The organism is Acidimicrobiales bacterium (assembly GCA_035533095.1).
In the GTDB taxonomy this organism is placed as follows: domain Bacteria; phylum Actinomycetota; class Acidimicrobiia; order Acidimicrobiales; family Palsa-688; genus DATLUM01.
Genome location: DATLUM010000050.1, coordinates 171,379 through 228,738, shown reverse-complemented (window position 1 = coordinate 228,738; position 57,360 = coordinate 171,379). Strand labels below are relative to the sequence as shown.

The following is a 57,360-nucleotide window of genomic DNA, read 5'->3' as shown; positions in this document are numbered from 1 at the left end:
GTGATGGTCAGCAGGCGGGGCCTCCTCGACCCCGCTGCCAAATGCTTCGCGCAGGGCGAGCCCCCCATCGTGATGACGACGGGAAGAGCCTTGGCCGAACACCCCGAGCTCCGCGAAGCTGCCGACGCCGTGGAATGCGGTGCGGAAGAGGTGGATCTCCGCTTCGCCGTCGACCATCTTGGCGGTCGGGGCCTCCAGCGGGTTTTGTGCGAAGGCGGTCCGTCGTTGCTCAACTCGCTCATCGCAGCGAATCTCGTGGACGAGATGTGTGTCACCATCTCGCCCCTGATGGCGGGCCCCCAGCGGCTCCATCTCTCCGGCGGCCATCCCTTCGAGCATCCTGTGCGATTCCGGCTCGAGGCTCTGCTCGAGGGGGACGGGATGCTGCTCGGCCGCTACCGGCGCTCGAGCGAACAATGAGACCGGGTCAGGCGAGATGAACCGCCCCCCGAGCCTGAAGATCGAGCGGGAACACTGGGATGCCGGCGATCAAATAGTGGTAGGAGTCGACGAGGTCGGCAGGGGAGCGTGGGCCGGTCCGATCACCGTCGGCGCAGCTGTACTTCCCCGGGACAGGCGGGTCTACCGGGTGCGTGATTCCAAGATGCTGCGCGAGTCGGAGCGTGAGCGGCTGTTCGAGAGGATCGCGAGCTGGTGCGTCGCGTGGGGAGTCGGGTCCGCATCGCAGGAGGAGTGTGACGCCGTCGGGATGGCAGACGCGCAGCGGCTCGCAGCGCGGCGTGCGCTGGAGGCGCTCGGCGTGCAGCCGGATCGCGTGCTCGTCGACGGCAACTGGGACTTCGTCGGCACCGGGTCGACCCGGAAGCTCATCAGAGGCGACGCGACATGCCTGTCGATTGCGGCGGCGTCGATCCTCGCCAAGGTCACCCGTGACAGGGTTATGCGATCCGAAGCCGATAACTACCCCGGCTACGAGTTCGACGCCAACAAGGGCTACCCGTGCCCCCGTCACAAGATGGCCTTGCACGCATACGGCCCAACCGCCATACATCGCCGGACCTGGATCTTCATGGAAGGCCTCGTCTGGGGCGTAGAAGGATCTCGAGCGACCCCGCGCCGATGGGCGGTCGAGCCAGGGGCGCCCGAGATCGGAATGGTCGAGTGATGGCGGAGCCATCTGCCACCTGAGCCGGCAAGTGGTGCCGGTGGCATCTGACGCTCGAGTTTGCCTTCGAGCTCAGCAGCGACCGGAACCGGGCGTCAGTGAAGCGAGGTTGGCGAGGGCGCCGCTCGCCGCCGCCCCAGTCAGTGGTTGCGGGCTGCCCGTGGCGTCGATCACAGCAGGTGTGAACTCGTAGGTGTCCGCCCCGGCCGAACCCAGCTCCACCGACAGCAACCCCGTGACATCAATCTGGGGGCTTCCGGCATACCAGACAAAGTCCCCAAGGCTGTAGTCCACGAGCGCTGATCCGATCCGCTCGAGACCCTGGAGAACGTGAGGATGCGAACCGACGACAACGTTGGCTCCGGCGCCCACCAACGCCTTGGTGAGAGCATATTGGTCGGCCGTCGGGCACTGGTTCAGCTCGACACCCGCGTGAACCATGACGACGACTTGATCGGCAAGCGAGCGGGCTTCGCGGACAGCGGCGATGGCCGCCGGCAGGTCGAAGGCGGAGGCCACCCCAGGCTGGGTCGCGGTGGCGGCCCAACCTGCGGGGACGACCTGGCTCAAGCCGAGGAAGGCGACTCTGCCAGCCGGGGTGTCGACAACTGCCGGCGAGTAGGCCTCGGCTCTCGTCGCGCCGGCCCCCACGACGAGCAGCCCTGCGGCGCGGGCATCCGAGATCGTTTGAAGAAGGCCGGCGACACCGAAGTCGAGGCTGTGGTTGTTCGCCAGGTTGACGACCGAGACCCCGGCCGCCCGCAAGCGGTACAGCAGCTCCGGCGGGGACTGGAAGGTGTACTGCTTGTTCTGAGCCTGCCCGGCCGAGCCTACGGAGGTCTCCAGATTCACGAGATTGACGTCGTTTGATCCCAGGATGGGCCGCATCGCTGCCAGGGGATCGCCACCTTCACTCATGAGGGTCGCGACGCGGCCGACCCCGTTGACGTCACCGGCGAACCCGATGCGCACGGTTCCGCTAGTGGCCAGAATGTCATAGCCCCGACCGGTTGGACTGCCGATGACGGCCGCGGCGACGCGGCCGGATCCCAACGAGCCGACGCCGCATCCGTAGAAGGGTGCGTCGCCGAAGGTGAAGATGCCGCCGTCGGAGGCGACGAGCCAGTAGCCGCCTCCGTCGGGGGTGGCGGCCATGCCGACCACGGGCCGGTTGAGGCGGATGCTTGCGGTGGTTCCGTAGAAGGGTGCGTCGCCGAAGGTGAGGACCGCAGGTCCTGATGGCGCGGTGGCCGCAACGACCGAGCCGGCAGTGCCCGGAACCAACACCGCGACCAGGGCGATAGCTATGGCGATGGCTATGAAGACTCGCGCCCGCAAAGCTGCGAAGACCATGTGCCGAGTGTGCGGTGCCGGGCGGCCGGCGCGTCAGGGTCTAACGACACATCCGCCGCCGCCGGTTTCGACCGGTACTCGGAGCCGGTCTACGGGATGTCATGAATCCCGCATCCGGGTAGTCCTGAAACGCACCGCGCTTCGGCGAACGCGGCTCGTTTCCTCCTTTGCCGCGTGGGCCCCCGCTGGTTCAAGTCAGGCCGTCTCCCGCCGACGACACTCGGGTGAGCAGGACGTTTCACCGCGCCGGCGGCGAGCTGGATTGGGCCCCACGCAGGCCGGTTTCGGATTCTCTCGACCGGCCCGGCCGTCTGCAGGCTCGTGGCCGCTACTGGTTCGCCCTGGTGTCCGTCCTCGCGGCGCTGGCTCTGCAGCAGGTGACAGCAGGCGCCGCGGCTGTCCCCTACCAGGCCACGTTGGCCGCCCACTCTTCGGCGACAGCCCCGGCGGTGGCGCGGCCAGCCCAGACTGCACGCGGAACTCGATCTGTCCCGCCAGCCGTGACCGTCGCGCCGGCACCCGCCACGACCGCCCCGCCGGCGACAACGGTCCCGCCCCAACAGCTGGCTGCCACCACCCCGGCACGCACCCCTGTTACCTCTCCCCCCACCACGGTGCACGCCGCATCTCAGCCTTCGGACTTCGGCTGCGGACCGGCGCTTGCATACCTGGCCGCCCACGCTGCGCCGGGGTTCCACTTCGAATGCCCCGGCTACTCGCTCGGCCACCAGGCCATGACCTGCATCAACGTGGCCGGGGTCTGCTCGGGCCAGAAGCTGATCGTCATCACCGTTCCGTGCCGGGCCGCGTACATGAACGAGTCCTCCAACAGCTGGTCCATGCAAGGACTGTCCAGCGCCCCGATCGACCCGTACGGCTACTGCCACTGAGCCCCGTTCCCATGCCCAGCCCGGCACACCCGGGGCGCCGAGCATCGTAGAGTCGGGGGGTGAGCGACCCGTACCAGATCGAAGAACAAACCCGTGTTGCCGGGTGCGAACTCTGCGAAGCCGCCCGGCGCACGACATGGTTCTACGAAGACGAGGTGTGCTGGATCGCCGAGTGCGAGATCTGTTGCGTGCCGATGGTCGTGTGGCGCAACCACGGGACGGCACCGCCTCCCGATGCCATGTCACACATGCAAGATCGGCTCGCTCGTGTTGCAGCGGAGCAGCTCACCGCCGGGCACTACGTGGACGACAACATGCGCAACATCCCCGACCACTACCACGCGCACGCCCGCCCGCATGGAGGGTTCTTCGGGCAAGCCTGGAGGCGCTAGAGCCGCCCAGCCGGCCGCCCGAACGTCCCAGGGGTCATTTAGCATTGCTCACGATATGGATGGACGGGAGGGGACCGCGCAGAGGAAGGGCTGGATACGCCGGCTGATCCCCTGGCTGGCGCCGCACAGGCGCAACGTCGCGCTCGCGTTCGGCGCAGCGCTTCTCGGCAGTGGCATCTCGGCCGCCGTTCCCGCAATCGAACGTGAGGTCATCGACCGGGTCATCATCCGCCACGAGTCCGCGCTTGCACCTTGGATCATCGTGCTGGTCGTCCTCGGTGTAGTCAGGTTCGGGTCCGCTTACATCCGGCGGTTCGTCGGCGGACGGGTGAGCCTGGATCTTCAAAACGACCTACGGAACGCCATCTACGACCAGCTCCAGCGCCTGGACTTCGCGCGCCACGACGAACTGCAGACCGGCCAGCTGGTGTCCCGCGCCAACTCCGACGTCGGCCTGCTGCAGGGTCTGATGGCATTCCTGCCGATCATGAGCGGCAACGTCATCCTCCTCATCGCCGCCCTTGCGGTCATGTTCTTCTACTCGCCGCTTCTCGCGTCGGTCTCGCTGTGTGTCGTGCCCGCCCTCATCTGGACGGCGTACAGGATGCGAGATCGCACCTTTCCCGCGAGCTGGGATTCTCAGCAGCGCGAGGGGGAAGTGGCGGTGGTCGTCGAGGAAGCTGTCACCGGCGTCCGCGTCGTCAAGGGATTCGGCCAAGAGCGCCGCGAGATCGAGCATCTCATGGACCGGGCACAGGTTCTGTACGGGTCCAGGTTGCGAGCAGTGCGGCTCCAAGCCAGGTACCAGCCGGTCTTGCAGGCCATCCCGGTGTTCGGTCAGGTCGCTGTGCTCGCGCTCGGCGGATGGATGGCCATACACCACCGGATATCGATCGGGACCTTCTTGGCGTTCGCCACCTACCTGGTCCAGCTCGCGAGCCCGGCCCGCATGCTCGCCGGCGTCCTCATCGTCGGGCAGCAGGCACGCGCTGGGGCCGAGCGGGTGCTCGACCTTCTGGCTTCCACCCCGCTCGTCGAGGATCGTCCGGGGGCGATCGAATTGCCGGCCGTCAACGGTGAACTCCAGTTCGACGGGGTCACCTTCGGGTACCTGCAAAGCGAGCCGGTTCTCGACCACTTCGACCTCAACGTCTCGGCAGGGGAGACGGTCGCTTTGGTCGGCGCTTCGGGATCGGGCAAGTCGACCGTGGCTCTGCTGCTGCCGAGGTTCTACGACGTGCAGCAGGGACGGGTGCTGGTGGACGGCATCGACGTCCGCGAAGCGAAGCTTGGTTCGCTGCGTGGGCAGATAGGCGTGGTCTTCGAGGAGAGCTTCCTCTTCTCGGAGTCGGTTCGCGACAACATCGCGTACGGGAGGCCCGACGCCACCGACGAGGAGGTCGAGGCAGCAGCCCGCGCGGCCGAGGCCCACGAGTTCATATCCCGACTCCCCCTCGGTTACGAGACGCTCGTCGGCGAGCGCGGCCTGACCCTCTCCGGGGGGCAGCGTCAACGTATCGCCCTCGCACGGGCGCTCATCACCGACCCATGCATACTGATTCTTGACGACGCGACGAGCTCTGTCGACGCGCGCGTGGAGGAGGAGATTCACGCGACGCTCCGTCGGGTGATGCGAGGGCGCACCACTCTGCTCGTCGCACACCGGCGCTCGACACTGCGCCTCGCCGATCGCATAGCGGTTGTCGACGGCGGGAGAGTTGTCGACCAAGGCACCCACGAGGAGCTCATGGCTAGGTGCCCCACCTACCGGACCCTGCTCGCTGGTCCCGGCGACGACGCGGAGGGCCGCGGAGCGACCTCCATCGAGGAGGAGCGCGAGCCCGAGGCCGCCGGCGGCGTCACCTCGTCTTTGTGGCAGTACGAAGGGATGGAGGACGACGAAAGCTACGACGCCGCGGTCGGGACCGGCCCAGGCCGGGCCGGGAGAGCTGCCCTCGGGGCGGGTCTACGGATGGGCGGCGGGGGTGGAGGGTGGATGGCCGGACTCGGCCCTACGCCGGACCTGCTCGCGAAGGTGGCTGCTTTGCCCCCAGCGCGCGACGAGCCGGACGTCGACTTGTGGGCTGAGGCACGCTACGACCCGTCTTTCAGCCTGAGGCGGTTCGTACGGCCGTTTCGCCAGTACCTTCTCGCGGGCCTTGCCCTCGTGATCGTCGACGCGCTGGCGACGCTGGCGGGGCCAGTCCTGATCCGTTGGGGGCTCGACCATGGTGTCGCCAAGGGTTCGCAGAGGATCGTGTTCCTCGCTGCAGCGGTCTTTCTCGCAGTCGCCGCCCTCGACCTGCTCGACTCGGTGTGGCAGGTGCTCGTGACGGGGCGGACCGCCGAACGCCTGCTCCTGGCGCTGCGGGTCAGGATCTGGGCCCACCTCCAACGCCTGTCGATCGACTACTACGAGCGAGAGATGGCCGGAAGGATCATGACCCGGATGACGACCGACGTCGACGCCTTCTCGAATCTGCTCCAGACCGGTCTCATCAATGCTGTCGTCGCGATGTTCACCTTCGCCGGCGTGGCGGTCGCGGTCATGGTGTGGAACTGGCGTCTGGGATTGGTGACCCTCTCAGTCCTTGTTCCACTCGTCGCTGCCACGCTGCTCTACAGGCGGCTGTCCTCGGTCGCATACGGACGAGCGCGCGAGAGGATCGCGGTGGTGAACGCGAGTATGCAGGAGAGTCTCTCCGGCGTCCGGGAGTCTCAGGCTTTCGTGCGCGAGCACCACAACCGCAGCCAGTTCCGGACCCTGTCAGGCGGCTACCTCGATGCGCGCCTCGCCGCCCAACGACTGGTTGCCACCTACTTCCCCTTCGTCGACTTCCTTTCGGACGTCGCTGTGGTGCTGGTTCTCGGTGTCGGGTCGGTGATGGTCGCCGACCACTCGCTGACCTCCGGCGAGCTGGTCGGTTTCCTCTTGTACCTCGGCTTGCTGTTCAACCCGATCCAGCAACTGTCGCAGACGTTCGACTCCTACCAGCAGGCAGGCGCGTCGATGGCGCAGATCAACTCGTTGATGGCCGAGCGCCCGCTCGTTGTCGAAGACCCCGACCCGGTGATGCTGGCTGCGGTCACGGGGCACGTGGAGTTCCGCGCTCTTCGCTTCGCGTACCCGTCCGCCGCTCCAGGTGAAGAAGCTCTTCGCGGCGTCGACCTCGAGATACGGCCCGGTGAAACGGTAGCGCTCGTCGGCGAAACCGGTGCGGGCAAGTCCACGATCGTCAAGCTCCTGACCCGCTTCTACGACCCGACCTCGGGGACGGTGGAGGTCGACGGGGTGGATCTGAGACAGCTCGACCTCGAGTCGTACCGTCACCACCTCGGGTACGTTCCGCAGGAGGCCTTCCTCTTCTCGGGCACGATCCGCGACAACATCGCATACGGACGCCCGGACGCCGCGGACGAAGCGGTGGAGGCTGCTGCGAGAGCCGTGGGCGCGCATGAACTCGTCGCGGGGCTTGCCGGTGGCTACCTGCACCGAGTCACCGAGCGCGGTCGGTCGCTGTCGACCGGGCAACGACAGCTCGTCGCGCTTGCCAGAGCCCAGCTGGTCGAACCCGCGATCCTCCTGCTCGACGAGGCGACCTCCAACCTGGATCTCGCCACCGAGGCCAGGGTCACCCGCGCCATGGGGGTCGTGTCGAGCGGCCGGACCACGGTTCTCATCGCGCACCGACTGCAAACCGCGCGCCGAGCGGACCGGATCGTGGTGATGGACATGGGGCGCGTCGTCGAGGAAGGTTCCCACGAAGAGCTCTTGGCCGGGGGCGGACGTTATGCCGAGATGTGGCGCGCTTTCGAACTGGGAGCGGGTGATGCGGCCGGCGGCCAGCCTGGCGAAGTTGCCCAGTCCTCGACGCTCTAGCTCCTCCCGCCGGTCCACACGACCAGGCGCCCGCCGACCTCGCCGGCGACCACCGCTCTCGAACCAGCGAACCCCGCTTCCTCCAGAACCGCTCCTTGCGCGTCCTGCCACACCCCCCCGTTGCCGTCGAGGCGCTGCCATGTGGAACCGCTGTCGGTGGAGACCCAGACTCCGAGCTGATTTGCCTCGGATGCGGTAGAAGCGGACGGCGACGGGCCGGGGAAGTCGTCAGGTTCGGAATCGGCCGCGCCGCTCGCCACGGCAAGCCAGTTCGGACCGGACACAGCGAGCGAGACGATCGGGCCAGGTGCGCCCGAGCCGAAGAAGTCAGAGTTCCCGCGGGTCCAGTGGGCCCCGTCGGGGGACGACCACAGCGCGGGGCTGTCTCCTCCCGGGCCCGAAGCCGCGCCGAAGGCCGCGAACCCCGATTGCGTCTGGACGCATCCGAGCATCTCGGTGCCACTGCCGGGGGCGGCAGCGGGGACGATGCCGGCGGGCTTCCACTGGGACCCGTTGTTCGTGTACCACGCCGCTGCCGCCGTGGCACCGGACCCCTGCTGGTCGGCCTCGCCGACCGCGACCGCTTCCCCGGTGCTGCTGCAGATCCCTCGCGGGTGCTCCGGGCCGATGCCGGGCTTGGGGTCCAAGGTCGTGGGGGGGTTCCAATGGGATCCGTCGGCGCTCGTCCAAGTGAGGCCCACCCCCGACGTTTCGGGCCCGGACGCGGGGGGCGGCGACCCCGGGGGGCCGCTGCCGACGGCGATCCATCCGGTACCAGCGCGATCGATCGCCGACGCACCGGCCGGCAAAGGCGCCGGCGGCCACGTGCTCGCCTGACCGGCCGGCAGAGGCGACCAGTTCACACCGTTGGCGGAGGAAAATGTGACCGTCGAAACCGATGCCGACCCGATCGCCTGCGGTGCTTGCGTCAACTTCACGGTCAGCTCGAGGCCCGTCTTCCCCTGGCTCAACGAGACGACGTCGGCCGAGGCCGCGACCGGTCCGAACACGGGGGCGTTCGCGCTCGGCTCGCTCCAACCCTTGGAACTGCCGGTGAGCACATGAGCCTGGCCCTGGTCACCGTCGGCGACGACGGTCGTGTTGCCGTCGGAAGCTACGAGGGTCGCCCGCCAGCCGTCCGCGCTCGCAGCGGCCGGCGGGAACGGGATCTGGTTCCAGCGAACACCGTCGCTCGACTGCCAGAGATGCTGATCCGACGGGCCGCCACCGGTCGCGAAGAACTCGGACGGGCCGACGAGGGTCGCGACCGGCGCCACGGACCTCACTTCTTCGGATCCTGCAGAGCGCGGAAAGTCGCCGGCGGGCTGGCTCCAGCTCACGCCGTCGGGCGAGATCCACGATGCGGGTGTCCACGCCCCCGCGGCTTCGACTCCCCCGACGGCCAAGAGTCCTCCCCCCGAGGGAAGGGTTCCGAGCGGAGCAAGCCCTGTGATCACGTGGTCACCGCCCCCCGAAAACGCGCCTTGCGAGGAGATGATGGGCTTCCAGTCGATCCCGTCCTGAGTGCTCCAGAGCGCCGCGTCTGTGGCCGTGCCGTCTCGGACCGAGCCCGCGGCGTAGACGAAGTTCGAGGTGGCAAGCAGTGCGTTCACCTGCGCTCCGGGGAACCCGTCGAGGAAGCGGGTGGCGCCGGAGGAGACCGACCACTGCAAACCGTTGGTGGAGTACCACACGGCAGGTTGACCGGCGATGGTCCCGGTGGCGAAGTAGCCCAGGTTGCCGACCGTGACGTGGTCCATGGTGGAGGGCGAGTCGTTGGTGGACGTCACCGGAACCTCGACAAAGGACGACCCGGGCCCCTGCGACACCCACACCTGCGCCCGCCTCTCGGTGCCCGTGCCGACCGATCCGACGACGACGGTCGACGTCTTCCAGGTGGCAGCTGCACTTGCGGCGCTCGACACGCCGCCCCCGGTGAGGGCGGTGGCATTCCACGTGACCGCGTCCGGGGACGTCCAGACGGTGGCGGTCGTCGCGCCCGAACCGTTGTCGCGGGTGCCAGCGATGACCCAACCGGCGCCGCCGGCGGACGGGGAGAGCACGGCGGAGAGGGTCGTCCCCGGTCCGCCTCCGAGCGCGAGATGAGGGTCGGCGTCGAGGGACCAGGAAAAAGACCCTGAGGTCGCGCCAGGCACGCCGGTTGTGGCGGTCCCGCCCGTCGTCGTGGTCGACGGGCCCGACCGGCGCGCAATCGCCGTGGAGGAACAACCGGCAAGCGTCGCGACTGCCAGAGCGGCGACGGCGGCGCCCCCGATTGCCGACCCCAACCGAGCACGGATATCGCTCTCGCGACGCACCAGGACCGGATCAGCGGTCGCTCAGGCGGAAGCCGTCACCGCCGTCACCCTTTTTCCAGACCTGCCACCAGCGGCGCCCCGTTCTCTGTGCCTCCACCTCGGCCAGAGCTTCGGGCCCCGTCGCCGTGACGATCGCGTCGGCCTCGTCGAGGAGGGACGCTACGTCGCCGGCAGGCTCGTCGGGTTCCTCTTCGACGGGCGGGCGTACCAACGATCCTGTGACGAAGGTGGCGTCGATCATGTCGGGTTCGTATCGGCTGCAGTCCGCCGGGCAGCGCCAAGGCGCCTCTGGCGCAAGGTTGAGCACGCAGAAGCGCGCCACCTCGCCGGTCTCGTAGGTACGGCTCTGGAAGTGTCGGCAGTCCTCGCGCATCGGCACCCGTCCATGCTGCCAGTTGCACGGGCCTATCGTCCCGTCAGGCGACGGCAGTCATTTCGCCCCGCTAAATAGTCGCGCTCCCAAGTAGTTACACTTAGGCGCCATGGCGCCCCAGACCGGGTACCTCGGGAGCCAACTCCGCCTCGCCGTGCTCCGGCTGTCGCGCCGCCTCCGCCAGGAGGCGGTGGGTGACATCACGCCGTCCCAGTTGTCCGCTCTCACTGCCGTCGAGCGGCACGGCGAGGTGACGCTCGGCGAGCTCGCCGCGATCGAGAGGATCGCACCTCCGTCGATGACGCGCATCGCCGCGCGCCTCGAGGAGAACGGGTTCGTCGAGCGGCACGTCGATCCGACCGATCGGCGCGTCGCGCGGCTCGCCGCGAGCCCGTCGGGCCGCCAGCTGCTGGAAACGATCCGCAACCGCAGGGACGCCTACCTCACGTCCAAACTGCAGAACTTCACCTCGGAGGAACGCGGGATCCTCGAGCGGGCGGTGCCGCTTCTCGAGAGACTGGCCGCCACCGAGGACGGCAACAGCTAGCCGGCCCTGGCCCTTGCCTTCGCGAGGGCGACGATAGGCTCGAGGCTCTCCGGGTTGGCGAGCGAGGCGACGGTCAGCGCGTCGTCTGGATCCGTGCCGGCAAGGATCTTCTTGACAGGAACCTCGAGCTTCTTGCCCGACAGCGTGCGCGGCACCGCTGGGATGCGGACGACCCGATCGGGAACGTGGCGCGGTGACAGGTCGCGCCGCAGGGCCGCTTTCAGCTCGTCCTCCAGTCCTTCGGCGTCTGTTGCGGCGACGACGAGCAGCCATATCTCGCCCGGGCCGCCGGCGGGGTCGTCGAGATGGACCACGAGGCTGTCAGCGACGCCCGGGTACGCCTCGACCACCTCGTACAGTTCGGCCGTTCCGATTCTCACCCCACCCCGGTTGAGCGTCCCGTCGGAGCGGCCCGTGATCACGACGGTCCCTCGCCGGGTGAGAGTGGCGCGGTCGCCGTGCGCCCAAACCCCGGGGAACCGCTCGAAGTAGGCGGCCCGGTACCGCTCTCCTGCGGGATCGCCCCAGAACCCGACCGGCATCGAAGGCAGGGGAGCGGTCAGCACCAGTTCGCCCTCCTCTTCGACGACGGGTTTGCCGCCATCGTCGAACACCTCTACCGAAGCCCCGAGGCAGCGGCACGAGATCTCACCCGCCCACACCGGATGCAGCGGGCTTGCCCCCACGAACCCCGTGCACACATCGGTCCCCCCGCTGAACGACGCGACCAGGATGTCGTCTCCCACATCCTCGTAGACCCAGCTAGCAGCGGAGCCAGGAAGCGGAGAACCGGTCGCGCCCAGCGTCTTCAGCCGGCTCAGGTCGAACATCTCGCGGGGGTGGATCACGGCCTTCTGGCAGGCGACGAGGAATCCCGAACCAACACCCCCGCACGTAGTCCCCGTCGAGGACATGACGTCCCAGAGCGCGCCCATCGACGGCGACGAGGGGTCGCCGTCGAACATCACCACCGTCGCGCCGGCGAGCAACCCGGATACGCAGAAATTCCACATCATCCAGCCGGTGGTGGTGAACCAGAAGAACCTGTCACCAGGGCCGATGTCGAAGTGGAGAGCGAGCGCCTTGAGGTGCTCGAGCGTGATGCCGCCGTGACCGTGGACGATCGGCTTGGGTCTCCCCGTGGTGCCCGACGAGAAGAGCACATACAGCGGGTGGTCGAAATCGACCGGCTCGAACTCGGGGTTCTGGTCGGCTTCGTCGCCGGTGAGCTCGTCCCAGGAGATCCACCCGGCCGGCCGGCCGGCCCCGGCCTCGAGGTACGGAAGCCAAACAGCGGTCCGCAAGGTCGGCAGTCCGTCCCGGATCGCGAGGGCCTGCTCGAGCCGGCTCACCTCCTTGGTCCCGAACCGGTAGCCGTCGACGCCGATCAGGACCTTCGGTTCGATCTGCGAGAAGCGGTCGAGGACCCCGGCGACACCGGTCTCGGGGGCGCAGCACGCCCAGATTGCCCCGATGCTCGCGGTGGCCAGCATCGCAGCGAGCGTCTCGGGGATGTTCGGCATGTAGGCCGCCACCCGGTCGCCTTTCGACACGCCGGCACGCACCAGTCCCCTCCGGACCCGCATGACCAGGGCGGTCAGCTCGGACCACGTCAGCTCCTGCCGGTCCCGGGTCTGCGAGAGGGCGATCACCGCGGTCGCTTCGGCACCCCCGCCGGTTGCCGGGGGGTGCAACGCGTTCTCGGCGTAGTTCAGCAGCGCGCCCCGGAACCAGCGTGCTCCCGGGACGGCCGCCGGATCGGCTTCGAGGGTCGCGTCGGGCGGCCGGCGCCAGACGACACCGAGATCATCCGCTACGTCTCGCCAGAACTCGCCGGCGTGCGCCGGCGCGACCGACCATTGCCAGGCCTCGTTGTAGCTCTCGAAGCCGTGCGAGCGCAGGAAACGGTGGATCCGCGACGCTCGCTGTCGCTGTTCGGAGGGAATCCAGAGCGGCTCGCTGTTGCCCACGCCCCTATTCCATCAGGTCCGCCGGGCATCCCGAGCGGTCCCCGTTGTATCTCCCAAGCAGATCACAGATGTGACCAATGTCGCTTGACGGGATAGTGAAAAGTAGCGCATAATGGTTTCATTGCTCGGGGCGAATCCCCCCTCGCCCCTCGAGCGTTTGCGAAGGACCGGCATCCCCCCTGCCGGTCCTTCGTCGCGTCCGGGCGCGTTTCTATGCGGGCCGACCGGGTTGCACGATACGGATCCCGCCGGTTTCAAACGTTCGGGTGAGGCCTGGTCCGACCCATCCCCCGGAGCGGCCAGCGGCCGGCCTCACCCGAACGCCCCCTCTCAGGACAATCGTAGAGTGCCGTCCGGCACATCGGCAAGGGGCTCCCGCCGGGGGATCGGGCGGGTGCCAATCGGTATTCTCCGTAGATGGCCACGCCACTCGCTGCGTTCTCGCTCCGCCTCCGCGCACGCATCCGCAACCAGCCGGGAGTGCTCGGCCAGTTGGCAACGGCGGTCGGAGCGGCCGGAGGCAGTCTTGTCGGCATCGAGATCGTGGCGACCGACGGAGCGACGGTCACACGCGATGTCGTGGTGTTCTGCGGGTCGGAGGGGCACGCAGCCGACGTCGAGAAGGTCGCCCGCGGCGTCGAGGGCATAGAGATCCTCGAGGTCGAGGACCGCACGTTCGCCCTGCACGAAGCCGGCAAGCTGTCGATCGAGAGCAAGTTCCCCCTCCACGACCGGGACGACCTGGCGATGGCTTACACGCCGGGTGTCGCGCGTGTGTGCATGGCCATCGCGCACGACCGGTCTCTGGTGCACCGTTACACGATGAAGGCGAGCACGGTCGCCGTGGTCACCGACGGGACCGCAGTGCTCGGCCTGGGAGACATCGGTCCCGAGGCCGCGCTGCCGGTGATGGAGGGAAAGGCGGTCCTGTTCAAGGAGTTCGGAGGTGTCGACGCCGTCCCCGTGTGCTTGAAGGTCTCGTCGCCCGACGAGTTGATCGAGACGGTGCAGCGGATGGAGCCGATGTTCGGCGGCATCAACCTCGAGGACATCGCCGCACCGCACTGTTTCGAAGTCGAGCAACGACTCATCGACACCCTCTCGATCCCCGTCTTCCACGACGACCAGCACGGCACCGCAGTGGTCGTCCTCGCCGCTCTCCGCAACGCCTGCCGCATCACCGGCAAGGACCTCTCCAATCTGCGCGTGGTGCTCTCAGGCGCCGGCGCGGCCGGCGTAGCGATAACCAAGATCCTCATGACCGCCGGCGCCAAGGACATCGTCGCAGCCGACCGGAAGGGCGCCATCCACAAAGGCCGTGAGGCGCTCGACCCGTCGAAGCAGTGGCTCGCCGACAACGCCAATCCCGAAGACCGCTCGGGGTCGCTGCAGGACATCCTGCGCGGCGCTGACGTGTTCGTCGGTGTCAGCGGGCCGGGCCTCCTGAACCGCAGCGACGTCGAGTCCATGGCGGACGCGCCCATCGTGTTCGCGCTCGCAAACCCCGTCCCCGAGATCCTCCCCGAAGAGGCAGAAGGCGTCGTGGCCGTGATGGCAACCGGCCGTAGCGACTACCCCAACCAGATCAACAACGTGCTCTGCTTCCCCGGTATCTTCCGCGGAGCACTCGACGCCGGAGCGACACGCATCACCGAGAACATGAAGCTCGCCGCTGCCCAGGCGATCGCCGGGGCCGTACCCGAGGACCGGCTCAGCCCCGACTACATCGTCCCGAGCGTCTTCGTTCCCGGCGTCGGAGAAGCCGTGGCGGCCGCGGTCGCCGACGCCGCCCGCTCCGACGGCGTCACCCGCTGAGTGCGGGTCCCTCCCCGGCGAGCCTCCTGTCGAGGTTCGCCATCGCCCGCTTGAAGTAGCGCGGCAGGAACGCGTCCATGAGCGGCTGCATGGCGAGCAGCGCGAGCCGTGGCTCCATCGCGATGGTCCACTGCACTGTCGAGCCGTCGCGCTCGGGCGTTACCCGGTACTCCTCGGCCAGCGCTCTCGCGAACGGCGCCCCGGCGCGCGAGACGCAGAAGGCCCAGTAGCTCGGCTCGTCCCAGGCGAGGATCGTGTCGGTGTAGCGGATGCGGGCCATGGTCACTTCTCTCACCGAGCCGCTGCCGTGCGGCGGCGGGCTCGTGTAGCGACCCTTGTCGGAGAATCCGGGGTTCCATTCCCCCCAGGTCGAAGGGTCATGCGCCAGCGCGTAGAAAACGGTGGTGGGGGCAGCATTCAACCTGGCCGTGCTGGTGCAACGGTAGGAAGCGGTCTCGAAGAAATCGGTCCCGACCTCGCGCAGCTTCCACTCCACGGGCGGCAATGTAGCCGAGCCCTGGATTCATCGAACAAACGTTCGATACGCTGGTGGGGTGATGAAAGGCGCGCTGGAAGCCGCGGTGGCCAAGGGCCGGCCTGTCGCCATGGCCGGAACGCGGCGGCTGGAGGTGCACGGCGCACTGGGGGGTCTTTTCCCCGCCGGGGGTTTGCAGAGGGGGAGCGTGGTGGAGGTGGGGGGCGGGGCGGCGGTGTCGCTGTCCCTCGCCCTGGCAGCGGGGGTGATGCCTGCCGGCTCGTCGCGCTGGGCTGCGGCGGTCGGGTTCCCGTCGCTCGGGCTGGTAGCTGCCGCGCAGCTGGGCGTTCCGCTCGACCGCTTGGCGCTGGTTCCCGCACCCGGCGGGAGGTGGGCGGAGGTGGTGGCCGCGCTGGCGGACGGGGTGGACCTGCTCCTGGTGAGACCGCCGGCGGGGTTGCGCGCCTCGGACGCCCGCCGGCTGGCGGCACGCGCCCGCGAGAGGGGGGTGGTGCTCGTACCGGTCCGCCAGGGTGCTTCCAGCCGCTGGCCCGAGTCCCCCGACCTGCGCCTGGAGGCGGCGCCGGGGGAGTGGATGGGGCTGGGCACCGGCCACGGCTGCCTGCGCCGCCGGCGGATCGAGGTCGCGCTGTCCGGCCGGCGGGAGCCCGGCGGGCGCCCGCGCTCCATGGAGATCTGGCTGCCGGGCCCCGCTGGTGTGGCGGTGGTATCGGCAGAGGCGCCGGCGCCCGAGCCGTTTACACCAGCTCCGCCCGAAGCTCTCACCGCCGTGGGTTGACCGGCGGTGCGCTGCCTTGTTGCCTGGTTCCCCGACTGGCCGCTGGTCGCCGCCGGCATCCCACCCGATGTCGCGGCGGTGGTACTGCACGCCAACCGGGTTGTCGCCGCTACGCCCGCGGCGCGCGCCGAGGGGATACGTGAAGGGCTGCGCCGGCGCGAGGCCCAGGCGCGCTGCCCAGCCGTCCGTGTGGTCGAGGAGGACAGGGGGCGCGACGCGCGGGCGTGGGAGCCTGCGGTAGCGGCGGTCGAGTCGCTGGCGCCGGCAGTGGAGGTGGCGACCGCGGGCGAGTTGCTGCTCGGCACGCGAGGGCCTTCCCGGTACTTCGGCGGGGACGCCGCGCTCGCCGAGTTGATTTGCCGGACCGTCGACGAGGCCGCCGGCCAGGAAGGCTGCCGGGTGGGCGTGGGCGACGGGCGCTTCACCGCGGGGCTGGCGGCGCGCGCCGGCGCCCGCTGTGCGCAGCGGGTGGTCGTGGGTCGGGGGGAGAGCCGGCGCTGGCTCGCACCCCAGCCTGTCAACTGCCTCGGCCCCGGCTACGAGGACCTGGCGGACCTGCTGGTGCGTTTCGGGATCCGCACCCTGGGCGAGCTGGGGGAGTTGCCGGCGAGCGCGGTGCTGGGTCGTTTCGGGGCGATGGGCGATACGGCGCGCCGCTTGGCGCGCGGGCTCGACGAGCGGCCGGTCGTGGCGCGCACCCCGCCCCCGGGGATGTCCGTGCCCGCGGAGCTGGACCCGCCGCTGGACCGCGTCGAGGCGGCGGCGTTCGTGGCCAAGTCCCTCGCCGACGAGCTGCTCTACCGCCTGGAGCGCGAGGGGCTGGCGGCCACGATGGTCGCCATAGAGGCGCAGACCGAGCACGGGGAGAGCCTGGTCCGCCACTGGCGCCACGACGGCGCCCTCACCGCGGCGGCCCTCGCCGAGCGGGCCCGCTGGCAGCTCGACGGGTGGATAGGCGTCGAACGCGGCGGCTCCCCTACGGCGGGGATCACCCTGCTGCGACTCACCGCTGAGGAGGTGCGCCCGGACGACGGGAAGCAGCTCGGCTTCTGGGGAGGCGTCGCCGAATCGGACGAGCAGGCGGCGAGGGCGTTCGCCCGGGTGCAGGGGCTGCTGGGGCCCGACGGCGTGGTGACAGCCGTGCTCGGGGGTGGCCGCGGGTTCGCCGAGCAGGTCCGGCTGGTCCCGTGGGGCGATTGCAGGGAGCCGCCGCCCGACACCGACGCCCGCCGCCGGCGGGTGCTCAGAGGCCCGTCCGCGGAGGCGCCGCCGTGGCCGGGGAGGGTGGGAGGGCCGGCGCCGGCGGTCGTCTTCGGCAGCGGCACCGAGGCGGAGGTGCTCGGCCCCGACGGCCTCCCTGTCGAGGTCGACGGGCGCGGCCTACTCAGCTCAGCCCCATCCTCTGTCGCGATCGCCGGCGGCGCCCGGCGGCAGGTAAGCGGCTGGGCCGGCCCTTGGCCGATAGAGGAGAGGTGGTGGGACCGAGGCGGCCGCCGTCGGGCGCGCCTTCAGGTGCTGCTCGAGGACGGCGGGGCCTACCTGCTCAGCAGGGAGCGTGGCTGCTGGACCGTAGAGGGGTCGTACTGCTGATTGCTGCTGAACCCTGTCCACTTGCAGCGCGCCGCGAGGGGACACAGTTCGAGCGCTCACGCGCCATCGCCGACCGCCGGCGCGAGACTGAGCGTGTGACCCCGCAGCCGGCCTGGACCTTCGAGACGATCGACCACGTTCAGCTTGCGATGCCGGTGGGCGAGGAGGAGAGGGCCGAGTCGTTCTACAGGGACGTGCTCGGCCTCGAGGTCGTGGAGAAGCCGGAGGCGATGGCGGTACGGGGGGGTCGTTGGTTCGAGGCAGGCTCGGTGAAGGTGCACCTCGGCGCCGAGCCGGATTTCCGCCCGGCGAAGAAGGCGCACCCGGCGATCACCGTCCGCAACTTCGATGCGCTGCTGCAACGCCTCGCTGCCGCCGGGGTCGAGTTCCGCCCGGCCGAGGAGGGGCCGGGCCGCCGGCGGGGTCACGTCGACGACTGCTTCGGCAACCGGATCGAGCTGATCGACCCCGCCTAGAGGCTGCGCACAGCGCAGCCGGGGCCCGAGCGGCCCGGCCGCTGTGCGGCCCGGCCGCTGTGCGGCCAGGAGCGGACGACCCGGGCCCGAGCGGCCCGGCCGCTGTGCGGCCAGGAGCGGAGGACTAGGGCCTGAGTAAACCCTTCACGTACGCGGCCTGACCTACGTGCTGCAGGCTGTCGTCGGCGACGCTGACCAACCTGACTCCCATGGTCACCGGCGGATCCCACCGCCTGTCGACGATCCGGTCCAGATCACCGTCGCTCAAACCCTCGAGGAACGCGATGGTCCTCGCCTGCACCGCCTCCAGATAGTCGACGATCGCTGCGCCGGCCGCCGGTCGTACCCGCCCCACCTCCTCGGAGGAATGCCCGTACCCGGTGTTGGACGGGTCCGGCTCCAGCCCAAAACGACCGGCCCAATCTCCCCCAACCCACACCTGCTCCGAATCCATCAACTCGGAAAGGTGATGGTCCTGAACCCGTGCCAGGTGCCACAGCAGCCATCCGATCGTGTTCGCATCCGGTCCGGGGCGCTCGACGAGTCTGCCCGCCGGCAAATCCTCGACGACGTCGCGTACGAGCGGCGGGATCCGGCCGTACAACTCGAGTAACACGACATTGGTCCGCACAGATCGTTGAGCCTACGCTTGTTCGTGATGCCAACTCTCCAAGTGCAGCCGGCGGCGGGCGCGCTCGGTGCCTACGTGACCGGCATCGACCTCACGAAGGTGAGAGACGCCGAGGAGCTCGAGCCGTTGAAGGAGGCGCTCGCCGCGCACCTGGTGGTGTTCCTTCCCGACCAGCACCTGGACCTCGACGACCTCGAGCGCGTCACCGACCTCATGGGCGGACGGGACATCACTCCGTTCGTCGAGCCGCTGCCGGATCGACCCCATGTGATCCGGGTCATCAAGGAGCCCGCCGACGCACTCAACTTCGCCAACGCGTGGCACACCGACCTCAGCTACCTTCCCGAACCCCCGGCATACACGCTGCTGCACGCGTGGGAGGTCCCGACCCACGGCGGCGACACGCTGTGGGCGAACCAGTACATGGCTTTCGAAACGCTCTCGCCTGGCCTCAAGGAGACCCTGCTCGGATTGCGTGCCGTGCATTCCGCAGGCATGGCTTACGGCACCGGCGGTCTGTTGGACAAGGTAAAAGACCTCACTTCGATGGCGATAGCTCCCTCACAGGACGCTTACAAGGAGTGGGTGCACCCTGCTGTCATCGCGCATCCGGCCACAGGTCGCCATGCCCTCTTCCTGAACCCCGTGTACACGACGAGGTTCGAAGGTTGGGCGGCGCACGAGTCGCAACCGTTGCTGTCGCTGTTGTACCGCCACGCGGTCAACGAAAACCTCACCTGCCGCCTCCGCTGGTCCCCTCAGATGCTCGCCATCTGGGATAACCGCTGCACCCAGCACAACGCTTTGAACGACTACCCCGGTCAGCGCCGCGAGATGTTCCGAACCAGCGTCAAGGGCAGCGCGCTCAAGGTCTGAAGCCAGCCGCTTCTTCTATCGCCGCTGCGGTCGCACAGAGGAGCTCCTCTGCGCCGGCAGGCGCGACCAGTTGCAGGCTCGCGGGGACGGGGCGTCGCTTGGTCGTGTGGGTCGCGACCGGCAGGGCGATCGCCGGCAGGCCGGCGAGGTTGAAGGGCGACACGTAACGGATCTCAGTCAGCCTCGCGGCGTCCTCGACCGCCGGTGGTGTGGTCGCGATCGTTGGAAGCGCGAGAAGATCAGCTCGAGCGAACGCCTGTTGCAGTTCGACGTCCCACGCCGTCGCTTGCGCGCGTGCAGCGCCGATCTGCGCCGCCGTGATGGTGGAACTCTTCTGGAGGCGGGCGGCGACGTCGGGGGAGAGCTCGCCGGCGTGCTCGCGCCAGAGCGCTTCATGGATGCTCCACGCCTCGGAACCGAGGATCACGGCTGTCGCCTCGGTGGCTGCGTCCCAACCGTCGAGCGCCAGGTCGGCTGTGCGCAGGCCGGCTGCCCGCAGCGCCGAATCGATCGCGGTGTCGACCCAGTCTTCGGCCGGGAGCCTGACGCGACCGACCGTGGAGGCGATGCCACTGGCGGGTTGGAAACCGGGCTCGAGCAGTCGCATGCCAGCGACGACGCCGGCGACCGTCGCCGCCATCGGGCCGACCGTGTCGAGCGACGGAGCCAGCGGCAGGACGCCGTCCAGCGGCACTCGGCCGAGCGTCGTCTTGAGCCCGACGATCCCGCAGCACGCGGCAGGGATGCGGATCGAACCGCCGGTGTCGCTGCCGTAGGCGACGTCGGCCTGGTCGGTCGCCACCGCGGTGGCCGACCCGCTGGAGGATCCTCCTGGGACGAGGCGCGGGTCGAACGGGTTGGCCGGGGTGCCGAACCACGGGTTGATCCCGGTGACACCGAAGGCGAGCTCGTGCATGTTGGTCTTGCCGACGATGGCGACTTCGCCGGCGGCCTCCGCTACCCGGGTGCCGGCGAGGCAAGCGGCGTCGTGGCCGGCCGGCAGGGCCCGCGCGGCGATGACCTTGGACCCGCTGGTGGTGGGCAGGCCGGCCATGTCGATCAGGTCCTTGACGGCGACCCACAGCCGGGCGCCATCAGCGTGGTCGAGGCGGGTTATGAACGTCGCCTCCTGCGGCATGCGGTTCACCCTAGCGGATCGAACATCTGTTCGATAGCGTGGCAGGGGTGGGTTACCAGAACCCCCCTGTGCCCTGGCGGGAGTTGGAGGCGAGGCTGTCGGGCCGCGCTCGTGGGTCGCAGCGTCCGGGCGACGGGGGGGACAGCCCGGCGTGGTCGTACAAACGTCCCGTTTACGAGCCGCCGGCGGAGCTGTCAGGGCGCCGGGGTTCGCCGCCGGCGCTGCCCTACGCCGAGCTTCACTGCCACTCCAACTTCAGCTTCCTCGACGGCGGTTCGCACCCGGAGGAACTGGTGGAGGAGGCGGCGCGCCTGGGCCTCGAAGCGCTCGCGTTGACGGATCACGACGGGATGTACGGGGTGGTCCGTTTTGCGGAAGCGGCGAGGGCGTTGGGTATGCGCACGGTGTTCGGCGCCGAGGTATCCCTCGGGCTTACCCGCCCGCAGAACGGTGTCGCCGATCCCGAAGGCGCGCACCTGGTCGTGTTGGCGCGTGACCCGGTCGGCTACACCCGGCTGTGCCGCGCTCTGTCGGTGGCGCACATGTCCGGTCGCGAGAAAGGCCGCCCGGCTGTGTCGCTCGAGACCCTGTCCGCGATCGGCCGCGGCGCGCTGCCGGACCTGGGTGCCGACCCGGTCGCGGTCGGAGAGCCTGTTGAGGGCCCGTCGGACCACTGGGTCGTGCTGACCGGTTGCCGCAAGGGGACCGTGCCGGCGGCGCTGGTGTCCGGCGGACCCTCGGCCGGTCTTTTCGAGCTGCGCCGGCTGCAGAGCCTGTTCGGCCAGCCGAACGTCTTCGTGGAGCTGTGGGACCACGGCGACCCGCTCGACTCCGCCCGCAACGACGGGCTCGTCCTCCTGGCCGACCGCGCCGGTGCCGATCTCGTCGCGACCAACAACGTCCACTACCACCACAGCTCCCGCCGGCGGTTGGCGACCGCGCTGGCTGCGGTGAGGGCGCGGCGTTCGCTAGACGAGCTCGACGGGTGGTTGCCGCCGGCGAGCGCTGCCGGTCTGCGCGGAGGCCCCGAGCAGGCCAGGCGCTTCGCCAGGTATCCGGGAGTGGTGGAGCGGGCCGCGGTGTTGGCCCGGGACTGCGCGTTCGACCTCTCGCTCGTCGCGCCGAACCTGCCACCGTGGCCGGTCCCCTTCGGGCACACGGAGATGAGCTGGCTGCGGGTGTTGGTGGAGGAGGGGGGCACGCGACGCTATGGGCCGAGAGGAGCAGCCGGCGCGAAGGCATGGCAGCAGATCGACTACGAGCTCGACATGATCGAGCGGCTCGGCTTCGCGGGCTACTTCCTGATCGTGTGGGACATCGTCGAGTTCTGCCGGCGCAACGACATCTACTGCCAGGGCCGCGGCTCTGCTGCGAACTCTGCGGTGTGCTACGCCCTCGGAGTCACCAACGCGGACGCTGTCGCGCTGGGCCTTCTGTTCGAAAGGTTCTTGTCGCCTGAGCGCGACGGGCCGCCTGACATCGACGTGGACATAGAGAGCGGCAGGCGGGAGGAGGCGATCCAGTACGTGTACCGCCGCTACGGGCGCGGTTGCGCCGCGCAGGTCGCCAACGTGATCACCTACCGGCCGCGCTCTTCCGTGCGCGACATGGGCAAGGCGCTCGGAGCGTCGCAAGGACAGGTCGACGCGTGGGCGAAGCAGGTCGACCACTGGGGGCCGCTGGCCACGATGGACACCACCGGCATCCCGCCGGCGGTGCTCGGAATGGCCGCCGAGGTACAGCACTTCCCCCGGCATCTCGGCATCCACTCGGGCGGCATGGTCATATGCGACCGGCCCGTCGCGGAGGTCTGCCCGGTCGAGTGGGCGCGCATGGCGGACCGCAGCGTGCTGCAGTGGGACAAGGACGACTGCGCCGCCGCCGGCCTCGTCAAGTTCGACATGCTCGGTCTCGGCATGCTCACGGTCCTGCACGCGACCGTCGACCATGTGCGGGACTTCCACGGTGTGTCGGTCGACCTGGGCCGCCTTCCGCAGGAGGACTGTATCTACGAGATGCTCTCGCGCGCGGACTCGGTCGGCGTGTTCCAGGTGGAGAGTCGCGCGCAGATGGCGACGCTCCCGCGGCTGAAACCTCGCGAGTTCTACGACCTGGTAGTCGAGGTGGCCCTGATCCGCCCCGGCCCGATCCAGGGCGGGTCGGTGCACCCCTATATCCGCCGGCGCAACGGTGACGAGGACGTCACCTACCTGCACCCGCTGCTCGAACGCAGCCTGGCCAAGACGCTAGGGATACCGCTGTTCCAGGAGCAGCTGATGCAGATGGCGATCGACGTCGCCGGCTTCACGCCGGCGGAGTCGGACCGGTTGCGCCAGGCGATGGGCTCGAAGCGCAGTGTCGAGCGGATGGAGCAGCTGCGCTCGCGCTTCTACGACGGCATGCGAGAGCGGGGCATCGTCGGGGAGGTGGCTGATGCGATCTGGGAGAAGCTGGTCGCGTTCGCCAACTTCGGGTTCCCCGAGAGCCACTCGGTGTCGTTTGCCTATCTCGTGTATTCCTCCGCGTGGCTGAAGTTCCACTACCCCTCGGCGTTCTTGGCGGGTCTGCTGGATGGGCAGCCGATGGGGTTCTGGTCGCCGCAGACACTCGTCGCCGACGCCCGCCGGCACGGGGTGGTGGTGCGCCGGCCGTGCGTCAACGCGAGCGGAGACAAGTCGAAGCTGGAGGCATGCCCCGACTCCGCCGGCGGAGCAGCGGTGAGGCTGGGTTTGTCGTACGTGCGCGGGTTGGGGACCGCGATCGCCGCTCGTGTCGCCGCCGGCGCCGCCGAGCGGCCCTACCGAGACATCGAGGACGTGGTGCGCCGGGCCGGGCTGACCGCCGCGCAGGCAGAGGCGCTGGCGACCGCCGGCGCGTTCGAGTGCTTCGGGCTGTCGCGCCGGGCTGCGTTGTGGAGCGCGGGGGCGGTCGCCGCAGCGGGCTGCGGGCTCGAAGGTGTCGTTACCGGAGCCGACGCCCCGCCCCTTCCCGATATGCACCCGGCGGAGGTCAACCACGCCGATCTCTGGGCCACCGGGCTCTCGCCGGACAGCTACCCGACAGAGTTCGTCCGCGAGGAACTCGCCGCCGGCGGCGTGGTGACGGCTTCGCGGTTGGTCGACCTGGTGCCCGGCCAGAAGGTGTCGGTCGCCGGCGTGGTCACCCACCGGCAGAGGCCGGCGACCGCTCAGGGAGTGACGTTCATGAACCTCGAGGACGAGACGGGCCTGGTGAACGTGGTGTGCTCGGCGGGGGCGTGGGTGCGCTTCGGGCGGGTCGCGCGCAACAGCCCGGCGATCATCGTCGACGGGCGACTCGAGCGGGTCGAAACGGTCATCAACGTGGTGGTGGAGCGGATCCGGCCCCTGCCCCTGCGGCTACGCAGAGCGGTGCTGCCCTCACGCGACTTCCGCTGAGGGCCGGCACCGCTTCGCCGGCGCCGGATGGCAGGCTGGAGTGGTGCCGGAGGAGACCCGCGCTACTGGGCCCCTGCGGCCGATCGAACTGGCGACCGCGTCGGTCCTCGCCGGCGTGGCCGTGGCACTCACGGTCATCGGATGGTTTCTCCCGCACCTCGGCCCCGTGGCCGCTCTCGCCGTGGTGCCTCTCGGGGTCGTCGCGCACCGCCACCGATTCCGTGCCCTCGCGGCATCGGCCTTCGCCGCGTCGATCCTGAGCTTCCTCGTCGCCGGGACTGGAACGGTGTCGAACGTCGTCGAGTGCGCAGTCGTCGGAGGTTTCGTCGGGACAGCCCTGCGCCGGAACTGGGGCTTCGGTGTGGTTGCCGCCGCGATGGCGGTCATCGGTCCGGTGCTGGCGGCGATAAGTGTCGGTCTGCTCTACGTCTTCTCTTCCGTGCGCAAACTCACCCTGGACCAGATCCGCAACACCTGGAAGGGAATCGAGAGGCTCCTCAGAGGATTCACCATCTTGGACGGCGTGCTGCGCCGACTGGACCATTTCGTGGCGGCGGCGATACGCGATTGGTGGATCACGGTGGGGGCGATAGTCATCGTCGCGACGTTCTGGTTCGCCGCGCTCGCGTGGGTTCTCCTCGGGCCGGTCCTGGAGCGGCTCAACTGGTTGCGCGCGGTGGACCGGCTCGAGGCGGACCGGGACGCACAAGACTCGTCCGCGACCACCCAGCCGGTCCCGGTCACTCTCGAGCACGCCGGCTTCCGGTATCAACGCGCTGACGTAGATGCTCTCCAGGACATCAACCTGCGCATAGAGCCCGCCACCTTCGTGGCGCTCGTCGGCGACAACGGATCAGGCAAGTCGACCCTCGCGAGGATCATCGCCGGCCGTGCACCGACGAGCGGGACGGTGATCCGCGATGGGAGCGCCGCGTTGGGAAAGCCGGGCGGCACCGCGATGGTGATGCAGCACCCGGAGACGCAGATCCTCGGAGTACGCGTGGCCGACGATGTCGTGTGGGGGTTACGCGATGCCGCCGGCGTCGACGTCGACGCGCTGCTGCACGCCGTCGGCCTCGACGGCATGGACGACCGCGAGACCTCGACACTCTCCGGCGGGGAGCTCCAACGGTTGGCGGTCGCGGCGGCGCTTGCGAGACGGCCGCGCCTGATCATCTCGGACGAGTCGACCGCGATGGTCGACGCGCCGGGACGGCAGCGCCTCATGTCGCTGCTCTCAGGATTGCCGGCGTCGCGTGGCGTGACGGTGGTGCACGTAACCCACCGGCCGGAGGAGACCGCCGACGCCGACCACAAGTACCGCTTGGCCGCTGGCCGTCTCTCTGAGGCGAACGGGGCGGTCACGACACGCCCCGAAGCAGACGGAGCACGGTCGGCGACCGCCGGGCCGCGTCTCAGCCCTGCGGGCCGGCGCAGCTTGGAGCTACGAGGCGTCTGGCACACGTACGGAGCGGGAAGCCCGTGGGCCCACAAGGCCCTCGAGTCCATCGATCTGGCGGTCGCGCCCGGCGAGGGCGTACTCGTGGTCGGCAGCAACGGTTCGGGAAAGTCGACGCTCGCCTGGATCATGGCCGGCGTCTTGCGACCGAGCCGCGGTTCGTGCCTGCTCGGCGGAGAACCCGTGAGGAGCCGCCCCGGTTCTGTCGGGCTCGCATTCCAGCACGCCAGGCTCCAGCTTCAGCGCCCGACGGTCAAAGCCGACCTGCTCGCCGCCGGTGCCAAAGACGAGAGCGACGCAGCCACCCACTTGTCATCCGTCGGGCTCGACTGGTCCGAGCTGTCGGAGCGACGCATCGACGAGCTCAGCGGCGGGCAGCAGCGCCGAGTCGCCCTCGCGGGGGTACTTGCACGCAACCCCGAAGTGCTGGTCCTCGACGAGCCACTCGCCGGGCTCGACCAACCCAGCCAGGAGTCGATCGTGGCGCTACTTGGCCGGCTGCGGCACGACAGGGGCATGACCGTCGTGGTGATCTCGCACGATCTAGAGGGCATGGATCAGGTGTGCGACCGTGCGGTGCACCTCGATGAAGGCCGTGTGATGTTCGATGGGCCGAGAACGGATGCCCCGTGCTGAGCCCCACGCGACCCAACAGCAAGCACTCGAAGGATCCGGAGGACCGCGATGCCGAGCGCCGGCCGCCCAGGGTCATCTTGCTGCGCGAGATCAAGGGCGACTCTGCGGTCCATCGCTTGTGGGCCGGAACCAAGCTTGTATCGGTCGCCGGCCTGAGCGTCGTGCTGTCGTACTACCCCTCCTGGGGTGCGCTGGGATTGACGACGGCATTGCTGCTGAGCGCGGGCCTGGTCGCCCGCATTCCCGGCGGTGCCTTGCCACGGCCGCCGCGTTGGTTCTGGATCACCATCGCGGTGACCGGGGCTCTGGCGTCGATCGCGGGCGGCTCGCCGCACGTCACCATCGCGGGTGCTCGGCTCGGCCTCGGGGGCATAGACGCGTACTGCCGTTTCGTGAGCGTGGGGATCGTGCTCCTTCTGGCCGCCGCGATGGTCGGGTGGACCACTCCCCTCGGCGAGATAGCTCCGGCGGTGGCGCGACTGATGTGGCCGCTGCGATTGGTGAAGGTGCCCGTCGACGAGGCGTCGGTCGCGGTCGCGTTGTGCGTGAGGAGCTTGCCGCTTCTAGTCGGGGAGATGAGGATTCTGATCGCGGCCCGGCGCCTGCGCCCACCACCGAAAGCGCGGCCCGGCCGATCGAATATCGAAAGGTGGCTCGACGAGCTGATCGACCTGCTCGTCGCGGCCCTCGCCGTGTCGGTTCGGCGTGCAGGGGAGCTCGCCGAGGCGATCACTGCGCGCGGCGGCACCGGGCTGATCGCTGCTAAGACGAGATCGCCAAAGCTGGCCGACGGCGTGACGATCGCACTTGTCGCGGCGGTCTGCGTGGGCGCCGCGCTAATTCCCGGCTGAGCCCGGCTCGACCGCCGCTTCCACCACACCCATCCGGCCTGAAAGGGAGTTCCCGAGGTTGGCTGCGATGACCAGTCCCATGGCGGCGAGCTCCCGTGCGCCTGGTTGCTGGCCGAGGACCACGAGCCCCGCAAGCGCGGCTACACCCGGATCGAGGCTGAGCATGACCCCGAACGCACGGGGCGTGACTCTTCGGAGGACGATCAGCTCGAGGGTGTAGGGGACGACCGACGACAGCAACGCGACCAGCGCGCCGAGACCGAGCACATAAGGGGAAAAGAGACGGCCGCCTCCGCTGACCAGCCCTCCAGGTAGCAGGACCAGCGCGCCGGTCACCATGGCGATGGCCAGTCCGCGTCGGGTGTCGAACCGCCGTCCCGTCTGCTTGCTCAGGAGTATGTAGGCGATCCAGAACGCGCCGGCAAGCGCGGCGAGCCCGATGCCACCCGGCGCCAGCCGCCCGCCTCCGGCGGTTGCGAGCAATGCCACGCCGGTTCCCGCCATCCCGGCCCACAGGCCGTCGACCCACCGCCGCGAGCCAACCACCGCGACAGCCAGCGGCCCGGAGAACTCGATGGTGACTGCGGCCCCGAGCGGGATCCGGGAGATCGCCTCGTAGAAGCAGAGGTTCATTCCTGCGAGGACCAGACCGAACGCCACTGCCACGGCGAGATCACCGCGGGCGGCCGCGCTGCGCGCTCCCGGCGCGCGCGAAAGAAGCCCGAAGCCGACCAGCACCACCGCCGCGATCGCGACGCGCAGCGTCACAGCACCCAGTGGCCCCACCCGGTCGAAGAGCTTGGTCGCGAACGCCGCACCGAACTGGACGGACAGGGCGCCGGCTCCAACGAGGACGAGAGGGGAGGCAGCCGGCTGCTTCACCGGCCGAGTGTAGGTGCGCGGCCCGGTGCGGAGATCTCCCGCTTGAACGGCGTGGTCGCCCACCACGGAGCCAACCCGACGTGCACCGGTGGTGCCGCACCGGCGAGCAGCAGCGCCCCGCCGGCCGGCTGCTGGTTCACCGCGTCCGGGGGCAGCCGGCGTTGGCGCTGGGTAGACCATGTCACCGTCTCCGAACCGAACAGTGGGCCGACGGCCGGGTTGCGGCTCACGCTTCGCGCCGGTACGTCGATCTCGCCCGCCAAGCGCGACACCATCTCCAACGTTTCCATGTCGCCGATTCCTGGCAGCACCAGCTTTGTCCCGAACAACGACAAGAACCCCTCCGCCGCCCGTCCCCACCTCACTCTCGCCTGCGACAGGTCCTGGAGGCAAGCGATCGTCAGCACACCCTGGCTTCCGCCCTCGCTCACGAGCGAAGGCAGGTCGGGGAGCGGAGCGATGTTGGCCACCTCGTCGAGCACGAGCGACAAAGGCGCCTCGCCTCTGCCGCTTGCCGCTGCCGCGTAGGCGGCGGAGCGCACCTGCTCCAAGAAAGCGACGACGATCGGTGCAGCGAGGTCCTGTTGGCGGGCGGGAGCGCAGATGTAGACGGTGTCGTCGCTGCCCGGCAAAGAAGCCGGGTCGAAATTCACCGCGGACGCGTTGTCCAACACGGCGTCTGAACGGTACGCGGCGAGCACCCCCGCGAGGCTGGACCAGATGCCCGACTGCTCCCTCGGGTCGGTGGCCGAGATCCCGGCGAGAACGTCGCACGCGGTGGTGGCCCCGTGGATCTTCAGGACCGTGTGCGCCGGGCTCACCTCCTGGCGCAACGTCCAGCGCGCGACGGTGTCCATGCCCATCTGGGAGAGGCTCGCGGCATGAAGTAGCGGTGCCAGGAGGGCTTCGGCGCGCTCGGTCCAGTGCGCCGACTCTCCGACACGCCCCTGCGGCCTGGCGGCTCCTGTCATCGATCGTGCCATGAGGAGGGACTCGTCCCAGGTCGCCGCGCCGGCTACCGGGGACCAGCGGAGCCTGGTGGCACCGGGCGGGTCGTTGCGTATGGAGCCGGTCGGGTCCAGCAGCCAGCGGCGCCCCGCCTGGCGCTTGTCGAGGGTCGACATCATCAAGTCGAGCTTGGTCGAGGTGGCGATGACGGGTCCCGGAGCGCAGAGGACGTTCGGGACCGCCACCGCCGAGGTCTTGCCCGAGCGCGGGGGCCCGAGGACCAGCAGCGCCTGCTGCGGGTCGGTCAGGGCGAGCCCACCGGGCAGCACGCCTGCGTAGAGCCTCCCGCCCGAGTCGTTCAGGTAGCTGCGGAGACGGTCGAGTTCCGTCTCGTGTGCGGGCTTTTGCATTCGCGGCGGAACCCCCGGGTGCTTGCGGTGCATGGGCGGAGGGGGAAGCCGGTCGCGAGCGTACCGGCCGCTACGACCACGCCGCTACGCTCGCGTCGTGCCCGCACAACTTCTCGATGACGCCGCGATCGAGGCGGCACTGGCCGGCCTCGCGTGGACCCGCGAGGGCAACGAGATCGTCAAGACCGTCCAGAGGGGTGACTTCGTCGGGGCTCTGGCGTATGTCAACGAGGTCGGGCAGCTTGCCGAAGCCCGCAACCACCACCCAGATATCGCCATCTCGTGGAACAAGGTCACCCTCCGGCTCAGCACCCACTCCGCAGGCGGGTTGACCCGCTCCGACATGGACCTGGCGGCCGAGATAGACCGCCTCCCTGACCAAGCCTGACAGCGGCTGGTCGCCGCAATTGCCGGGTCTTTTCCGTAGCATCGAAGAATGACGCAGTTGTGCCTCCTGACGGTGCACGCCCACCCAGACGACGAGTCCTCGAAGGGTGCCGCCACCATCGCCCGATATCACGCCGCCGGCGTCCGTACCGTCCTGGTGACCTGCACCGGCGGGGAGGAGGGCGACATCCTCAACCCGGCCATGGATACACCGGAGGTGCGGGGCGATCTCTCCGCCATCCGTCGCAAGGAGCTCGACCGCGCGGCCGAGATCATCGGCTACGACGAGGTCGTGATGCTCGGCTACCGGGACTCCGGCATGCCGGGCAGCGACGCGAACTCCGACCCGCGCTGCTTCGCGGCGGCTCCCCTCGACGAGGCCGCCGGGCGGCTGGTCGAGGTGATCCGCAGGGTGCGGCCGCAAGTGGTCGTCACCTACCCGCAGGATCAGAGCGGCTACCCGCACCCCGACCACCTCCGCGTCAACGAGATCTCGGAGATCGCGTTCGACGCCGCCGGTGATCCGGAGTGCTTCCCCGGCACGGGCGAGCCGTGGCAGCCCAGCCGCCTCTGCTACGTGAGGTGGTCGGCGCGGCGCATGCTCGCGATGCACGAGAAGTTCCTCGAACTGGGTCTCGAGTCGCCGTACACGGACGAGCGTCTCCAGCGCTGGATCGAGTCAGCCGCCGAGATCGAAGGTGACCAGGACGGCGCCGAACGGCGTCATGTCGCCGTCGACGTGAGGGGCTTCACCTACGTGACACGCGAGGCCCTTCTCGCGCACGAGACACAGGTCGACCCGAACTCACGGCACTGGTTCGGCCTGCCTCCCGAGATCGCCGACGCGATCCACCCGTGGGAGGAGTACGAGATCGTCCGGGACCTCGCCGGGGGTATCAGCGACGACGATCTCTTCGCGGGGATCGGCTCCGTCCGCGCGGGCCGGCGTTAGCGAGATGGCGCAATGTGCCTGGATGAGCGCCGAGTGGGCTGAAGCTGCCGCTCCACTGACGAAGTTGCTTCCCGACATTCCCGGGGCCAAGGGGACCGTGTCGTTCGCGGTGAGCGGCGGCCGGCGCCAGGAGGCGGGCTTCCATTGGATCTACAAAGACGGCGTCGCCGCGGCCGGCGAGGCGGGCAGCGACGCGTCCGCTGATCTGGTTCTGCTCCTTGCGAGCGAGGACGCTCTCGACATGGTCAGGGGCGACGTGGAGCCGAGCGTGTCGTTCATGCGCGGCAGGTTGAAGGCGTCGGGTGACGGTGCCCTCTTGCTCGGGTTCCTCAAGTCGACGACCGGGACCGGTTTCATCGCGTGGCGAGAGAAGGTCGCCTCACTGGCGGCCGAGACCGCGCGGTAGCGACCGGCTGTCAGAAGGCGGTGATCCCCTCCCGGCGGAGGAGGGCCACCTTGTTGTCGAGCCCACCCCCGAAGCCCGTGAGCGCACCGTCCGCCCCGATAACCCTGTGGCACGGGATGACGATGCCGATCGGGTTGGACCCGACGGCCGCTCCGACCGCCCTTCCGCTCCCGCGCCGTCCGATGGCGTCGGCAACCCTTCCGTAGCTCGTAGTCGTGCCGTAGGGGATCGCGGTCAACTCTGCCCACACCTTCATCTGGAACTCGGTTCCCGACGGCCGCAACGGCAGGTCGAACTCCTTGAGGTTGCCGGCTCCGTATTCGGCCAGCTGCTCGGCGGCTTCGCGGACGGCCTTGCGGTCGCGCACCCAGCTCTCGGCGACGGGGGACTTGCCCGACTTCGAGTGGCCGAAACGTATGGCCGTGATCGCTTCCCCATCGGAGACGACGACCATGCCTATACGTGCGTTGCCCACCTTTACGGGTACGTCGTCCCACCAGCGTCTGCCCGTGTCACGGGGGTCGACGTCGAGGAAGGGGATGGTGTTCATCGGGTCGTGGTTCCTTTCTCCTGTCGGCTTTGCTGTCGGCCACGCGGGGATCGCACATCCGGTGCCGATGCCGGTGCCGCCGGCGTGGCGGCCGATGCGCCATTGCTCGCGCCGTTCCAGAGGTGCGCCGTCGCGTACGACCTCCACGGCCGCCACCCATCGGGAGAGGCCGGTCCTTGCAGCCCGGACAACTGCCTTCTCACAGCGAGGTCGCTGCCGAGGAACACATCCGGGTCTCCCAGGCCGCGCATCCTGATGTAACCAGCAGTCCACGCGCCGATGCCCGGTAACCGTCTGAGGATCTGCTCGGATTCGTCACGGTCGGCGCCGGGATCGAGCACTACGGTGCCGTCGCACACTGCGCCGGCGAGCCGGCGCAGCGCGTCCGCGCGCGTCGATGGAAGAGGCAGGCTCGACGCAGCGGCCGCGGCGATCGCTTCGGCCGAGGGGAACTGGTGGGTGAGCTCACCCGCTGGCGTCCCGAGCGGCTTTCCGTACATCTCGGTGATGCGTCCGATCAGCCCTCGCGCCGCCTTCAGGGAGACCTGCTGACCGGCGACGGCTCGCAAGGCTGTCTCGAACCCGTCAGCAGAGCCGGGGACCCGCAAGCCCGGTCGTGCATCGACGAGCACCCCCAGCGCGGGATCCGCGCCGAGCAGCGTCCCGACCGCCACGGGATCCGCGTCGAGGTCGAACAGGCGCCTCGCGCGTGCCACTGCGGCGACGAAGTCGCGGTGGTCGTCGAGCGCGATGTTGCAGGCGAGGTAAGCGACCCGCCGGTTCGTGCTCCTCGAGCGGAGGTCGCCCTGCTGGTCCGCCCGGACCGACAGCACACCCGATCCGTGGGGGAGGCCGAGCACGCGGCGGTAGACGGAACCGTCGAAGCTCTCGACCCCCCGGATCGCCCTCATGGCGAAGAACCCGATCAGCCCATTGAGATCCAGCGGCGGCCGGTACGAGAGGTGGACGTCGATGCCGCCGGGACGGTTGGCACCGGCCGTGGGCGTGCTGCTGCGGTGCTTGGGCGGCCCAGCGCGTCTCAGGTCCGTGGGTGTCATGCCGTAGACGAGACGGACGCAGTCGTTGAACTGCCGGACGCTGCGGAAGCCTGCTGCGAGAGCGACCTCGGTGACCTGCAGGTCGGTGGTCTCGAGCAGCATCCGGGCGTGCTGCACACGGTGAGCTCTGGCGAGGGTCAGCGGGCCGGTTCCCAGCTCTGCGAAGACGATCCGGTGCAGCTGACGTGTGCTGTAGCCGATCCGTTTACCCAGGCCGGAGATGCCCTCGCGGTCCACGACACCGTCCGCGATGAGACGCACCGCGCGCGCCACGGTGTCCTGCCGGCCCAGCCACTCGGGTGAGCCCGGCGCGGCATCCGGGCGGCAGCGCTTGCAGGCACGGAACCCCGCGTCCTGGGCGGTGGCAGCGGTGGTGTAGAACCTGACGTTCACACGCTTCGGCGTTACGGCAGGGCAGCTCGGCCTGCAGTAGATGCCCGTCGTGAGCACCGCGGTGAAGAAGGCCCCGTCGAAGCGCCCGTCGCGGCTGCAGACCGCCCTGTAACAGCGTTCCTCGTCGATCACTGCTCTCAGCCTGGCATGCTGGCGGGCCTGGCGCTGGCGGCTTTCGGACATCGACGCCCGGGCTCTGCATGCCGGCCGGTCCCGGCTTCCGCAGCGGTCTGGCGCCGGCGCTCGGGTCGCTGTATCAGGTGTGCCGGGTGTCGAACCGCCGCCGGCGCTCGGCTCGCCGGATCGCCTGGTCGACGAGCTCGTCCACCAGCTGCGGGTAGGGGACCCCGGACGCCGCCCACATCTGCGGGTACATCGAGATGGGGGTGAAGCCGGGGATGGTGTTGATCTCGTTGATCAACAGGCCGCGGCCAGGATGCTCCCAGAAGAAGTCGACCCTGGCCATGCTGTCCACCCGCACCGCCCTGCACGCCGTGATCGCGAGCCGGCTCATCTCCGCGGCGATCTCGTCGGGGATCTGCGCCGGAACTTCCAGACCGGCGGCCCCGTCGACGTACTTGTCGGCGAAGTCGTAGAAGTCGTGGCTGGGCTTGATCTCACCCGGTACCGAAGTGCGCAGCTCAGGCCACCCGAGGACGCCGATCTCGAGTTCCCGTGCGCCGGCGACGGCCTCCTCGATCACCGCGAACTCGTCGTAGCGGAAGGCGAGGTCCAGGGCTGCGCGCAGCTCATCCTCCCCGGCCGCGCGGGTGATCCCGATGGACGACCCCATGTTGGCCGGCTTGACGAACACCGGCCATCCCAGCTCCGTCGCCACGCGATCCGAGACAAGGTCGTCGACCTCTCCCTCGCGCAGCAGCAGATACCGGGCTTGAGGAATGCCCGCAGATGCGAGAAGGGACTTGGTGAGCCCCTTGTCCATCGCGGCGGCCGAGCCGGCCACGCCGGCGCCGCAGTAGGGGATACCGGCGACTTCGAGCAGCCCTTGCACGGTGCCGTCCTCTCCCATGGGACCGTGCAGCAGAGGTAGCACGACGACCTGTCCTTGCGAAGGCGTGGTGGTCTCGGATCCCGACCTTGTGATCTCGGCCGACGGCGGGGGTTCGGCCGCGAGCTCCAGCACGGACCGGAAGCTGCCGCTCGAGCGATCCGCCCGCCCCGGATCGGGGTCTTCGCCGGCGGGCCCGGACCGCTTCGCGCCCGCGACCTCGATCGTGTCCGGAGATGGGAGGGCGCGAACCTCTCCGGCTGCCTGGTCGAGCGCTTCGCCCGGCACCTCTATCCAACGACCTTCCGTCGTGATCCCCACGACCTTCACGTCGTAGCGGGCGGGGTCCACGGCGCGCACGACATGCAGGGCCGAAACGCATGACACCTCGTGCTCGGCGGAACGCCCGCCGTATATGACTATCAAGCGGGTCTTGTTCGCCGGTGCCTGAGCGGACATCACCAAGACGCTACCGGCCTGCCATGATCGTCGGATGCATTGGAGCCCGGCGGATGTGGCGGGTGCGACGGGAGGCACGTTCACCGGGCCAGGCCGAGCGGACCTCACCGGGGTTGCAGTCGACTCACGGACGATCGCCCCGGGTGAGCTCTTCGTGGCCCTCCGTGGCGAGCGCGACGGGCACGATTTCGTGCGCGACGCGCTGCAAGCAGGCGCGGGCGGGGTCCTTGTGGAGACCGGACACGGCCCCGGCGGTGAAGGCCTCGTGATCGAAGTTGCCGACACGGGGAAGGCCCTCCTCGCTATCGGTTCAGCAGCCCGAGACCGTCTCGAAGCCGACGTCGTCGGTATCACGGGATCGGTCGGCAAGACATCGACGAAGGACCTCGTCGCTGCTGCGCTCTGCGCGGCGCGCAGGGTCACCTCGAGCGTCAGGTCGTTCAACAACGAGATCGGCGTCCCCCTCACCCTCGCAAACGCGCCAGAGGACACCGAGGTCGCGGTGATCGAAATGGGCGCACGCGGTCCTGGTCACATCGCGCTCCTGTGCGGGATCGCGCGCCCGACCATCGCGGTCGTGACGGCGGTTGTCGCCGCCCACACCGAGGCCTTCGGCGGCCTCGAAGCCATCGCTGAAGCCAAGGGCGAGCTCGTAGCCGCGCTCCCCAGTGGCGGCACAGCGGTCCTCAACCACGACGATCGACGGGTCAGGTCGATGGCATCGCGATCGTCGTCTGCCTCGCACATCTTCTACTCGGCATCGGGTGCCGCAGCTGCCGACGTCGTGGCTGAACGCGCAGCGCTTGACGGCGAGCTGCGCGCCAGTTTCACGGCGCGGACGCCATGGGGAAACACGGACGTACGTCTCGAAGCGCGAGGTCTCCACCAGGTCGGCAACGCTCTGGCGGCGCTCGCGGTATCGGGGGTGTCGGGAGTCCCCATGGAGAGTGCCGCGGCGGCGCTGCGGGACGCGCGCCTGTCGCCGTGGCGGATGGAGATCTCGCGCGCCGCGTCGGGCGCGACCCTCATCAACGACGCCTACAACTCCAACCCCACCTCCCTCGCCGCGGCGCTCGACGCGCTTCAGGCCGTCCCCGCCTCGCGACGGATAGCGGTGCTGGGGGAGATGGCGGAGCTGGGCGAGCGCAGCGCGGAGGAGCATCTCCGGATGGCCGGCGAAGCCGCCTCCCGCGGGATCGAACTGATCGCAGTCGGGACTGACGCGTACGGCGTGGTACCGGCACCCGACGTCGATTCGGCTCTTGACGTCCTGCGCCGGATGGATCTGCGCGCCGGCGACGCCGTTCTCGTGAAAGCGAGCCGGGTGGCGGGGCTCGAGCGTCTCGCCGCCTGCCTGCAGGCCGGCCACTAGACGGTTGGTTCAGCCGGTGACCACGACCGTGCCGGTCATGTACTTGTGGACGCCGCAGATGTAGGGGTAGGTCCCGGGCGTGTTGAACGTGTGCGAGTACTTGCCGCCCTGGTTCAAGTTGGAGCTCGACGGAAATGTGTCATGGTCGGCAACGACCGTGTGGACGACGCTGTCCTCGTTGACCCACGTCACCGTTGTCCCTGCCTTCACCGTGATCGTGTGAGGGACGAAGGCGAAGTTCTTGATCACCACTTCATTCGCGGACTGCGTTGCCGTGGTGCTCGACGACGAGGGACCGGACGACCCGCATGCCGCCGCGACCACAACAAGCACAAGGGCGGTAGCCACGGCTGCGATCCGGTACCTGATCATCGGGCTTCTTCTTCTACGTAGATGAGGTGGATTCAGATTGACAAGATCCGGGCCGTCGCGCCCGACGAGGTCACCTTGCACGTTGGAGATCGCGCAGCTCACGGTAGCCGATGAGGTGAACGCCTGAACGTGTGGCAAGGACGCGTAACGAATCCGCCATCATGGCAAGGTCGTGGTCCGCGACGCGAGCCGCCCAGTCGGGTGCCACGGCTCGTAACTCGGCGGTGTCGAGAGCCGGCCGCAGGACGACCTCGGTCACGCCGGGCTTGATATCGGCGAGAAGCTGATCGAGAGCGCCCCTCGTCCCGTGCTGCCTAGGAACACGCACGAGGTGGTCGGGGGACAGGACGCCCTCTTGCGCGGCCAGCTCCCTGAACGGGAACCCCCACTGCTTCTCCGCACCAGCGTTCGGCAGCCTCAGCGGCAGGCTGAACTCCGTCGCCATCTCCAATGCGACGTCGAAGAACTCGGGGCGGAAGTCCAGCGCTCCCAGGTGGGCGCTCAGGTGGCTGACGTCGAAACCCCAGTAGATCGCCCGCTCGATCTGCGCGCGGCACTCACGCCGCACCTCGTCGGTGTCGGCGTGATCCCACAGATCGTCCAGCGTCCGAGGGAACCCGCCATCCCCGTCCAGCAACGACGGGCAGTGCGTGATCGGGCCCCACCTGAACAGGTCGTACTCCGCGTTCAGGGTCAGGTGCACGCCGACATCCTCGCCCCGGTAGCGCGCGGCGGCTTCGCGCGCCCACGGGCCCGGCACCACGAGGCCGGCGGTCTTTCCCATGCCCTCGCGTATCGCGCTGTACACGCCCGCGTTGCTCGCGAACGTCACCCCCAACTCGTCGCAGGTGACGATCACCAACGACGCACCGGGTGGGTAGCCGAGCGCTTCGGCCAGGGACGTCAATCAGCGCTCGATGATGGTGCCGGTGCCCAGCCCGCCTCCGCAGCACATGCTGATGAGGGCCCGCCGGCCACTGATGCGCTCGAGCTCGTGCAGTGCCTTGGTCAGCAGGACCACGCCCGTCCCGCCGAGGGGATGGCCAAGCGCGATGGCCCCGCCGTTGGGGTTGACGGCCTCGGGATCCGGCTTCACCTCGCGCTCCCACGCGAGCACCACCGAGGCGAAGGCCTCGTTGATCTCGAACACGTCGATGTCGGCTATGCCAAGACCGGTCCGCTCGAGCAGCAGGTTCGTCGCGTCGATCGGGCCGGTGAGCATGAGCACCGGGTCGACGCCGACAAGGCAGTGATCCACGATCCGGGCCTTCGGGGTGAGGCCGAGCTGAGCGGCGCGCTCGGGCGTGGTCATCAGGATCGCTGCGGCGCCGTCGGAGATCTGCGAGGAGCTGCCCGCGGTGTGTACGCCGTCAGGGCGGCCCACCGGCTTGAGTCCTGCGAGCGCTTCCAGCGTGGTCTCGCGGAGCCCCTCGTCGCGCGTGACGGTCTTGGTGTCGCCGGTCGGCTTGCCATCTTCGTCGACGATCGGCGCCTCCACCGGGGTGATCTGCGTGTCGAAGCGCCCCTCGGCCCACGCCTGCGCGGCGAGTTGCTGGGAGCGCAGCCCGAAGGCATCGGTGTCCTCGCGGGTGATGCCCCACTTGTCGGCGATGCGCTCGGCTCCTTCGAACTGCGACGTGAACTCGTAGCGGTCGAAGTAGCTCTTCGGGATCGGCACGCCAAGCCCGAGCTTTTTGGACGAGTTCGAGCCGATGGGGATCCGCGTCATCGACTCGACGCCGCAGGCCACTGCGATGTCCACGGTGCCCGACGCGACAAGGCTCGCTGCGAGGTTCGCCGCCTGCTGGCTCGACCCGCACTGCGCGTCGACTGTGGCGGCGGCTGTCGTCAGCGGAAACCCGGCCGAGAGCCACGCGGTGCGGGCGATGTTGAACGATTGCTCGCCGACCTGCGACACGCATCCGCTGACAACCTGCCCGACGGCGGCCGGGTCGACGCCGGCCCTGTCGAACAGTGCCGTCAGTGCGGTGCCGAGCAGTTCGGCGGGGTGGACTGTCGCGAGCCCCCCGTTGCGCTTGCCAACAGGGGTCCGGACAGCATCGACTATCACGACTTCGGCCATGGTGCCGATGCTACCGGCGGGCCGTCCCCCTTCGCCCCCGGGGAGGGTTGCCTCTCAGGTCATGCGGCTGTGCGCTGGTGCTCGGAGCGGTTCATGGCGTCGAGAAGGATGCGCTTCGCCTCGGCGATGCCGCGCAGGCCGATCTCCTTGGTCTCGGTGTCGAGGCGCCAGTCGTCCCCTTCGGGTTGGAGGAGCAGGAGCTGTTCGGCCATGCCATATATGTTCCCAGGAGGGTGTGACAGTCACCCTCACCGGGCGGGTCCGCTGGATTGGTGGCATCCGGCCCGGTGGCATCCGGCCCGGTGGCACCCGGCCCGGTAGCATCCGGCGATGGGCTACGGCATGACGATCCCCTTCGACGGGATCCCGCTGGCGGACCACCGCGAGTGGTTCGAGGACCTGGTCGAGCTTGGCTACACCGACGTCTGGTCAGCCGAAGCCGACGGGACCGACGCCTTCACCCCGCTGGCGCTGGCCGCGGCCTGGGCACCGCAACTGAGGCTGGGAACCGCCATCGTCCCGGCCTTCACCCGGGGGCCGGCGCTGCTCGCGCAGAGCGCCGCCGCGATGGCCGAGGCGGCGCCGGGCAGGTTCGCCCTCGGCGTGGGCACCTCGTCGAACGTGATAGTCGAGCGCTGGAACGGCATCCCCTTCGAGGAGCCCTACAAGCGGACCCGTGACGTCGTACGGTTCCTGCGCCGGGCACTGACCGGGGAGAAGGTGGACGAGCAATACGAAACCTTCACCGTCCGGGGCTTCCGCCTCGGTAGGCCACCGGCGGTCGTGCCGCAGATCCTCGTCGCCGGCTTGCGACCAGGAATGCTGCGTCTGGCCGGCCGAGAATCGGACGGGGCGATCATCAACTGGTTGGGTGCAGACGACGTTCCGAAGGTGGTAGCCGAAGTCGGACCGGGCAAGGAGGTCGTGGCGCGGATCTTCGTCTGCCCGACCGAGGACACAGCCACGGCTCGCGCGGTGGGGCGCCGCCTCGTCGCCGCCTACCTCAACGTCCCCGTCTACGCCGCCTTCCACGAGTGGTTGGGCCGCGGTCCGTTGCTGGAAGGCATGTGGAAGGCGTGGAATGCCGGTGACCGCAAGGCGGCGCTCGACGAGATCCCCGACGAGGTGGTCGACGATCTCATCATCCACGGCTCGCCGGCGGGCGTCCGCGCAACCGTCAAGCGCTACATGGACAACGGGGTCACCACGCCGGCGCTGGCCGTGATCCCCGTGGGCGTCGACCTCCGCCAAGCGGTTCGTGATCTAGCCCCTACCGCCGGCGGATGAGCCCCGGGTAGGCACCCCCTAGAGCAGCCGGAGCTGCTCGCTGCGGGCCGCACGCTCGGAGAGTGGCTCCCACTGCCTCGCGCCACGCCGGCCGGTGCAGGCCACCTCCAGACGTTCGACGCTCAGGCTCCGGGACAGGCCACGGCCGTCGGTGACCCCGATGCTCCCGTCGCGCTCGCGCCGCACCACCGTGCCCGTCTGCCAGCGGCCCCCGTTCGGGGGACGCCAACGGACCGTCTCGCCTTCAGCCAGACCGAGTATCGCCAGGCCGTCCGCCACCGCCGGCGAAGATAGCCGGGGCCGGCTGGTGCCCGGGAGCCGGCGGGGTGTCCGGCGGCCTTCCCTGGACGAGTGGGTAGCCCAAATATCCTGGGAGAATACTCAGGCTACCCAGTTCGACTTGCGCCATGCGTCGAGCGAGGCGAGCAGCGATGACCGCCCCCGCCGGGGTTCACCGCGTGGCGCGGGTGTATTTGAACTCGTTGAGCTCGGGCCAGCCTTCGGCCAACTCGAGGACACGCTCGATAGCGGCGGTGGCCTTCTTGGCATCGCCCTCCGGGCGGTCCATCAACCGTACGAACACCGCCCGGTCCCCGAGCATGAAAGTGGGGACGCCGAAAACGTCGAGGGTCTCGACGGCCCGGCTGTGCTCGTCCCGGAGCACCTCGAGGGGCCAGCCGGCGTCGATCTCGGACAGCACGCTGGCTCCGTCGACGCCGGCCTCGTCCAGCGTCGTGCCGATCACCTCGCGCTGGCGCAAATCGAGGGCTCTGTCGTGACGTGCCGCGAAGAGGGCGAGATGGGCCCGGTGGAACAATTGGGGTTGGCGGTCGCGGACCACGAGGCCCGCTTCGTTGGCGAGCAAGCCGGGATAGCGGTCCGGCTCCTCCCACACGGGTGGCCGGCCTTCGTGGACGTGGGCCTGGTCGAGGGCGAATACCCGGAACCCCACCTGCCATTCGGCGCCGGCCTCCAACGCGGTCACGAGATGCTCGTGGGCGTTGCGGGCGAACGGGCAGCGGTAATCCCAGGTGACTTCGAAAGTGTTGATCATCCCCTGGTTAAACCCAGGAGCCATCAGCGGGATTCCTCGCCGACCGTCAGGGGCAGCACACGACGGCCCAGTTCCCCGAGCACGACGCCTATCAGGACCCCTCCCGTCACGTCCGAGGCGTGATGGATCTTGACGTGGATGCGGCTGGCCGCGACGACGACCGCCACCGCGTAGTACAAGGGCGCCCACATCGGGTCCTCTTCGCTCAGGATGGCTGCGCCGAAGAAGGCGGCCGTAGCATGCCCGCTCGGGAAACTGCTCGTGCGGGGCCGGCGCAGCGAGTGCGGCCTGGGACCCTCGTGCACCGGTCGGGTACGGCGGAACATCCACTTGACCGGGCCGTTGACCAGTGCCGACTCGATGCCCAGCCCGGCGGCAGTCGTCGTCAGCCGTCGCTGCCACGGCAGGCCCGATCGGGCGCGCCGTGCCGCCTGGACGCCGGCCAGGCCCACCCAGATGATGCCGTGGTCGCCGAGAGCGCTGGCCGCGTACATCACCACGTCGACCAGCGGGCGCCCCCGCATGTGCTCCTCGAACCAGCTGTCAACCAGCGAGTCGAAGCGGTCGAACGCCTTAGGGATGGGCACCGCGGGGGGCACCCATCTCTTCTCTGTCATGCCTGGGTGGCCACCAACGGCAATTCTGCGAACCCCTTTAGGTCGACGCTCTGCCAGGCCGGCGCCGGCAGCCGCCCGAGGTCTCCGCCGACGGCAGGGCAGTACTCGTGGTAGGCGCAGTAATCGCACAGCCGACCCGGCTTGGGCCGGAAGTCCTCACGCCGGCAGGCCTGCTCGACGGCCGCCCAGATGGCGAGAGTCTGCTGCTGCAGGCCGCGGATCGACTGGTCCGACGGGACCGTCGAGATGGAGATCGGCTCCCGGAGGTAGAGCAGCTGGATCCGCGCCGGGCGCCGCCCGAGCACACGCTCGCAGAGGAAGGCGTAGAAATGGACTCCGGTCAACCGCGCCTGTTCGAGGTTCGTGGGCGGAGCTTTGCCCGTCTTGTAGTCGGTGACGACGAGTTGGCCTTCGGAATCGATCTCGAGGCGGTCGATGATCCCCGAGAGCCGCAGGGTTCCCAGCTCGACGGACATCCGGAGCTCCGTCCCGATGACGTTCACGGTCTTGGGGTCCTCGAGCGTGAAGTAGTTGCGGATCAGGGTCGCCGCGTCTTCGACGAACTCCGCCCTCTCGTCGGCCCCGAGCCCCAACTCCGCGTATTCCTCCCCGTCGAGGATCTCGGGGACCGCCCTCGAGAGCTTCTCCAGCGCAGCCCGCTCCGTCCTCTCCGCCGGGTCCTCCTCCCACATCAGCAACTCGAGGGCGCGGTGCACCAGCGTCCCCTTCGCAGCCTGGACCGACGGAGGTTCCGGCAGCCGGTCGATGTTCGACAACCGAAACGACAGGGCGCAGTCCTTGAACGACGACACCTTCGACGGCGAAAGCGACGCCGGGAGGGGAAGCGACATCGACCTCAGGCTAACCAGGGGCTGAGACGGTCGTGGGGGACCGGCCGCGGCCGGCCCCCAGGCCCTCGGCCGCCAACTCGCCCACGAGCTCCGGTTCCTCGAAGGGGCCGAAGTGGCCGACGCCCTCCACCCGCAACGCCGCGCCTCGCGGGATCCTTCGCGCCACGTCCTCCACGATCCGTCCGACCGGATCAGCAGGATCCTGGCCGCCGAGAACGGTGACCGGAACGCGGACCGATCCGAGGCGGTCCCACGCCCCATTCGTGGGAGCGCCCTCGTAGACGGACGCCTCGTCCTCGCGGGCGCATGCGAGAGTCACGCCGCCTTCTGACTCCACGAAGCCGTACTCCACGTAGGCGTCGAGTGCAGCCGGGTGGAACCTGGAGAAGGGCGGCTTGGAGGCAAAGTTCCGCCGTGCGGCAGCCTTCGAAGCGAAGACGGCGCGGCGCTTGCGGGCGATCTCGACCATCGGCGACCCGCCGTTTGCCGCCCCGGTCGCCAGCGCGGTCGGTGGCATGACGACGGGCTCGTAGCAGCACAGGCTGACGAAGGTGCCCGGCCGGCGGGCCTCGGCGAGGAGCAGCACGGCACCTCCCATCGAATGGCCGATTGCCCGCCATTCGTCCCCCCCGAGTTCGTCCAGCACGACCAGAAGGTCGTCGACGAAGACCGACCAGTCGTCGTAACGCCCCCGCGGGTCCTTGCCCGAGTCGCCGTGACCCCGGTGGTCGACGGCCCACACGCTGAACCTGTCGGTGAGCACCTGCGCCATCGGGAGCCAGCACCTGCCATGGAAGCCGGTGGCGTGCGCGAGCATGAGGGGCGGGCCGTCGCCTCCGAAGTTGTAGGTCGCTATCTCGACTCCGTCGGCTGTACGGACCCGGGGGCCCACCGTGATCGACTCCCGGCCACTCATGGTGATCGAAGCTAGACGACGTGGGAAAAGACCCCGCGTCACGCCTTGCCCGCGCACCGCCGGCGGTAGCGTCAGGCGGTGGACGACCCCGGGTTGGCCGAAGACGCGCGAGCGGTCCTGGATGCGAACCGCCAGTACTACGAGGCGTTCGAATCCAAGGACATGGATGCGATGTCGGACCTGTGGGAGCGATCCGACCGGGCGATCTGCACGCACCCGGGGTGGGCGACGCTGGAAGGCTGGGGGCCGGTGGCGGCGTCTTTTTTCGCCCTGTTCCAAGGCGGCCAGCAGATCCAGTTCGTGCTCACCCGCGAGCTCGTCTTCGTGTCCGGGGACACGGCCTGGGTCTCCCTGGACGAGAACCTTCTCGGGGACCAGGGCGGCGTGACGGTCGCGACCGTCAACATCTTCTCCAGGCATGATGGCGACGGCTGGCGGATGGTCTGCCATCACGGCTCGGTGGTCCAGGGCGGTTCGCCGCGCTAGTACCGCCGGAGCATCTCCGCCAGGGTGAGCGCGTTGTCGACAGCGTCGCTGCCCCAGGTGTTGTCCATGATCACGTGGACACGGGGGGCCGACTCGGCGAGCGACACCAGCTTCGGCAGCCATCCCGACAGGTCGTCGGTGCCGTAACGGTACGGGTACGTCCACGGGTCCGTGTCCGAGAGGCGGCGACCGACGAAGCGAACGACCGCCAGGTCCGACGTAGCAGCCGCGACCGGCGGGAGCGAGCGGGGGCCGGCGCTCGGTCCGTCGGTGCACACGTAGGCGAGCCCGTGTTCCTCGAGCCATTCGAGTGTCGCCTCGCAAGCGTCGCCCTCCGTCCACTTTGGGCTGCGCAGCTCCACCGCGAGATGAACGCCTGGCAGCCTCTTGGCTACCAGCGCCAACTCTGCCCAAGCCTCCGGGCGGGGAGTGAACCAGCTCGGGTACTGCAGGATCACCGAGCCGAGACGCTCCGCTTCGATGAGCGGCCCGAGGGCGTGGTCGAAGCGGTCCCAGCATTCCTCGACGGCTTCGGGCGTCAGATGGCCACGGTAGAGCCGGCGCTGATCTCGCGACCGGTCACGCACCTGGTCCTGCAGGTCGGGCCACAAGGAATCAGGAAGTGTCGGCGCGCCCGTGAGCAGCGACCACGCACGTATGTCGAAGACGAACCCGGCCGGTGTGCGCTCGACCCACTGGCGCGCAAGGTCCGGCGTCGGCGGGAAGCGGTAGGTGGTGGCGATCTCAGCCATCGGGAACCGCGTCGCGTAGAACGCAAGTCGGTCACGGGCGGTCATCGTCTTTCTGGGGTAGAACGCACCGGATTGAACGAGCCCCTTGTCCGCCCACGACGTCGTCCCGAACAGCACCTCGCTCCCGCCGATCGCGACGCGCCCCGGCTCGCCGTTCGATCCGTCGTGACCGGTCGTCCCGTCCGCGCCGGCGGACTCGTCCACCATTGCGGTCGAGCGTAGGGCTCACGTGAGATGACGATCGCCGATCCGGGGAGGTGGGGGGTCTCGCACGGCTACTGGGACGTGTCGGGCAACTGGCGCGACGCCCCAGTGGAGACGGTCGAGGCGATCCTCGCCCAGATGGGTGCCGAGGGCGATGACGAGCCGCCTCACGGCGGGGTGATCACCGTGCGTCTCGACCGGCCACCAGCCGAGTTGCCGCCGGGGCGGATCATCCTCGAAGACGGCGGAGAGGTCGGCGCCGGCGCCGGCAGTGCGGCAGTGGCGGATCTTCCGCCGGGCTACCACACCCTCGAACATCCGGACGGCTCGACCGTGTCGCTGATCGCGAGCCCCGGCGGTTGCCCGTTGCCACGTTCACGCCAGTGGGGTTTCGCGACCCAGCTCTACGGGGTCCGGTCCGAGAACAGCTGGGGGATGGGTGACCTAGCGGACCTCCGGTCGTTGGCGGAGTGGTCTGCCGGTCTCGGAGCGGGGTTGGTGGTCGTGAACCCTCTCCACGCGACGGCGCCCACCCCTGTGCAGGAGGCCAGCCCGTATTCGCCTGGGAGCCGTTGTTTCCTGAACCCGATCTACCTCGCGGTCGAGCAGGTTCCGGGTGCGTCGGAGTCGCGCGAGGTCGCCCGTCTGGCCGCGATCGGCCGTGCCCTCAACGAGGAGCCTCTCATCGACCGCGACCGCGTGTGGGCGCTCAAATCGGATGCCCTGCGGTCGATCTTCGCCTCGTCGCCGGCGTCACGTTCGAGCGACCGGGCGTTCGAGGCGTTCCGGTCCGAGCGCGGCGCGCCTCTCGAAAGCTTCGCCATCTACTCCGCGCTGTCCGAGCTCCACGGGAGCGACTGGAAGGAATGGCCGGCCGGGCTGCGCCACCCCGATGGGCCCGCCGTGCGTGCCTTCGCCGGTAGTGATGAAGGATCTCTGCGCGTTGGCTTCCACGCGTGGCTGCAGTGGTTGGCGGAGCGACAGTTGGAGGAGGCGGGTCGTTTCGGGCCGGGGTCGGTCGGTGTCGTGCAGGACCTAGCGGTGGGGATCAACCGTGACGGCGCCGACGGGTGGATGTGGCAGGACGTGTTCGCGCTCGGGATGGACTTCGGGGCGCCGCCCGACGAGTTCAACACGCGCGGGCAGAACTGGGCGCTTCCCCCGTTCGACCCCTGGCGGCTGCGCTCGAGCGGTTACCGGCCGTGGATCGAGTCGCTCCGTGGCGTGCTTCGCCACGCCGGCGGTGTCCGCGTCGACCACGTGATGGGCCTGTTCCGGCTCTTTTGGATACCCGCCGGCTGCGAGCCGTCGCAGGGGGCCTACGTTCGCTACCCCAGCGCGGAGATGCTCGACATCCTCGCCCTGGAGGCGCAGCGTGCCGGTGCGGTGGTGGTGGGGGAAGACCTGGGCACCGTGGAGGACGAGGTGCGTCACGAGCTCTACGAGCGCCGCGTCCTGTCCTACAGGGTTTGGTGGTTCGAGCAGCAGAGAACGCCGGCCTGGCCAGAGAGGGCTCTCGGCGCCATCACCACCCACGACCTCCCTACGGTCGCCGGCGTGCTCGACGGATCGGATCTCGAGGCGCAGCGGGCGTGCGGCATGAACCCGAGCGACGATGCAGTTGAGGGGCTTCGCCGCCGGCTGCTCGACTGGACCGGAAGCGACGCGGGCGATGATGCCGGTCTGGTGATCGAAAGGGCGTACGCGGACCTGGCACGCGCGCCTTGCCTGCTGCTGGTCGCGAGCCTCGAGGACTCGCTCGCGGTCAGGGAGCGGCCGAACATGCCGGGCACCACCGACGAGTGGCCCAACTGGCGCCAGCGCCTGCCCGTTCCGATCGAGGTCATCGAGCAAGAGCAACTTCCCCGCTCGGTCGCCTCGCGTCTGGACAGTTGCGTGCACGTAGAGCCGGGTAGCGAGGCGGGCGAACCGTAGGATCTCGGCAGTGGACCTGCCCGTGAACCCTCCGGTTTCCCCGATGCTGGCCAAGCTCTCGAGGGACCTGCCGGAGGGGAGCTTCCTCTACGAGCCGAAGTGGGACGGCTTCCGCTGCATCGTCTTCCGCGACCGGGACGAGGTGATCCTGGGCAGCCGCAACGAGCGGCCGCTCACCCGTTACTTTCCCGACGTCGTGTCAGCAGTGCGCGACAACCTCCCCGAGCGCTGTGTGGTGGACGGCGAGGTCGTGATCGCAGGGGACTCGGGCCTCGATTTCGACGCGCTGTCCCAGAGGATCCATCCGGCTGACTCGAGGGTGCGGATGCTGGCCGAGCAGACGCCGGCGTCGTTTGTGGCGTTCGATCTTCTAGCCCTCGGGGATCGCGATCTTCGCGAGGAACCCTTCGGCGAGCGGCGCAACGTGTTGGAGGGCGCGCTGGGTGCCGCCGAACCACCTGTTCATTTGACCCCGTTGACGGCCGATCCCGCGGTGGCTCGCCGGTGGTTCGAGCGCTTCGAGGGAGCCGGTCTCGACGGGGTGGTCGCCAAGGATGCAGGCTTGTTCTACCAGCCTGGGCAGCGGGTGATGTGGAAGGTGAAACACGAGCGGACCGGGGACTTCGTGGTCGCCGGCTTCCGCTGGTACCAGGCGAATCGGTCTGTGGTCGGCTCGCTCATGCTGGGACTCTACGAAGGCGAAGACCTGCAACACGTGGGAGTCATCGGCGCGTTCCCGGCGGAGCAGCGCCGCCAGCTGGTCGGCGATCTCGAGCCGTACCGGAACCCGATCGATCACCCGTGGGCCGGGTGGGCGGAATGGGCCGTCACCGGCGCCGAGGACGGCCGGCGCCTGCCGGGGGCGGTCAGCCGCTGGAACGCCAAGAAGGATCTGAGCTTCGAGTTGCTTCGCCCCGAGCTCGTGGTGGAAGCCGCCTTCGAGCACCTGCAGGGCAGGCGGTTGCGCCACACCGCCCGGTTCCGCCGCTGGCGACCGGATCGCGAACCGCGCAGCTGTACCTACGACCAGCTGGACGTGGCGGTACCCGCCCTGCTCTCCGAGGTGTTCGGTGCCCGGGGTTGACCGTTGCGCCGATCTGCGGGCCGGTGACGTCGACCGCTGACGCTAGCTTGGGCGCCCGATGAACGCGGGTACCAGCAGCGGGAGGACTCAGAGCGCGCTGCTCATTCCGGTGCCGGAGGCCGACTCGGTGGTCGGTCGCTGGCGCCACGAGCACGACCCCGTGGCCGCCGCCGGGGTCCCGGCACACATCACCCTGGTCGTGCCCTGGCTCCCGCCGGCGGAGATCACCGAAGCGGACCTGGCGGAGCTCGACGCGGAGCTGTCGGACGTAAAGGCCTTCGATTTCGAGCTCACCCACGTCGACTGGTTCGGCCGGCGGGTTCTCTGGGTGGCGCCCGAGCCGGCGACGCCTTTCCTCGAGCTAACCAACCGCCTGGCCGGCCAGTTCGGCACGCCGCCGTGGGAGGACGAGTTCGACGAAGTAGTGCCGCATCTCACGGTCGCTCACGCGAGCGACGGAGTCGAGCTCGTACCCATCGCCTCCGCTGTGAGCGCCAACCTGCCGCTGCGTTGCCACGCGAGCGAGGTCTGGGTCATGGTCGGCGACGGGACGCGCTGGACGAGGCGCCACCGCACCGTGCTTGTCGAGTAGGGCTCTGTGCTTGGGCGCCTGGCGGGGTCAGGCGTTGCCGGAGATGATGTCGAACATCAGCTTCATCTCATCGCCCGGGTTCGCCGGAACCGTGTAGCCCTTCTCGTCGCGGATCTCGGCGAAATGGTCGCGCACGTCCTCGACGGTCATCTTGGGGTTGTAGTAGCCGTGCGTCATCCCGATGAAGAAGCGCGCGACCCGACCCCCGCCGACCGTGAAGATCTCACCGGTTACCGGCGTGTCCTCGTGGACGAGCCACGCGACGATCGGCGACACGAGCTCCGGGTCGAGCTTGTCTGCAGCGGGACCCATCAGTTCCTCGGTCATCCGCGTGCGCGCGATCGGAGCGATCGCATTGACCTTGATGTTGTACTTGGCACCCTCGTTGGCGAGGACCCTCGTGAGGCCGACGAGGCCCATCTTCGCCGCGCCGTAGTTACTCTGGCCGAAGTTGCCGAGGATCCCGGAGCCCGATGACGTGTTGACGATGCGGCCGTATCCCTGCTCGCGCATCTTCACCCACGCAGGACGGGTGACGTAGAACGCGCCCTTCAGGTGGACGTCGATGACCGGCTCCAGCAGGTCGCGCGTCATGTTGTGGAAGGTCTTGTCGCGCAGGATGCCCGCGTTGTTGATGACGATGTCGACCTTCCCGTAGGCGTCGAGGGCGGTCTGCACGATCCCTTCGCCGCCCTCGGGCGTCGACACGCTGTTGGCGTCCGAGACGGCTTCGCCGCCGAGGTCGCGTATCTCCTGGGCAGCCGTCTCCGCTGGGCCCTTGTCGGCACCCTCGCCCGAGACCGAGCCGCCGAGGTCGTTGACCACGACCCGGGCGCCCCTGGACGCGAGCAGCAGGGCGTGCTGGCGCCCGAGACCGCCCCCGGCGCCCGTGATGATCGCTACCTTCCCGTCGTAACCGAGATCAGCCATGGGGACCGAACGTAGCCCTCCCGGGCTTGGACAGGCCAACCAGCCGGCGCCCCGACGGCCGCCCGGTGGGCCGGCCAACCCGGTCGCCCGGTGCGCCGCCCGGCGGCTCCGCCGGGGCGGCTGGCGCAGGCGCCCAGACCGTGGTCGAATTGCCGGATCGCTCCCATTCACACCACTCGACGCTTATCGGCCCGGTCGCAGGCTCTTGTGCTGCTATCCGCCGCGCTCGGCTCGCTGGCGCTGCTCGTCAGCGGGGTCGCCGCACCGGCGGGGGCCTCGGCGGCCGGGCCCTCGGGACCCTGCGGGCCGGCCGGCCAACCTTGCACCTGGAACTTCAGCCCCGACGCCGGATCCACCCACGGAGCTGACGTGTACGCCGGGCAGGCTCTCGGGCGCGAGGGCGCCGGCGTGCTCGTCGCCGTCATAGACACCTGGGTGGACCCGAGCCACCCCGACTTCACCGGCAGGGTGGTCGACGAGGCGGATTGCATCGGCGGTGCCTGCACCGACCACACCTACGCCAAGGACAGCTGCACCCACGGGACCCACGTTGCCGGCACGATCGCGTCGGCCAGCTTCGGCGTCGCGCCTGAAGCCGACATCCTTGCCGTGCAGGTCCTGAGCGACGGCGGCAGCTCCGGCGCATCGTGCTCGGGGGCACCAGCTGACATCGCGAACGGCATCAACTTCGCCGTCGCGCACCACGCGCGGGTCATCAACCTCTCGGTGGGTGAACTCGTTCCGGGCGTCCTGCAGGATTCCGGCGTCACCGCGGCGGTCCATGCCGCGGCCAGCGCCGGCGCAGTCGTCGTGTTCGCAGCCGGCAACAGCTCTTCGCCCGGCGTCACCGACACCTATGGCAACGACGCGCTCCTCGTCGCCGCCACCGGACCCGACGGCAACATCGCCGGCTACAGCAACAGCGGAGGGTCCGTCGCGCTCGGAGCCCCGGGAGGCGACGACGGCGCCGTGGTCGTCGACTTGAGCGGTTGCAGTCCGGCCAACTCGGACGGCTCCAACATGAATGGAGACTGCGTCCTGTCGACGTTTCCGAACAGTCAGTACGGCTTGGACGAGGGAACGTCGATGGCCTCTCCCCACGTCTCCGGGGCGGCCGCGCTGCTGTTCGCCGAAAACCCGAACCGCAGCCGGGATGACGTGATCCACGCTCTGGAGTCGACCGCGCATCCCCTCGCCGGCGCCGGCAGCGGGCTGCTCGACGTCGGCAAGGCGCTCGCCCTCGAGCCTCCGGCCACCGCCGGCGCCGGTGCCGGGACTCAGCCATCCGTGCCGGCCGGCGCTGCCACCAGCAGTCGATCGTCTACCGCGGCGCGCTCGCCTGTGTACAGCTCGTCTGCGGCGCTCGGTATCTCGAACGGAGCCGGCCAGCCCGCACCGACGACCGCGCCCGTCCCGACAACCACGTCGTCGATCCCGCCGTACACGGTTCCCGACGGCCAAGGTTCGCACCGCAGCGCAGCGGGTCCGGAAGGAGCGTCGAAGGGCTCGTCGGTGGCGATCCCCGGTGGCATCGCCGCGGCACTGCTCGCAGCCGCGGGAGCCGGCACTGGAGTGCTCGGCCGGCGCCGGCGCGGCCGGCAGCACCGGTCGGGGGAAGGCGTCCCGGTCAGGCCCGGTAGGCGCCGGGCCGGGTGAACATTCCGCTGCTCCACCGGTGCGGGGTCGCGAGCACAGCCCTCGGGTAGTCCTCGAACATCCACCGGGCGAAGTTGCGCCGGCTCCACGCGGACTTGTCGGCGATAGCGAGCGCTCTGCTCGAACCGGAACGGCGGGCGAGGACGTTGGACAGCGCCCTGGCCAGCTTGTCGTCGAGTGACATGCCCCAGCGGACCTGCCGCTCGTAACGGCGCGCTGCTGCGGCCGGATTTCGCGGGCCGGCGGCGGCGACCGCCCTTGCCGCCAGCTCCCCGGTCTCGAGGGCCTGGGCTATCCCCTCGCCGGTCATCGGATCGCACGCCCTCGCCGCGTCGCCGGCGAAGAGCACTCTGCCGTCCAGCGCGGACATGGCCGCGTCTCCTATGCGCGCCGGGATCGGCCACGCCTTCCACCCCGAAGCCGGCGCCGCGTCGGGGCCCAGCACCGCGGCTATGTGAGGGCGGTCCAGGAAATCGATCTGCTGCCCTTTCAGCTCACCTCCAAGCTTGCCGTCGCCGTCGCGCAGCACCCCGTACCCGACGTTCACCATCCCGCCCGCCAACGGAAACGACCACGCGTAACCCGGCACCATCTCCGGCTCGAACCACACCCACAGCTTCTTCGCCGCCGGGCCCGCTCCGGCGTAGTACTGGCGGCCCGCCTGCCAGTCGCCGAGATAGCCGCTGGTGCCGGCGCCGACTGCCTTGCGCACCGGGGACCAGGCGCCGTCCGCGGCGATCAAGTAAGCGCAGGTGAGCGACGAGCCGTCCGCCAGGTTCACCCCGATCGCACCACCGGCGTGTGCCGGCGACACGCCGGTGACGGCGACGCCTTCGAGGAGCGCCGCCCCGCTCGACACGGCGACCTGAACCAGCGCGGCGTCCAGGTCGACGCGGCGTGCCGAAGCGGCGAACTGGGTGCCGTCGTCCGGGAGCGGCAACTCGGCCTGCCGGCCGTCGCTGCCGACCACGACCACGTCACCGACCGGTTCCCAGGACCCGACATCGGCCGGGTCGAGGCCGAGACTCTCCAGCCGGCGCAGCGCCGCCGTGGTCAGGCCGTCGCCGCAGCACTTGTCCCGCGGGAACGTCGCCTTGTCGACCATTGCCACCCGCAACCCCAGCCTGGCCAGCGTGATCGCTGCGGCGGCGCCGGCCGGGCCGGCGCCGACGACGACCACATGGCACGGCTCGCGTCGCGGGTCCATCCCCCCATGGTCCCACCCGTACCTCGCCCGCAGCCAGGCAAGCCCACCCTGGTCGGCTCCGCGTTCCCTACGCGAGGTCGGCCGCCCGCCGGATCAGTGCCGCCAGATCCGCCGGGTGCGTCAGGTGCGCCCCGTGTGCGGCGTCGGTGATCTCGACCAGCTCGGCCCGAGGCAAGGAAACAGCCAACTCACGCGACGAGCGCCGCTGGTGCACCTTCGACCTGCCACCCCGCCCGACCAGCACCGGCACCTTGACGTCGCGCGCCTCGAATACAGGCCCGTGGGCCAGGCTGGCCATCTCCGCCCGTAGAGTCGGTCCCTCCGCGCGCCGCTGCCTGCGAGTCGACTCGGGCAGCCGCTCCCACACCCGATCGCCGACTACGCGGCGCATGAACCACTCGGCTTGGTCTTCGGGGTCCATGCCCGACAGGCCGGCGCCTGCGCTGGCGCTGGAACCCGGCCACCAGTCCAACCACGGCTGGGGCGGCTCCCATACGAAGGCGACCGGTATCAGCCCGGGTGACGATGCAGCCGCCGCCAGCACGATGTCCCCACCGTAACTGTGCCCGAACACCACCGCCGGCTCTCCCCCCAACACCACGGTCAGGTCAGCCACTTGCTCGTCGAAGGAGACGGGGGGCCCGAGCCGGCTCGAACCCGCGTACCCGCGCCGGTCGTACGTGACGACGGAGAAGTCCGCCAGTCGCGACGTCAAGCGGGAAAAGCTCGACCCCCGGTCCATCGACCCGTGTACCAGCACGAGGCGCCGGCCGGCGCCCGGCCCGTCTGCGGACGGCGAACGCTCTACTACCCGCAGCGAATGCGAGGTCACGTCAACCGCGCACCAGCGGCTTGTAGCGGATCCGGTGGGGCTGGTCCGCCTCGACCCCGAGTCGCTTCTTGCGGTCCGCCTCGTAGTCGGAGAAGTTCCCCTCCCACCAGCGGACCTCGGAGTCGCCTTCGAAAGCGAGGACGTGCGTGGCGATGCGGTCGAGGAACCAGCGGTCGTGGCTCACCACCACCGCGCAGCCCGGGAACTCGACAAGCGCGTCCTCGAGAGCACGCAACGTGTCAACGTCGAGGTCGTTGGTCGGCTCGTCGAGCAGCAGAACGTTGCCGCCCGAGCGCAGTACCTTCGCCAGCTGCACCCGGTTGCGCTCTCCGCCGGATAGGTCGCCGACGAGTTTCTGCTGGTCGCTTCCCTTGAAACCGAAGCTCGACACGTACGCGCGACCGTGGATCTCGCGGCCGCCGACGACCAAGTGGTCTTGGCCGCCGGTGATCTCCTCGAACACGGTCTTCTTCGGGTCCAGCGCGTCGCGTGACTGGTCGACGTACGCGAGCGACACCGTCGAGCCGACTCGTATGTCGCCGGCGTCAGGCTTCTCGGACCCGACGATCATCCGGAACAGCGTCGTCTTGCCCGCCCCGTTCGGACCGATGACCCCGACGATCCCTCCCGGTGGCAGCAAGAACGACATCCCCTCGAACAGCAACCGCTCCCCATAACCCTTCGCCAGCGCGTCGGTCTCGATGACCATGTCGCCCAGTCGGGGACCAGGCGGGATGGTGAGCTCCAGCTTGTCCGGGCGTTTCTCGGCGGCCGCCGCTTCGGCGACGAGGTCGTTGTAGGCGGTGATGCGCGCCTTGCCCTTGCTCTGGCGTGCGCGGGGTGACATCCGCACCCAGTCGAGCTCGCGTTCCAGCGTGCGTTGCCGCGCTTTGTCGGCCTTCTCCTCGCCCGCCAGCCGAGCCTGCTTCTGCTCCAGCCAGGACGAGTAGTTGCCCTCCCAGGGGACCCCGAACCCGCGGTCGAGCTCGAGGATCCAGCCGGCGACGTTGTCGAGGAAGTAGCGGTCGTGGGTGACCGCGACGACGGTGCCCGGGTACTCCTGCAGCGTCCGTTCCAGCCATGCGACCGACTCTGCGTCGAGATGGTTGGTCGGCTCGTCCAGCAGCAACAGGTCCGGGCTCGACAGCAGGAGCTTGCAGAGCGCGACGCGGCGTCTTTCTCCCCCTGAAAGCGTCGTGACGTCAGCGTCGGCCGGCGGCAGCCGCAGCGCGTCCATCGCGATGTCCAGCTTGCGGTCGAGTTCCCACGCGCCGGCGGCGTCGATCTTGTCCTGCAACTGCGCCTGCTCCGCCATGAGCTTGTCGAAATCCGCGTCGGGCTCGCCCATCGCGGCGCACACCTCGTCGAACCGCACGAGAAGCTGCTTGATCTCCGCGACGCCGTCTGTGACGTTGCCCGCCACGTCTTTGCCCGGGTCGAGCTGCGGCTCCTGGGGCAGGTAGCCGACAGTGAAGCCGGGTGTGAGGCGCGCCTCGCCCGTGTACCCATCGTCGACACCGGCCATGATCCTCAGCAGCGACGACTTGCCGGACCCGTTGCCGCCGATGACTCCGATCTTGGCACCCGGGTAGAACGAGAGGTTTATGCCTCGCAGCACCTCTCGGTCAGGCGGATAGAACCGTCTCAGGTCGCGCATCGTGAAGATGAACTGTGCCGGCATCCTTCCAGTGTGGCTGAAGGGGGCATCAGGGCGCGCTACAGGGACGGGAGTGCGGCGTACGCTGGCTGTTGCTATGAGCGATCAGTCCCAGCCCCCCGCGTTCGGGCCCAACGCCTGGCTCGTCGACGACATGTACGAGCAGTACCGGGAGGATCCGAGCTCGGTCAGCGAGAGCTGGCGGGAGTTCTTCGAGGGTTACCGGCCCGGCGGCGCGAATCTGGCACGGCCGTCGACGCCCGAAACCGGCCCGGCGGAAACGACCGCCGAGGTTCCGCCGGCAGCGCATCCCGCGGTACCCGCACCGGCGCCGACGGCCCCGGCTGCAGTTTCGGAAAAAGACGCCGCGGCGCGCCCCGAAGCTTCTGTCGAGCACGCAGAGCCCGACGCCACACCGCTTCGGGGCGCGGCCGGGAGGATCGCCGCCAACATGACCGCCAGCCTGGGCGTGCCGACCGCCACGAGCTTCAGGGTCGTGCCGGCACGCCTGCTAGAGGTGAACCGCCGCATCCTCAACAACCAGCTCAGCCGGACGGGAAGTGCCGGCAAGGTCAGCTTCACCCACCTGATCGGATACGCCATCGTCGAGGCCGTCAAGGCGGTGCCGGTGATGAACTCGACGTTCGTCCCGGCGGACGGCGACGATCCGAAAGCAACGCCGTCGGTGATGCACCACTCGCGGATAGGCCTGGGTATCGCCGTCGACGTCGAGAAGCCCGACGGCAGCCGCACGCTCATGGTGCCGGTGATCAAAGACGCCGACTCGCTCGACTTCCGCGGCTTCTGGTCCGCATACGAGGACCTGATCCGCAAGGTGCGTGGGGGCAAGATCGGCGCGGACGACCTCGCCGGCGCCACAATGAGCCTGACCAATCCGGGGACCATCGGCACGGTGCAATCGGTCCCGCGTCTCATGCCCGGCCAGGGTGTGATCGTCGGTGTCGGGACAATCGACTACCCGGCGGAGTGGCAGTCCGCCGACCCGCGAGTCCTGGCGGAGTTGGGCGTGTCGAAGGTGGTAACCATCACGTCGACGTACGACCACCGCATCATCCAGGGAGCCGAGTCGGGCTTGTTCCTGCAGAAGGTGCACCAGCTGCTGAGTGGTGCGGAGTCGTTCTACGAGCGGGTGTTCAAGGCGATGGGGGTGCCCTACGAGCCCGTTCGGGGCCAACGCGACCGCAACGACCTCGTCGACTCCTCGACGATCCACGCCAAGAAGCAGATGGAGGTGGACACCCTCATCAACCTCTACCGGGTGCGCGGCCACCTGATAGCGCACCTCGACCCGCTCGACTGGAAAGACCCCCAGATGCACCCGGAGCTCGACCCGGCCACGCACAGCTTGAGCGTCTGGGATCTCGACCGCGAGTTCCTCACCAACGGCCTCGCAGGCTCCGAGCGGATGCGCTTGGGCGACATCCTCGGCGTTCTGCGCGACGCCTACTGCCGCACCGTCGGCGTCGAGTACATGCACATCCAGGAACCCGAGCAGAAGCGGTGGATCCAGGATCACGTGGAGGGTGTACCGACGCAGCTGCCTCTCGACGATCAGCGGTGGATACTCGACCGGCTGAACGCCGCGGAGGCACTGGAGCAGTTCCTCAACACCAAGTACATCGGCCAGAAACGCTTTGGGCTCGAAGGAGGGGAGTCGGCGATCCCGCTCATCGACGCTGTCATCGACGATGCCGCCACCGCCGACCAGTCGCAGGTCGTGATCGGCATGGCCCACCGCGGACGGCTGAACGTGCTCATCAACATCGTCGGCAAGAGCTACGGCGACCTGTTCGAGGAGTTCGAGGGCAATATCGACCCCGGAACGGTGCAGGGCTCGGGCGACGTCAAGTACCACAAGGGTTTCAAGGGCAAGTTCACCAGCCGCGCGGGTCAAACGGTCGACGTGGTTCTCGCTTCCAACCCGTCGCACCTCGAGGCGGTAGACCCGGTCGTGGAAGGAATGGCGCGCGCCTTACAGGACCGGATCGTCGGAGAGGACGCCGGCGACGAGCACCCGGTGCTGCCCCTGCTGATCCACGGAGACGCCGCGTTTGCCGGGCAGGGTGTTGTGGCCGAGACGCTGAACATGTCAGCGCTCCCCGGTTACGAGACCGGCGGGACTGTGCATCTGGTCATCAACAACCAACTCGGCTTCACCACCAACCCCGAGTCGGCGCGCTCATCCGTGTACGCAACCGACGTCGCCAAGATGGTCCAGGCGCCGATCTTCCACGTGAACGGCGATGATCCCGAAGCGTGCGTGCGAGTCGGGCGGCTCGCGTTCGCGTTCAGGCAGCAGTTCCACAAGGACGTCGTCATCGACATGGTCTGCTACCGCCGCTACGGGCACAACGAGCAGGATGATCCGAGCCTCACCCAGCCACTTCTCTACCAGCTCATCAAGGAGCACCGCAGCGTCCGCAAGCTCTACACCGAAGCCCTCGTACGACGTGGCGACATCGACATGGACGAGGCCGAACGCGTCTTGGACGACTTCTCCAAACGGTTGCAGTCGGCGCTCGACGAGACCCGCGCCTCCGCCCCGCCCAAGCCGACTCGCCTCCCGCCGCCGGCGGCGCCGGCGCCCGTGCTTGCGCCCATCGAGACGGGGGTCGAGATGGCGGGACTCCAGAAGGTCGTCGACGCGCTGGGATCCTTCCCCGAGGGCTTCACCGTCCACCCCAAGCTCCTGAGGGTCTTCCAGAACCGGCAGAAGCTCTGGGAATCCGGCGAAGTCGACTGGGCCCTGGGAGAGGCTCTCGCTTACGGGACGCTCGTGCTGGACGGGCGCGACGTGCGCGTCGCCGGGCAGGACACCCGGCGCGGCACGTTCGGGCACCGCAACGCAGCGGTCGTCGACTACGTGACCGGAGCGGAGCATCTGCCGTTGGAGACGTTGGGGCCGGGCCGTTTTGCGATCTACGACTCGCTGCTCTCCGAGTACGCAGCGCTGGCATTCGAATACGGGTACTCGTTGGTGGCTCGGG

General features: G+C 69.3%; 51 protein-coding genes (2 of these 51 cut by a window edge). 25 read left to right on the top strand and 26 right to left on the bottom strand.

All coding sequences use genetic code 11. The annotated features are described in order from the left end of the window. Together VNF71_06085 and VNF71_06080 are read left to right on the top strand one after the other, a co-directional pair. Positions 1 to 420, top strand: partial view of a pyrimidine reductase family protein gene (locus tag VNF71_06085; protein HVA74116.1) — the 3' portion only. Its footprint begins 318 nt before the window's first position; 420 of the gene's 738 nt are visible here — the last part of the coding sequence; its start codon lies beyond the left edge, outside the window; the stop codon is at positions 418 to 420. A 16-nt stretch (positions 421 to 436) separates the two neighbouring features. Continuing rightward, positions 437 to 1,126, top strand: a complete 690-nt coding sequence (locus tag VNF71_06080; protein HVA74115.1) for a ribonuclease HII — start codon at positions 437 to 439, stop codon at positions 1,124 to 1,126. 72 nt (positions 1,127 to 1,198) lie between these two features. Here the strand turns inward: VNF71_06080 and VNF71_06075 are convergent, their stop codons facing one another. Continuing rightward, positions 1,199 to 2,479: a CapA family protein gene (locus VNF71_06075; protein ID HVA74114.1), complete on the bottom strand. Its 1,281-nt coding sequence runs from the start codon at positions 2,477 to 2,479 to the stop codon at positions 1,199 to 1,201. A gap of 224 nt (positions 2,480 to 2,703) precedes the next feature. On the opposite strand from VNF71_06075, the gene VNF71_06070 reads away from it, so the two are divergent. Genes VNF71_06070 through VNF71_06060 form a run of 3 tightly spaced genes read left to right on the top strand, consistent with a single transcriptional unit; the run spans position 2,704 to position 7,641 of the window. Beyond that, complete coding sequence (locus VNF71_06070; protein ID HVA74113.1) at positions 2,704 to 3,369, top strand: hypothetical protein; 666 nt, start codon at positions 2,704 to 2,706, stop codon at positions 3,367 to 3,369. A gap of 59 nt (positions 3,370 to 3,428) precedes the next feature. Continuing rightward, positions 3,429 to 3,761 (top strand): hypothetical protein, encoded by a 333-nt coding sequence (locus tag VNF71_06065; GenBank protein ID HVA74112.1) that lies wholly within the window; start codon positions 3,429 to 3,431, stop codon positions 3,759 to 3,761. Positions 3,762 to 3,816: 55 nt separating this feature from the next. Continuing rightward, entirely contained in the window at positions 3,817 to 7,641 is a 3,825-nt protein-coding gene (locus VNF71_06060; protein ID HVA74111.1) for an ABC transporter ATP-binding protein, read from the top strand. Here the strand turns inward: VNF71_06060 and VNF71_06055 are convergent. Beyond that, positions 7,638 to 9,959 carry a sialidase family protein gene (locus tag VNF71_06055; GenBank protein ID HVA74110.1) on the bottom strand — a complete coding sequence of 774 codons (2,322 nt, stop codon included), beginning with the start codon at positions 9,957 to 9,959 and terminating at the stop codon, positions 7,638 to 7,640. The genes VNF71_06060 and VNF71_06055 overlap by 4 nt on opposite strands. 10 nt (positions 9,960 to 9,969) lie before the next feature. Beyond that, positions 9,970 to 10,338, bottom strand: a complete 369-nt coding sequence (locus VNF71_06050; GenBank protein ID HVA74109.1) for a hypothetical protein — start codon at positions 10,336 to 10,338, stop codon at positions 9,970 to 9,972. A gap of 103 nt (positions 10,339 to 10,441) precedes the next feature. Between VNF71_06050 and VNF71_06045 the strand changes: the two genes are divergently transcribed. Then, the gene (locus tag VNF71_06045; GenBank protein ID HVA74108.1) at positions 10,442 to 10,879 is read left to right on the top strand and encodes a MarR family transcriptional regulator; all 438 of its coding nucleotides are present in this window, start codon (positions 10,442 to 10,444) and stop codon (positions 10,877 to 10,879) included. On the opposite strand, the gene VNF71_06040 is transcribed toward VNF71_06045, so the two are convergent. Continuing rightward, a complete protein-coding gene (locus tag VNF71_06040) occupies positions 10,876 to 12,849 on the bottom strand; it encodes an acetoacetate--CoA ligase (protein ID HVA74107.1) in 1,974 nt (657 codons plus the stop codon). The genes VNF71_06045 and VNF71_06040 overlap by 4 nt on opposite strands. A 417-nt stretch (positions 12,850 to 13,266) precedes the next feature. Here VNF71_06040 and VNF71_06035 point away from each other — a divergent pair, with 417 nt between their 5' ends. Then, positions 13,267 to 14,664 carry an NAD-dependent malic enzyme gene (locus tag VNF71_06035; GenBank protein ID HVA74106.1) on the top strand — a complete coding sequence of 466 codons (1,398 nt, stop codon included), beginning with the start codon at positions 13,267 to 13,269 and terminating at the stop codon, positions 14,662 to 14,664. Here the strand turns inward: VNF71_06035 and VNF71_06030 are convergent. Continuing rightward, positions 14,654 to 15,160 carry an SRPBCC family protein gene (locus tag VNF71_06030; GenBank protein HVA74105.1) on the bottom strand — a complete coding sequence of 169 codons (507 nt, stop codon included), beginning with the start codon at positions 15,158 to 15,160 and terminating at the stop codon, positions 14,654 to 14,656. The two genes, VNF71_06035 and VNF71_06030, sit on opposite strands and share 11 nt — an antisense overlap. Positions 15,161 to 15,221: 61 nt before the next feature. On the opposite strand from VNF71_06030, the gene VNF71_06025 reads away from it, so the two are divergent. From VNF71_06025 to VNF71_06015, 3 genes are all read left to right on the top strand, one after another. Further along, positions 15,222 to 15,938 (top strand): hypothetical protein, encoded by a 717-nt coding sequence (locus tag VNF71_06025; GenBank protein ID HVA74104.1) that lies wholly within the window; start codon positions 15,222 to 15,224, stop codon positions 15,936 to 15,938. 6 nt (positions 15,939 to 15,944) lie between these two features. After that, entirely contained in the window at positions 15,945 to 17,528 is a 1,584-nt protein-coding gene (locus VNF71_06020; protein HVA74103.1) for a DNA polymerase Y family protein, read from the top strand. A gap of 95 nt (positions 17,529 to 17,623) precedes the next feature. Further along, a complete protein-coding gene (locus VNF71_06015; protein ID HVA74102.1) occupies positions 17,624 to 18,004 on the top strand; it encodes a VOC family protein in 381 nt (126 codons plus the stop codon). Positions 18,005 to 18,128: 124 nt separating this feature from the next. On the opposite strand, the gene VNF71_06010 is transcribed toward VNF71_06015, so the two are convergent. After that, the gene (locus VNF71_06010) at positions 18,129 to 18,635 is read right to left on the bottom strand and encodes a DinB family protein (GenBank protein HVA74101.1); all 507 of its coding nucleotides are present in this window, start codon (positions 18,633 to 18,635) and stop codon (positions 18,129 to 18,131) included. A 27-nt stretch (positions 18,636 to 18,662) separates the two neighbouring features. On the opposite strand from VNF71_06010, the gene VNF71_06005 reads away from it, so the two are divergent. Then, positions 18,663 to 19,511, top strand: a complete 849-nt coding sequence (locus tag VNF71_06005) for a TauD/TfdA family dioxygenase (GenBank protein ID HVA74100.1) — start codon at positions 18,663 to 18,665, stop codon at positions 19,509 to 19,511. Here the strand turns inward: VNF71_06005 and VNF71_06000 are convergent. Then, entirely contained in the window at positions 19,501 to 20,649 is a 1,149-nt protein-coding gene (locus tag VNF71_06000) for an amidase (GenBank protein HVA74099.1), read from the bottom strand. The genes VNF71_06005 and VNF71_06000 overlap by 11 nt on opposite strands. Before the next feature lie 47 nt (positions 20,650 to 20,696). Here VNF71_06000 and VNF71_05995 point away from each other — a divergent pair, with 47 nt between their 5' ends. From VNF71_05995 to VNF71_05985, 3 genes are read left to right on the top strand one after another with little or no spacing between them, the layout of a single operon-like run. Then, entirely contained in the window at positions 20,697 to 24,065 is a 3,369-nt protein-coding gene (locus VNF71_05995; GenBank protein HVA74098.1) for an error-prone DNA polymerase, read from the top strand. A gap of 43 nt (positions 24,066 to 24,108) precedes the next feature. Then, positions 24,109 to 26,160, top strand: coding sequence for a DUF2232 domain-containing protein (locus VNF71_05990; GenBank protein ID HVA74097.1), 2,052 nt, complete (start codon positions 24,109 to 24,111; stop codon positions 26,158 to 26,160). Beyond that, positions 26,154 to 27,011 carry an energy-coupling factor transporter transmembrane protein EcfT gene (locus tag VNF71_05985; protein HVA74096.1) on the top strand — a complete coding sequence of 286 codons (858 nt, stop codon included), beginning with the start codon at positions 26,154 to 26,156 and terminating at the stop codon, positions 27,009 to 27,011. Before VNF71_05990 ends, VNF71_05985 begins: the two co-directional genes overlap by 7 nt. Here VNF71_05985 and VNF71_05980 read toward each other — a convergent pair. Both VNF71_05980 and VNF71_05975 read right to left on the bottom strand, forming a co-directional pair. Further along, on the bottom strand, positions 26,997 to 27,893 hold the full coding sequence (locus VNF71_05980) for an EamA family transporter (protein ID HVA74095.1): 897 nt from the start codon (positions 27,891 to 27,893) through the stop codon (positions 26,997 to 26,999). The genes VNF71_05985 and VNF71_05980 overlap by 15 nt on opposite strands. Then, positions 27,890 to 29,251 carry a type IV secretory system conjugative DNA transfer family protein gene (locus VNF71_05975; protein ID HVA74094.1) on the bottom strand — a complete coding sequence of 454 codons (1,362 nt, stop codon included), beginning with the start codon at positions 29,249 to 29,251 and terminating at the stop codon, positions 27,890 to 27,892. Before VNF71_05975 ends, VNF71_05980 begins: the two co-directional genes overlap by 4 nt. 97 nt (positions 29,252 to 29,348) lie before the next feature. Here VNF71_05975 and VNF71_05970 point away from each other — a divergent pair, with 97 nt between their 5' ends. From VNF71_05970 to VNF71_05960, 3 genes are read left to right on the top strand one after another with little or no spacing between them, the layout of a single operon-like run. After that, a complete protein-coding gene (locus VNF71_05970) occupies positions 29,349 to 29,639 on the top strand; it encodes a 4a-hydroxytetrahydrobiopterin dehydratase (GenBank protein HVA74093.1) in 291 nt (96 codons plus the stop codon). Between the two features lie 48 nt (positions 29,640 to 29,687). Further along, positions 29,688 to 30,590, top strand: a complete 903-nt coding sequence (gene mca / locus VNF71_05965; GenBank protein ID HVA74092.1) for a mycothiol conjugate amidase Mca — start codon at positions 29,688 to 29,690, stop codon at positions 30,588 to 30,590. 22 nt (positions 30,591 to 30,612) lie between these two features. Next, a complete protein-coding gene (locus tag VNF71_05960) occupies positions 30,613 to 30,996 on the top strand; it encodes an SCP2 sterol-binding domain-containing protein (GenBank protein ID HVA74091.1) in 384 nt (127 codons plus the stop codon). A gap of 10 nt (positions 30,997 to 31,006) precedes the next feature. Here VNF71_05960 and VNF71_05955 read toward each other — a convergent pair whose 3' ends face one another. The 3 genes from VNF71_05955 to VNF71_05945 all read right to left on the bottom strand — a co-directional run bounded on the left by VNF71_05955 (position 31,007) and on the right by VNF71_05945 (position 34,465). Continuing rightward, a complete protein-coding gene (locus tag VNF71_05955) occupies positions 31,007 to 31,546 on the bottom strand; it encodes a methylated-DNA--[protein]-cysteine S-methyltransferase (protein ID HVA74090.1) in 540 nt (179 codons plus the stop codon). Further along, positions 31,543 to 33,180 (bottom strand): AlkA N-terminal domain-containing protein, encoded by a 1,638-nt coding sequence (locus VNF71_05950; GenBank protein ID HVA74089.1) that lies wholly within the window; start codon positions 33,178 to 33,180, stop codon positions 31,543 to 31,545. The genes VNF71_05955 and VNF71_05950 overlap by 4 nt, the downstream gene beginning before the upstream one ends. A gap of 73 nt (positions 33,181 to 33,253) precedes the next feature. Further along, positions 33,254 to 34,465 (bottom strand): D-alanine--D-alanine ligase family protein, encoded by a 1,212-nt coding sequence (locus VNF71_05945; GenBank protein ID HVA74088.1) that lies wholly within the window; start codon positions 34,463 to 34,465, stop codon positions 33,254 to 33,256. A gap of 34 nt (positions 34,466 to 34,499) precedes the next feature. On the opposite strand from VNF71_05945, the gene murF reads away from it, so the two are divergent. Further along, positions 34,500 to 35,837, top strand: coding sequence for a UDP-N-acetylmuramoyl-tripeptide--D-alanyl-D-alanine ligase (gene murF / locus VNF71_05940; protein ID HVA74087.1), 1,338 nt, complete (start codon positions 34,500 to 34,502; stop codon positions 35,835 to 35,837). Between the two features lie 9 nt (positions 35,838 to 35,846). Here the strand turns inward: murF and VNF71_05935 are convergent, their stop codons facing one another. The 4 genes from VNF71_05935 to VNF71_05920 all read right to left on the bottom strand — a co-directional run bounded on the left by VNF71_05935 (position 35,847) and on the right by VNF71_05920 (position 38,504). Beyond that, positions 35,847 to 36,209, bottom strand: a complete 363-nt coding sequence (locus VNF71_05935) for a cupredoxin domain-containing protein (GenBank protein ID HVA74086.1) — start codon at positions 36,207 to 36,209, stop codon at positions 35,847 to 35,849. A 70-nt stretch (positions 36,210 to 36,279) separates the two neighbouring features. Further along, a complete protein-coding gene (locus tag VNF71_05930) occupies positions 36,280 to 37,116 on the bottom strand; it encodes a ChbG/HpnK family deacetylase (protein HVA74085.1) in 837 nt (278 codons plus the stop codon). Next, on the bottom strand, positions 37,117 to 38,292 hold the full coding sequence (locus VNF71_05925; protein ID HVA74084.1) for a steroid 3-ketoacyl-CoA thiolase: 1,176 nt from the start codon (positions 38,290 to 38,292) through the stop codon (positions 37,117 to 37,119). A 59-nt stretch (positions 38,293 to 38,351) separates the two neighbouring features. Continuing rightward, positions 38,352 to 38,504: a hypothetical protein gene (locus VNF71_05920; protein ID HVA74083.1), complete on the bottom strand. Its 153-nt coding sequence runs from the start codon at positions 38,502 to 38,504 to the stop codon at positions 38,352 to 38,354. A gap of 118 nt (positions 38,505 to 38,622) precedes the next feature. On the opposite strand from VNF71_05920, the gene VNF71_05915 reads away from it, so the two are divergent. Continuing rightward, positions 38,623 to 39,579, top strand: coding sequence for an LLM class F420-dependent oxidoreductase (locus VNF71_05915; protein HVA74082.1), 957 nt, complete (start codon positions 38,623 to 38,625; stop codon positions 39,577 to 39,579). 18 nt (positions 39,580 to 39,597) lie between these two features. On the opposite strand, the gene VNF71_05910 is transcribed toward VNF71_05915, so the two are convergent. From VNF71_05910 to VNF71_05890, 5 genes are all read right to left on the bottom strand, one after another. After that, positions 39,598 to 39,858, bottom strand: coding sequence for a hypothetical protein (locus VNF71_05910; protein HVA74081.1), 261 nt, complete (start codon positions 39,856 to 39,858; stop codon positions 39,598 to 39,600). A 172-nt stretch (positions 39,859 to 40,030) separates the two neighbouring features. After that, complete coding sequence (locus tag VNF71_05905) at positions 40,031 to 40,657, bottom strand: DsbA family protein (GenBank protein HVA74080.1); 627 nt, start codon at positions 40,655 to 40,657, stop codon at positions 40,031 to 40,033. After that, positions 40,657 to 41,232, bottom strand: a complete 576-nt coding sequence (locus VNF71_05900) for a phosphatase PAP2 family protein (GenBank protein HVA74079.1) — start codon at positions 41,230 to 41,232, stop codon at positions 40,657 to 40,659. Before VNF71_05900 ends, VNF71_05905 begins: the two co-directional genes overlap by 1 nt. A 14-nt stretch (positions 41,233 to 41,246) precedes the next feature. Beyond that, positions 41,247 to 42,101 (bottom strand): PD-(D/E)XK nuclease family protein, encoded by an 855-nt coding sequence (locus VNF71_05895; protein ID HVA74078.1) that lies wholly within the window; start codon positions 42,099 to 42,101, stop codon positions 41,247 to 41,249. Between the two features lie 10 nt (positions 42,102 to 42,111). After that, on the bottom strand, positions 42,112 to 43,017 hold the full coding sequence (locus tag VNF71_05890; GenBank protein HVA74077.1) for an alpha/beta hydrolase: 906 nt from the start codon (positions 43,015 to 43,017) through the stop codon (positions 42,112 to 42,114). A 78-nt stretch (positions 43,018 to 43,095) separates the two neighbouring features. On the opposite strand from VNF71_05890, the gene VNF71_05885 reads away from it, so the two are divergent. Then, positions 43,096 to 43,503, top strand: a complete 408-nt coding sequence (locus VNF71_05885; GenBank protein HVA74076.1) for a nuclear transport factor 2 family protein — start codon at positions 43,096 to 43,098, stop codon at positions 43,501 to 43,503. Here the strand turns inward: VNF71_05885 and VNF71_05880 are convergent. Next, positions 43,500 to 44,462: a DUF72 domain-containing protein gene (locus VNF71_05880; protein HVA74075.1), complete on the bottom strand. Its 963-nt coding sequence runs from the start codon at positions 44,460 to 44,462 to the stop codon at positions 43,500 to 43,502. The two genes, VNF71_05885 and VNF71_05880, sit on opposite strands and share 4 nt — an antisense overlap. Positions 44,463 to 44,489: 27 nt before the next feature. On the opposite strand from VNF71_05880, the gene malQ reads away from it, so the two are divergent. From malQ to VNF71_05865, 3 genes are read left to right on the top strand one after another with little or no spacing between them, the layout of a single operon-like run. Beyond that, positions 44,490 to 46,394 carry a 4-alpha-glucanotransferase gene (gene malQ, locus VNF71_05875; protein ID HVA74074.1) on the top strand — a complete coding sequence of 635 codons (1,905 nt, stop codon included), beginning with the start codon at positions 44,490 to 44,492 and terminating at the stop codon, positions 46,392 to 46,394. A 10-nt stretch (positions 46,395 to 46,404) separates the two neighbouring features. Then, positions 46,405 to 47,478, top strand: coding sequence for an ATP-dependent DNA ligase (locus VNF71_05870; GenBank protein HVA74073.1), 1,074 nt, complete (start codon positions 46,405 to 46,407; stop codon positions 47,476 to 47,478). 58 nt (positions 47,479 to 47,536) lie between these two features. Further along, positions 47,537 to 48,070, top strand: a complete 534-nt coding sequence (locus tag VNF71_05865) for a 2'-5' RNA ligase family protein (GenBank protein HVA74072.1) — start codon at positions 47,537 to 47,539, stop codon at positions 48,068 to 48,070. A gap of 27 nt (positions 48,071 to 48,097) precedes the next feature. Here the strand turns inward: VNF71_05865 and VNF71_05860 are convergent, their stop codons facing one another. After that, entirely contained in the window at positions 48,098 to 49,000 is a 903-nt protein-coding gene (locus VNF71_05860; GenBank protein ID HVA74071.1) for an SDR family oxidoreductase, read from the bottom strand. Positions 49,001 to 49,207: 207 nt separating this feature from the next. On the opposite strand from VNF71_05860, the gene VNF71_05855 reads away from it, so the two are divergent. Then, positions 49,208 to 50,656, top strand: a complete 1,449-nt coding sequence (locus VNF71_05855) for a S8 family serine peptidase (protein HVA74070.1) — start codon at positions 49,208 to 49,210, stop codon at positions 50,654 to 50,656. Here the strand turns inward: VNF71_05855 and VNF71_05850 are convergent. From VNF71_05850 to ettA, 3 genes are all read right to left on the bottom strand, one after another. Then, positions 50,628 to 51,863 (bottom strand): NAD(P)/FAD-dependent oxidoreductase, encoded by a 1,236-nt coding sequence (locus tag VNF71_05850; GenBank protein HVA74069.1) that lies wholly within the window; start codon positions 51,861 to 51,863, stop codon positions 50,628 to 50,630. The genes VNF71_05855 and VNF71_05850 overlap by 29 nt on opposite strands. Before the next feature lie 67 nt (positions 51,864 to 51,930). Continuing rightward, positions 51,931 to 52,695, bottom strand: coding sequence for an alpha/beta hydrolase (locus VNF71_05845; GenBank protein HVA74068.1), 765 nt, complete (start codon positions 52,693 to 52,695; stop codon positions 51,931 to 51,933). 1 nt (position 52,696) lies between these two features. Next, positions 52,697 to 54,376, bottom strand: coding sequence for an energy-dependent translational throttle protein EttA (gene ettA, locus VNF71_05840; GenBank protein ID HVA74067.1), 1,680 nt, complete (start codon positions 54,374 to 54,376; stop codon positions 52,697 to 52,699). Positions 54,377 to 54,449: 73 nt separating this feature from the next. Between ettA and VNF71_05835 the strand changes: the two genes are divergently transcribed. Then, a protein-coding gene (locus tag VNF71_05835) for a multifunctional oxoglutarate decarboxylase/oxoglutarate dehydrogenase thiamine pyrophosphate-binding subunit/dihydrolipoyllysine-residue succinyltransferase subunit (protein ID HVA74066.1) crosses the window boundary here: on the top strand, positions 54,450 to 57,360 show its 5' portion. 767 nt of this gene lie beyond the right edge of the window; the window shows 2,911 of its 3,678 coding nt (coding positions 1-2,911); it begins with the start codon at positions 54,450 to 54,452; its stop codon lies off the right edge, out of view.

What these genes read in the sequence shown, in the direction of transcription:
- VNF71_05935 (HVA74086.1), bottom strand. Translation starts at nt 36,209, where the DNA reads ATGATCAGGTACCGGATCGCAGCCGTGGCTACCGCCCTTGTGCTTGTT.
- VNF71_06005 (HVA74100.1), top strand. Translation starts at nt 18,663, where the DNA reads ATGCCAACTCTCCAAGTGCAGCCGGCGGCGGGCGCGCTCGGTGCCTAC.
- VNF71_05865 (HVA74072.1), top strand. Translation starts at nt 47,537, where the DNA reads ATGAACGCGGGTACCAGCAGCGGGAGGACTCAGAGCGCGCTGCTCATT.
- VNF71_05850 (HVA74069.1), bottom strand. Translation starts at nt 51,863, where the DNA reads ATGGACCCGCGACGCGAGCCGTGCCATGTGGTCGTCGTCGGCGCCGGC.
- VNF71_05960 (HVA74091.1), top strand. Translation starts at nt 30,613, where the DNA reads ATGAGCGCCGAGTGGGCTGAAGCTGCCGCTCCACTGACGAAGTTGCTT.
- malQ (HVA74074.1), top strand. Translation starts at nt 44,490, where the DNA reads ATGACGATCGCCGATCCGGGGAGGTGGGGGGTCTCGCACGGCTACTGG.
- VNF71_05955 (HVA74090.1), bottom strand. Translation starts at nt 31,546, where the DNA reads ATGAACACCATCCCCTTCCTCGACGTCGACCCCCGTGACACGGGCAGA.
- VNF71_06025 (HVA74104.1), top strand. Translation starts at nt 15,222, where the DNA reads ATGAAAGGCGCGCTGGAAGCCGCGGTGGCCAAGGGCCGGCCTGTCGCC.
- VNF71_05890 (HVA74077.1), bottom strand. Translation starts at nt 43,017, where the DNA reads ATGAGTGGCCGGGAGTCGATCACGGTGGGCCCCCGGGTCCGTACAGCC.
- VNF71_05975 (HVA74094.1), bottom strand. Translation starts at nt 29,251, where the DNA reads ATGCAAAAGCCCGCACACGAGACGGAACTCGACCGTCTCCGCAGCTAC.
- VNF71_06035 (HVA74106.1), top strand. Translation starts at nt 13,267, where the DNA reads ATGGCCACGCCACTCGCTGCGTTCTCGCTCCGCCTCCGCGCACGCATC.
- VNF71_06000 (HVA74099.1), bottom strand. Translation starts at nt 20,649, where the DNA reads ATGCCGCAGGAGGCGACGTTCATAACCCGCCTCGACCACGCTGATGGC.
- VNF71_05950 (HVA74089.1), bottom strand. Translation starts at nt 33,180, where the DNA reads ATGTCCGAAAGCCGCCAGCGCCAGGCCCGCCAGCATGCCAGGCTGAGA.
- VNF71_05945 (HVA74088.1), bottom strand. Translation starts at nt 34,465, where the DNA reads ATGTCCGCTCAGGCACCGGCGAACAAGACCCGCTTGATAGTCATATAC.
- murF (HVA74087.1), top strand. Translation starts at nt 34,500, where the DNA reads ATGCATTGGAGCCCGGCGGATGTGGCGGGTGCGACGGGAGGCACGTTC.
- VNF71_06060 (HVA74111.1), top strand. Translation starts at nt 3,817, where the DNA reads ATGGATGGACGGGAGGGGACCGCGCAGAGGAAGGGCTGGATACGCCGG.
- VNF71_06080 (HVA74115.1), top strand. Translation starts at nt 437, where the DNA reads ATGAACCGCCCCCCGAGCCTGAAGATCGAGCGGGAACACTGGGATGCC.
- VNF71_05915 (HVA74082.1), top strand. Translation starts at nt 38,623, where the DNA reads ATGGGCTACGGCATGACGATCCCCTTCGACGGGATCCCGCTGGCGGAC.
- VNF71_05860 (HVA74071.1), bottom strand. Translation starts at nt 49,000, where the DNA reads ATGGCTGATCTCGGTTACGACGGGAAGGTAGCGATCATCACGGGCGCC.
- mca (HVA74092.1), top strand. Translation starts at nt 29,688, where the DNA reads ATGACGCAGTTGTGCCTCCTGACGGTGCACGCCCACCCAGACGACGAG.
- VNF71_06045 (HVA74108.1), top strand. Translation starts at nt 10,442, where the DNA reads ATGGCGCCCCAGACCGGGTACCTCGGGAGCCAACTCCGCCTCGCCGTG.
- VNF71_05905 (HVA74080.1), bottom strand. Translation starts at nt 40,657, where the DNA reads ATGGCTCCTGGGTTTAACCAGGGGATGATCAACACTTTCGAAGTCACC.
- VNF71_05880 (HVA74075.1), bottom strand. Translation starts at nt 44,462, where the DNA reads ATGGTGGACGAGTCCGCCGGCGCGGACGGGACGACCGGTCACGACGGA.
- VNF71_05925 (HVA74084.1), bottom strand. Translation starts at nt 38,292, where the DNA reads ATGGCCGAAGTCGTGATAGTCGATGCTGTCCGGACCCCTGTTGGCAAG.
- ettA (HVA74067.1), bottom strand. Translation starts at nt 54,376, where the DNA reads ATGCCGGCACAGTTCATCTTCACGATGCGCGACCTGAGACGGTTCTAT.
- VNF71_05920 (HVA74083.1), bottom strand. Translation starts at nt 38,504, where the DNA reads ATGGCCGAACAGCTCCTGCTCCTCCAACCCGAAGGGGACGACTGGCGC.
- VNF71_05895 (HVA74078.1), bottom strand. Translation starts at nt 42,101, where the DNA reads ATGTCGCTTCCCCTCCCGGCGTCGCTTTCGCCGTCGAAGGTGTCGTCG.
- VNF71_06075 (HVA74114.1), bottom strand. Translation starts at nt 2,479, where the DNA reads ATGGTCTTCGCAGCTTTGCGGGCGCGAGTCTTCATAGCCATCGCCATA.